Genomic DNA, 55,855 nt, shown 5'->3' with positions numbered 1-55,855 from the left:
CGTCGATGACGGCGAGGTCGTTTTCGATCGCGGTGACGGTGCCGATGACGACACGGCCCTCGAAGCCGTCCGCCTGACCAAGGGTCTGGTCGAGAAGCGCGGCGAAATCGTCGCGCGTGGGGTTTGCCGAAGTGGCCATAAAGGGTTCAGTCCTAACTATCGTTTTTCCGGCCGGCTGGTTGGGTCCAGCGGTCTTGAAGGCCGAAACGCCGTGGCGGCCGCATGCCGGTCACGGCATCCGAAGAGCGGATGCGGTTGGAGGCGGCATGACGCTTCGTTCAAAGCGAAAATGGCGCGTGAGATCATCTCTCCGCGCCCCCCTCCGCGAGCACCCACTCGCCGGACGGGGCGCGCCTTAGCCGCAGCAGCCGCGAAAGGCAAGGAAATCTCCCCGCCTGTCCTCGATCACGCCCGTCCTCACGGATTGTTTACCCTGATCGGGCAAACCGCCCGCCCAGCTAGATATTCGGGGAGGGGTTGTGGCACCGGTGTCAACATCGGCGGTGTGTGAGGACTGTCAGGTCGTGGCATCGGAGCCCGGCCTTTACGAGATCGTCCGCGACGACCGGCTCAAGATCCTCCGCATCAACAGCGTCGCCGTGCAGCAGCTCGCCGATGTCGATCGCTATCTTGCGGTGCTGGGCGATATCGTTCGCGACGTGCGGCTGCGTTTCGGCCGGGTGCGCGTGCTTGCCGACCTGCGCAATTCGCCGATCCGCACGCAGGAAGCCGCGGAGCGGATGCGCATGGGCAATCTGGCGCTTTACCGCACCGGGGACCGGGTCGCGCTGATCGTGGAATCGAGCCTGCTCAAGATGCAGCTGCGCCGCACGCTGGTTGAGTATCAGAACATCTTCCTGTCGCCCCATGCGGCGGAGACGTGGCTGACCGCGCTCGACTGAGCGCTCGCGGCTGAGCGAGAGGTTGCCCGCCGCCGCCCGGGAAGAGGAAAGCGGCGGCGAGCGAACGGCTTACGGCTTCCAGGCCGTGAAGGGCAGGTCGAGCGCCTCGGCCACCGCCTCGTGGGTGATCGCCCCCTTGTAGACGTTGAGGCCGGCGGCGAGGTGCGGATCGGCGGCCATCGCCTTCTCCGCGCCGAGATTGGCGAGCTTCATCACGAACGGCAGCGTCGCGTTGTTGAGCGCGAAGGTGCTGGTGCGCGCCACCGCGCCCGGCATGTTGGCGACGCAGTAGTGGATCACGCCGTCGATCTCATAGACCGGGTCGTCATGCGTGGTGGCATGGCTGGTCTCGAAGCAGCCGCCCTGATCGATCGCGATGTCGACCAGCACCGAGCCGCGCTTCATCGTCTTGAGCATCTCGCGCGTGACGAGCTTGGGCGCGGCGGCGCCGGGCACCAGCACCGCTCCGATCACCAGATGCGCATTCGCGACCGCGGCGGCGATCGCCGCCTTGCTGGCATAGGCGGTCTTGATCTGGCTGCCGAAATGCATGTCGAGTTCGGCGAGACGCGCATTGTTGATGTCGTAGATTGTGACGTCGGCGCGCAGGCCGGTGGCCATCTGCGCCGCATTGATGCCCGAGACGCCGCCGCCGAGGATCGCGACCTTGGCCGGCGCGACGCCCGGGACGCCGCCGAGCAGCACGCCGCGCCCGCCCTGCTCCTTCTCGAGATAGTGCGCGCCGACCTGAACCGACATGCGGCCGGCGACCTCGCTCATCGGCTTCAGGAGCGGGAGCGAGCGATCATTGGCGGTGACCGTCTCATAGGCGACGCAGGTCGCGCCCGACTTGATCAGGCCTGCCGCCTGCCCGGGATCCGGCGCGAGGTGGAGATAGGTGAACAGCGTGTGGCGCGGCTCGAGCATCGCCACTTCCTGGGGTTGCGGCTCCTTGACCTTCACGATCATGTCGGACTGCGCGAACACCTCGGCCGCAGTCGCGACGATGCGCGCGCCGGCGGCGACATAGTCACTGTCCTCGAAATCGATGCCCGAACCGGCCCTGGTCTCGACGATCACCTCATGGCCCGATGCGGTCAGCTCGGCGACCAGCGGGGGCGTCAGGCCCACGCGATACTCGTGATTCTTGATTTCCTTGGGAACGCCGACGCGCATCTTCACTCTCCGGATTCGATAGTTTCGGAGCGAGGGTAACGCAGGATGTCGCCGTGAATCTCTGCAAACTTATGTGCCTTGCGCGACAGGATTGCATGAATATCCTAAAGAGGAAGGGAATGCGTGGAATTTATGCAGCATGGACCGAATTGACGAAGCGATCTTGAAACAGCTGGCAATCAACGCGCGCGCCCCGGTCAGCCAGATCGCGGGGCAGGTGGGGCTGTCACAATCGGCGTGTACGCGCCGCATCCAGGCGCTGGAGGCGTCGGGGCATATCCTGGGCTACAGCGCGCGGCTGGGGCTCAGGCGGCTGGGCTACAGCGTCACCGCGATGGTCGATATCACGCTCGGCACCGAAGTGGGCGAGGATCTGGCGCGGTTCGAGGCGGCGGTCGCTCAGATCGACGGGATCGTCGAATGCGCGCTAGTTTCGGGCGGCTACGACTATCGCCTCAAGGTGCTGTGCCGCGATCTGGACGATTATGAGCGGCTGCATCGCGAGGAGATGGGGCGGCTGCCCGGCGTGGTGAAGATCAGCTCCAGCTTCGTGCTGCGCGCGGTGCCTACGCGGAGCGAGGCGAACGCGCTGTTTCCCGCTGCGGGACGCTGAATCCCGCCCTATTTGCGCCCCGATGTTGCACGTGCTAACTGCGCCGCCGTTTCAACGGACAGGTAGCCGGTCTGACATGACCACTGCATTGCTCGCCACGGTACGCAAGTTTCTCCCGTGAGCGAGGCCAACGGAAGCCCCGAGACGACCGCCGACTCGTCTTCCGATTTCACCCCCGACCAGCATCATGGGCATGGCCGCGAGGCGGCGATGTGGAAGCTCGTCGTCGGTGCGATCGGGATCGTGTTCGGCGACATCGGCACCAGCCCGCTCTATGCGTTCCGCGAAGCCTTTGCGGGGCATCATCCGCTGACGCTCGACGAAGCGCACATCATGGGCGTGATCAGCCTGATGTTCTGGTCGATGCTGCTGATCGTGACGCTGAAATACGTCACGGTCATCATGCGCGCCGACAACAAGGGCGAGGGCGGCAGCCTGGCGCTGCTCGCGCTGATCAACAGCGCAAGCGGGCAGAAGCGCTGGACCGCGGGGATCGTGCTGCTCGGCGTGTTCGCGACCGCGCTCTTCTACGGCGATTCGATGATCACCCCGGCGGTGTCGGTTCTGTCGGCGGTCGAGGGCATCGCCGTCGCCGCGCCTGCGGCGAAGGACTGGATCCTGCCGATCGCGGTCGGCCTGCTGGTTGGGCTGTTCTCGATCCAGCGGACCGGCACCGCGCGCGTCGGCGCGCTGTTCGGGCCGATCATGCTTACCTATTTCGCGACGATCGCGACGCTGGGCGTGCTGAGCGCGGTGCAGACGCCGGAGATCCTCTGGGCCTTCTCGCCGCACTATGCGATCCAGTTCTTCCTGATCGACGGCTTCGCCGCCTTCCTCGCGCTGGGCGCGGTGGTGCTGGCCGTGACCGGCGCCGAGGCGCTCTACGCCGATATGGGCCATTTCGGGCGCAAGCCGATCCGCATCTCGTGGCTGTGGTTCGTGCTGCCTGCGCTGATGCTCAACTATATGGGGCAGGGCGCGCTGCTGATGCGCGACGCGACGGCGCTGCAGAGCCCGTTCTACATGCTCGCGCCCGAATCGCTGCGGCTGCCGCTGGTCGGCCTCGCCACGATGGCGGCGATCATCGCGTCGCAGGCGGTGATCACCGGCGCCTTCTCGGTCACGCAGCAGGGCATCCAGCTCGGCTTCATCCCGCGCCTGCGCATCGCGCACACCAGCGCATCGACCGCGGGGCAGATCTACATCCCGCTGATCAACTGGGCGCTGATGATCGCGATCATCGTGCTGGTGCTGACCTTCCAGACCTCGTCCAACCTGACCGCGGCCTATGGCATCGCGGTGACCGGCGCGATGCTGATCGACAACTGCCTGTTGGCGGTGGTGCTGTTCAGCCTGTGGAAGTGGAAGAAGCGCTATGCGATCCCGTTCCTCGCGGTGTTCTTCCTGATCGACCTCGCCTATTTCAGCGCGAACCTGACCAAGATTCCGGACGGCGGCTGGTTCCCGCTGTTCGCGGGCGTCATCATCTTCACGCTGCTGACCACCTGGGCCAAGGGCCGCCGCCTGATGGTCGAGCGGATGCGCGAGAGCGCGATGCCGATCAAGGTGTTCATCCAGTCGGCGGCGGGTTCGGCGACGCGGGTGGGCGGCACCGCGGTGTTCATGACCTCGACCCCCGAGGGCGTGCCGCACGCGCTGCTCCATAACCTCAAGCACAACAAGGTGCTGCACGAGCGCGTGATCCTGCTGACCGTGAAGATCGCCGACATGCCCTATGTCGCCGAGGAGGCGCGGGTGAAGATCGACGATCTGGGGCAGGGCTTCCACCGCATGCTGCTCTATTACGGCTTCATGCAGGAGGCGGACGTGCCCGGCGCGCTCAAGGCGATCGGCGCGTGCGGCGGCAAATGCGGCGGCGCATTCAACATGATGGACACGAGCTTCTTCCTCTCCCGCCAGACGCTGCTGCCGTCCGAGCGGCCGGGGATGCGGATCTGGCGCGAGAAGCTGTTCGCGTGGATGTTGCGCAACGCGGAAAGCGCGATGGAGTTCTTCCGCCTGCCCACCAACCGCGTCGTCGAGCTGGGCAGCCAGGTCGAGATTTGAGGGCGGATACATTGGTTCTAATCCTCCCCCGCCAGGGGGAAGTGTCAGCGAAGCTGACGGAGGGGGCGGATGCCGGAACGATCGTTGGAGAGTCCTCCCCCTCCGACGCCTTCGGCGCCCCTTCACCGGCGGGGGAGGATTACGCTGAGCGATCATCGACAAATGCGGACCCCGGCACAGGCCCGGGGTGACGACTAGGGATGCCCGCCGCTCCCATCATCGTGACGGCGCTGCTGGGGCGTGCGGATCAGGCGGCGTTCGATATGCTCCGCCGCGAGCACTATCCGCCGGAGCGAAACGCGCTCCCTGCGCATCTGACCTTGTTCCACCACCTGCCGCCGTCGGTCGAGGATGAGCTCAAGCATCGCCTGACCGGGGCGACCCGTGGATTGCGTGCGCCGGCGGCGAAGGCGGCCGGGCTGATGTCGCTGGGGCGAGGGGTCGCGGTGCGGATCGAATCGCCGGGCCTCGTCGCGATCCGGCGCGATCTGTGCGAGGCGTTCGCGGGCCTGCTGATGCCGCAGGATGCGGGTGGCTGGCGGCCGCACGTGACGATCCAGAACAAGGTCGCCCCGTCGATGGCCAAGCTGCTGCTGGGCGCTTTGGGCAAGGAATTCCGGGTGCGCGAGGTGGAGATCGCCGGTCTGGCGGCCTGGCGCTATCGTGGCGGGCCGTGGGAGCTGCTGTCGCGTCACATGTTCGCTTGACCGGGCCGGAATCGCCACTTATGTGCGCCGCTCGCCCGCGCCAGAACAGGCGGCGGGCCGCCTTGGTAGGGCGGAGTAGCTCAGTTGGTTAGAGCACGGGAATCATAATCCTGGGGTCGGGGGTTCAAGTCCCTCCTCCGCTACCATCCATCCACGCATTTCTGCGGTTCAATGCAAGTGTGCCTGGGCCACGGTGGCGCAGTTACCTCCACTATCCCTATAGTTCTCATTGGTTGAATGTCCTCCATTTGAATCGTCGATTGGTTCTTGCAGCACCGGCGCCGAGTCGAGGATCGCCGCGCCCCGATACAGATGCGACGACATGAGGTGGATGTAGCGTTCCGCCGTGATCTTGATGTCGCTGTGCCCGGCCCAATCGCGGAGCGCGAGCAAGTCCATGCCGCCCTCGGCAAGGCGCGTCAGGCAGGTATGGCGCAGCGTGTGGAGCCGAACATCGGAGAAGTCGTGCCCGGCTTTGGCCAGATCGTCTCGGATGTTGTCCCACAGATACCACGGCCCGGTCGTGCGCTTGCCCCATCCGAACCATTGGCCCCTCACGGCCTGCGCGTTGAGCGCGGGCAGGGCGGCGAGGATGCGCGCTGTCGCCGGCACCTCGCGCGGGCGGTCGGTCTTGGTGGCGTAGCGATCGAGCGCCAGGAAGCGCCCGCCGCGCGCCGCGCCCGTTACCGGATCGAGCCAGCGCTTGTCGCGGATCGAGCGCGGGCCGAGCGACAGCGCCTCGCCGAGGCGGAACCCGCCGTCGATCATCAGCACGATCAGCATCTTGAATCGCCACCAAGGGCGGTTCGGTTCGCGTTCAAGGCGCGCGTCGATGGCGTCGAACATGGCCGTCTCCTCGACGCGGGAGACAACGCGGTCCTGCTTATTGCGGACGGAGATCGTCGGGAAATTCGGGCGGTTGTCGAGGACCTTGCCGCCGGCGGCGTCGAGGGAGTTCGAGGCGTGCCGCAGGGCGCGCGAGAGGGTGCCAAGCAGCTTCTTGATGCTGCCCTCGGCGTAGCCCTTGGCCCGTAGCTCTTTGGCGAAGTCCGCGACTCGCTGCGCGGTCAGCTCGGAGACCAGTGCATCTGCCCCGAAGTGGCGTTGCAGGATACGGACGTTGCTCTGGTGGGTGGCAACGGCCTTGACCAGATGGGGCGCCCACAGTTCCTCCAAGCAGGTCTCAAGCCAGTTATAGAGGGTCGTCCCGTCCTTGCGGATGGTGGAAGTATCGCGCTGCGGCTTGCGACCCTTGGGTGCGACGACGCCGCCCTGCGCGGGGTGCTTCGGGTGCGTGCCGGCGATCCACGCGCGGCGCTGTTTCTCCGCCTCGGCGGGATCGCGGGTGTCGAGGCTGATCCTCGCGCGGCGAAGCCCGCCTTCGCCGTCCGGCACTTCGACGTCGAGGTACTTGATGCCCGAGGGCTTGGTTTTCACTTGGGTCATGTCACCAGACTTCCTTTCCGGTCAGCGCGGCCAGCAGGTCACGCATTACTTGGCGTCCCTCCGGCGTGAGCTTGAGGAACTTCTCGCGGTTGTCCGCCGGGTTTTCCTCCCGGTAGAGCCAACCTAGACCCTCGGCGTTGTTCGTGGTCCGGCGGCGCCGAACGCCCCCGAGGAACAGCTTGTAGGTCGTATGCATGGATCGGTTCAGATGTCCGCCTGCCGCCTCTCGAATGTCCGAGAACCGAGCCGGCTTTCCTGCCAGGTCGGCGAGGGCGGCGAGTAGGAAGAAACTAGCCTGCGCGATTGTCGTTCGCTCCGGCATCATCTCCCCGAGCCGGATCAGCGCGGCCGAGAAGTCGCCAAACTCGGCCACGTGCTGCCCTAGCTTGCTCGAAGGCGGGCGCCCCTTGCGCGGGGCCGTCTCCGTAGCGTTCATTAACATGATCTCCCTTTCCCGGCGGACTCAAGCCGCCGAACGTGTCGTTAGCGGGTTCGGGTCCCGCTGTCATACGCATTTCGTTAATGTTCATATGTTCCCGCTCCGTTCTCGATGGAACCCTTCGAGCAGGCGAAATCCAACATTGCAACCCCAGCGGTTTTTCTCACCGCTCCCCAGCAGTAGCGCACGGAAGATAGTTCGCCCAGCCCAATAGTTGGCTACAGCCAACCTTCGGGATTAGTCCATCAAAGACAGTTTCCGCTCGTCCCGTTCCGAGGCCCGTCGGTCGTCCCCGTCACGATCTCGGTCGAGTGCGTCCCACACGGCATCCTCGAAGTCCCTCGGGGTGATCCCAAGGTCGAGCAGCATCTCGCGGGCGACCTCCGGGAACTCCACGATGGCGTCGAGCATGTCCTCCATGCCGTGGTATTCGCCCCGGCGCTGCGTCCGGCGCGGCTCCCATTGCTGCCAATAGTCGTCCTCGATCTCCGCCGGATCGCGTGCGACGACCAGGGCGTTCACGTCGAGTCGCATCAGTTCGTCGAGCAGGGCTTCCGCAAAGTAGACCGAGAGTGTTTCGCGGGGGCCGTGCTGGCCGTGGTAGCCGACCGAGATGTTCGTACATTCCGGCACGACCCCGGCATATTCGTTCGTGTCGGTGTAGACCCCGCCGTCATCGGCCCGCATGTCGAGGAACCCCCGCGCATTGACCTGCGCCGCGAAACTGGCGGCGAACTCATCGGACGCGGTGCGCGCGCCGAGCTGGTGCGTGATGATGTCCCGCTCTCCGGCGCGGTCGAGCGCAATCGCGATCTGGATGCCGTCGAGGATTTGCGGTTCCTTGTCGGCGATATGGCGGGAACCGAGACAGCCGACCTCCTCGCCCCGATGGAAGACATAGCGGCCCGGACGGCCCGCCTTGAGCATCTCCAACATCATCCAGACGCCGACACCGTCATCCGCGCCGAGAGACATCCCCGGCTTGCCCTTGGCCAGCGAGACGACCCCGCTGTCGCTGTCGAACGCGAGCATCTGGCATTGCCCTTTGGCCGCGACGGTGTCGATGTGGCAGGACCACATGACATGCGGGGCGGCTTCGCCGGCGTCGATCCAGCGATTTCCGAAGGCGTCGGCCTGCATCCCCGGCACGCTGTCGAGGAACTCGCGGGCAAAGCGCCGCTCGATCTCGCTGTCATGCGGGCGCGCCCACGAGAGGATTTCGAGCAGGCGCTCGCGGCGCGTGAGATTGACGGTCATGGTATTTTCCTTGGGATGGTGGAGGTTTCAGGCAGCGACCGCGAGGACATCGGCGATCGTCGTGGGGGCCGGAAGGTGCGCCGGTTGGACGAGGTAGGTGACGAGGGGATATTGCGCGCCGAGGACGGCCGCGGTGGCGTGAGCTTCGCACTCGGTCCCGATGTAGCGATAAAGGCGGGAGCCGGTCTCGGCCGCGGAGAGCGCCACCTCAAACCAGACTGTTTCGCCTTGGTGGCGTCCCCAAGTGCGGAACTCGCCTGTCTCGACGGTTGGCATTTCGACAGGCAGCGGCGCCTGACCAGCACTCTCGGTCTCCACCGCGGTCACTCGCGGCTCCCCGCCGTTCTCCTCGCGGTGGCCGTGGCAACTCTCACAGAGGTAGTCACCAACCATGTCGTCCGTGCGGAACGTCTCGCTGCAATCCTCGCAATCGAAGGTGTCGTCGCGGTCGAAGTAGGAGCCGTCGATCTCGACGATTTCATCTACGCAACGCTCCAGGCAGGCGGTCCGTTCATAGGAAGCGTTCATGCCCGGCTGGACCGTGACGGCGGTGTATCGGTGATCCGAATAGGTCTCATCGGTCAGATCGCAGAAGAACGAGTGATATTCGGCGCAACCGCTGCACCAGGTCTCATAGTTCCCACCCCACGAGTCACTCACGCGGACCTGCGAGGTGTCATCGTCATCGCAGCGATCCTCGCAATGCTCGCACGTCGCGCGATCGTCCTCGGTCACGCCGTTCGTCTGACGGGTGCAGAGGTCTCCCTCGCCGAGCCGGATGAACTCGCCATCCTCGCGCGCCGACGAGCAGTCATCGACGTAAGGCATCACGAACCCGTAGTTCGCCTCGATCTTGCGGATGCGTGCGCCATCGATCTCGCCTTCGCGATACCCCGCCGCTTCCAACAGCTCGCGCAGAACGCCACCGCCAGCGCCCCCGCCGTAGATCGTCGAGAACACTTTGCGCTCCGGCCAGACCACCGCGCGTTGCTTTGCGCCGTCCGAAGGGCCGCAGTAGGCGATGGCGAGGTCCGGGCCAGCGTAAACGCGGGTGGGATGGCAGGGGCCGTCGAAATGCCGCGCTGAATAGGACATGCACGAGGACGGGCCTTTCGTGTAGACCTCCTCGATCTCGTCGGCGTCCTGCGTGATCGTGAGACCCATGTTGCCGGCCATGACCGTCACCTCGGTCGCCCACGTTTCGATCTCCGCCTCGGTCAGCACGTCGGCGAAAAACTTGCGCAGATAGCGCCCCGCGCGGATCGGCGTTTGGATGTCGCGGGCGCCCTTTTGGTCGTCTTGGGTGTAGGCGATCAGGCCCGGCTCTTTGACCGAGAGGAACGCGAAGTGATCGAAGCGCTTGGCTTGATACCAAGGCTCGCGCGCCCACGGTACATCCTCGCGTGTCTCCATCGCGCCGAACTCACGCACCTTCCACACTGGCGCATTGAACAGGAACTTGTGGGTTTCCGGGCAGTGCGTCTGGTAGAACGTCGCTTCGCTGCGCGGCACCTGACCGGACCAGGCAAAGCTCACATCGCGGTTTAGGACGTAGAGCAGCGCGTTTTCTTCGCCGATGGTCTCGACGCTCACAGCGCCCTTGTTCTGAACCTTAGTCATCTCGATTTCTCCTCAATCTCGAACCTATGGGATGGTGGAACTATTGGGCCGCGAGCAGGAAGCGCTCGCCCCCGCTGGTGACATCGATGGCGGTGGAGCCGTCCCACCGCAGGATTGCCGCGACCGTGTTGTGCGCGATCGGGCGATCGAGCAGCGAGCCCGCCTCAAAGAAGCGATAAGCGATCTCGTGGGCGGCGCGCCGCGCGGCGGGGATGGTGGCGACCCGACGCATCTCGGTTAGGGCGGTTTCGTCGGAGCCGTAGAGGCGGCGGCGTTCGATCAAGTAGGGCATTGCGGTTCCTTTGCTCTGGAAGGCGGAAGGGCTGGTCAGAAAATCAATCCGAGAAGCCCGCGAACACCCGCGAACCCTGACGCGGCCTCGCCGGCCATGCCGATCACTGCCCACAGCCAGGTCGCGAGCAAGAGCGGGTGCTGTTTCCGGATAAACTGCAAGAAAGACATACGATTTCCTTTCGCTTGGGATGGTGGAACTATCAGGCCGAGTGCATGATGCACGCGACGGCGCCAAAGACAGCGACGACGGCAGCGAGCAGGGCGAACTCGACGGGATGGATGCGGTTGGCGGCAGCGGGGCGGTTCACAGCGCACCGCGCTGGTGGCAGCGGATGATGGTGCGAGCCATCGCCTCAAGGTAATCGCCGCGCTTGGCATCGCCGATCAGGCGAGTCTCGAACTCGGCATAGTGAATGCGAACGCCATCGGCGAACACGATCTCCCGGCACTCGGCCCCGCTTTCGGCGAGCTTGGCGATGTAGCTGACGCCGTTGGCGTCGTGACGGGTTTCATAATGGTTGGACATGCGATTTCCTTTCGCGTTCGGCAGGATTGCCGGGAGAGCCATGCGGAGCGGGAGGTGCATGGCTCACCGGGCGACCCAAGCGAGCAGGCAGGGAGCCATATGCTCCCCGCCGGTTTCCCCTTCGCACTAGGGGGCGGATCGTGACGTTGATTGTTCGGGAGCTGGTATCTCCCGGCTGGCACGGCCCCCGGTTGAAGTCCGTGCCAGCGTTTAGGACAGAGGCTCCCCCGATCGGCTCGCTTGTCCCGTATTGAGGGTCATGCCAGCGGCCCGAAGTCATGGCTCCCGCTGTCCCTAATCCCGCCCCGATGCTCCCCTCACGTCCGCCGGACAGGGAGCCTCTGACCTCACGCCGCGATCTCGTCGCGCCCTCGCTCGTTCTGGCAAGGGTGGAGGCTGGTGCGCCGCCGGTTTCTTTTTGGCCCGGTGGGAGCCTAAGCTATAGGAGGGATGGTGGAACTATCCCTGCGACTATCCCCTAGCTGCTTTCCTGCTAGGGCGGCGTTCGGCTTGCGCCCCGGTCCCGGCTGACCGTCCCGCTTGGCGTCTCGCCGCTGCGGTGATCCTGAAAATATGGATAGTGGAATTGATTGCAAGCGGAAAAATGCAATTCCGAACAAAAAAATTCAGAAATGGCTGTTTTCTGCGGGTTTGAGCAGCGAAAAAAATGCAGGGCAGGGCCGTTCGGCACGCTGCCAGGGCGCTATCGACGCCCCTCAAATCCCCGCCGGGAACCCCATTATGCCCTACGATGCCCTACGATGCCCTACGGACTCGCTACAGAGGCTTTCCGCCTGCCCGGCATAGATCGGGCCGGATTGCTCTAGGTGCGCTGTAGGGGCCGTTGCAGGGCGTTCTAGGGCATGTTCCCATAGAGCGCTGTCGGCGCGGTGTCGGGGCGTTGCTGGTGCCCTACTGGTGTCTCGCTGGTGCGCTGTCGGTGCGTCGCTGGTGTGTCGAGGGGCGCGGCGAAAAAAGCAGGGCAAAGAGGAAGCGAGAGCGCACGCAGCAAGCCCATCGGCTCCCACCGCACCCCGCCGGCGCCCTTGGCTCGCCCGCATAGTCCCGCAGAGGGGATTTGATTGGCGGATTTCCGCGGGTGCGCGGCAAGTGTGCCGGGGTATCGTGCCGGGGCAGGGCGCGCCGCGCGGTAGGAAAGGCAGGCATCGACCAGCGGCCGAGGCTCTGCCCGGCATTGCGCCCCCTATGGGGGAGTTGCCGATCGACGTTCGCGCGTTTGCCGCTCCGAAAAATTGCACCAAAACCGACGGGTGCCAATTACCCCTGACCTTCGGAGGGATGGATATATAGGATATATCTATAGGGGTGTATCTTAAGGTATCCTCAAGTACCTCCTACAGCTCCCCAAACGTGTCCTTGAGGATGCCCTCGGCTACCTCCTCCTCCAGGCTCTCCATCCCGCAAATCACACTCCCGACCTCCACCTTCATCAGGGCCATGGTCTCCTCGGACACAGGGAAGCCTCGGGTCCCCTTGAGGACCTCCAGCACTGTGTCGAGGGGGAGGGTGATGGCTGCGGTCTGTAGATCGAGCAGGGGGGCCATGGGTGCCTCGTCGGTGCCGTGGGGGTGGAGGAGAGATACACCTCCTCCAGGTCCCCCTCAACGGTCTTGACGACGGAGTCCGCGGCGGGGCAGGGTCGGCCCATGCTCACGGCACTCCTGCTCCTCACCCAAGCCGCCCCGCAACCATCCTCGATCGATCTGTGGCGCACCTGCGTCCTCCGCGAGGTGGACCGCTATGCCGTCCTCGACGAACCCGCCGGCTCCCTCGTGAGTGCCTCGCTGTTGCTCTGCCGGGAGCAGAGGGATGCGGCGAAGGCCGACATCAGGAAGCAGGAGCCGGTCAGGACGGATGCCATGGCCGAGAGCGTGGCCGACCGGGTCGAAGGGACCTTGCGGGAGATCGCCACGAGGCGCCTGCTAGATACGAGGCTGGCGGCGCGCAAGCGATAGCCCTAGATTGCCCGGAGAAGGTCCTTAGGACTCGTTCCGGGCAATCCGGGTGGTAGCCGCCAGAACGCGCTATCGACGTCCTACGGGCCTCCCGCGGCCCCTGCGGGCGCTTAGGGTGGACGGCTTGCGCTCGAAGGAGGAACCGACGGTCCATTGGAGGCGCTTGCGCATGAACTCCTCCATCTCTCTCTGCCGGCGGTCCTCGGCCGCCTTGGCTGCGTCGGCGTTGAGATACTCGACCCAATGTCGGACGCCCATGGAGAGGACGTCGACCATATCGTCATGCCGCAGCGAGCCGCGTGCTTCGGAGATGTGGGTGAGCTGGTAGCAGCCCGAGTGTGCCGCCGGCTGCTTGAGGTCGCTGCGGATCACGGTCTGATCGATGACCAGGCGGTGCTGGCGCATCACCGGCTCCAAGGCCGAGATGATGCGGACCTCCTTCTGGCCCTTCGAGTGGAACCCTTCGATCCGGCAGGGGCGCTGCTGGTTGACGTGGGGTTCGAGGAGCTTGGCGAACATGCCGTCGCCGAAGTTGTCTTCGGTGACGATCAGGTTGACCTCCTCCTCCTTGGCGACCTTCGCCAGCTCGGAGAGGGTCACGTCGCCGTAGCCGTCCCGATAGCCGCCCCAGCGGGTCACGAAGATGTAACCGGCGAGGAACCGAGTGACCACGTAGGTGGTCCGGTCGCGCCCCCGGCCGGAGGGGTCGATGTGCATCGCACACCCGCCGTAGGGCAGATACTCCGGCGCGATGTGCAGCGGGCGGTAGAAGCGGTCTCCGTCGAAGCCGACGTTTTCGATATCGCGGATGAGCTGGTCGGGGCCGGTGCCCCACACGATCCGGGCGGGACCGACCTTGCGGTCGACGTCCAGCACGATGAGGTCGCGCGTCTTGAGAGGATACTTCTCCGCGTCCGACAGGCTCGTGTCGAGCATGAACTGGAGCAGGAAGCCGGCGGCCCGATATTCGTTCTCGCGCTCGACCAGGTCGAGGTCGTGGAAGCGCTTGGGGTCCGTCGGGGCACCCCCGAGCGTGCTGCCGACAGCCTTCGACAGGCTCGGGTCGGCATCCAGATCGACGCGCAGCATGGGCGCCAGGTGATCCCCGTAGGCGGACAACTTGGCCACCGAGGGATACCGGGCGGGCCAGATGCGGACGTCGTAGCCCTTCTCGGGAAGACCGCGATAGATCGAGTTCTCCGACTGCGGCGTTCCGAGGTAGACGATCTCGCCCTCCGGCTTGGTGATAGCCGCATACTCGGCCGTCTTCGCCGACAGCTTCTCGCGCATCGTCTCGGTCTCCGAGTTCTTCGGGACCTCGACGTCGTCGGAGATGGTCAGGTCGGCGCGGGAGCCGGTGAGCTGCCCGACGATCGACATCGCCTTGACCGACGGGGACTTGTCGGGTTTCGCGAGGCCCACGTCGAACGCGAGGGTGGACTGCCGCTGCCCCGGACGGGATCGCAGGTCAGCCCACAGGTCGTCGCCGGCGGGGTGGTCGATGAGCTGCTTGATGAACCCGGCGATCTCGACCGCGAGACTCTCGTTGGCCGAGACGATCGCGACCTTGAGGTCCGGGTTCTTCCACAGCCGCCACACGACATAGGCCGCCGTGATGAAGGTCTTGCCGACCCCGCGGAACGCCTGGATGAAGCGCCGTCGCGGCCCGTTGGAAAGATATCGGGCAATATCTAACTGGACGCGCGTCGGCTCCGGGAGGAGCAGAACGTGCTTCCAGACATACCAGAGGAACTTGAGGAAGCTCCCTTGGAGCTGCTCGACGGCCGTCAATGTGGCCGGAACTCCTGGGCCGCTTCGTCGATATCGAGTGCCCCCAGCGTCTCCGCCAGATTATTCATCGGCTTGTTCGACGCCGGCGCTGTGATCTGGTTGTCCTTGAGGAACTTGAGGGCCTTGTCGATGAGCTGCGGATTGATCGGGACGGGGTTGCCATCCTCATCACGAGCGGCGCGCGCCCGGACCAGCTCGTCCACCAAACTCTCGGCCGCGAGGCCGTGGAGTAGGTCGAGCAGGTCGGCAGACGCGCGGCTCACGGCTTCTTGCCGAACAGGCCCTTGAGGTGATCCCAAAGGTCCCCCGGCGCGCGGCTGGCGACCTCGATCAGGGCCAGCCGGAAGCGCTTTGCGCCCTCAAAGGCGGACATGCCGATGCCGAGCTTGACCGCGTCCTGCACGATGGTCGGCCAGTCAGGGAACAGCGCGAGAAGGGCGCCGCCCGCGTAGTGGCTAACGACGAGACCGACGGCGAACTGGAGAATGCGCTGGGTCCACGGCAAGGCGCCTTGGAAGATGACGCCCAGCGCGGCGCCGATCATGCCGGGAACGAGGCCGGCGAGGAACCCAAGAACGTCGGAGACGAACTGTGGGGGTCCGTGATGAAACATGAAGGTGTCCTGTAGGAGGTGGAGGGGGACGCAGGCTGCGCATCCCCCTCGATTGGTCAGGTGGTCGCGACCACCATCGACGCCAGCGCTTCCGCTGCCATCGCGACGTTCACGCCGTATTCGGCGTCGGTGGCGTTCGCGAAGGCCGGGTGGACCTCGCCGGCTTCGCCGATGTTGATTCCTGCCGTAGCGAGGCCGGTGTCGGTGTCAGTGCCGCTTACCGTGAGCTTCCAACCCATCTGTTCCGACATGAACAGCCCGACCGGAAGCCAGTGGATTTTGCTGTCCCCGCGGTCCCGGATCAGGTTCGCCGCGGCGACCTGCATGTCGTAGTGACCCTCTTTCAGATGCTCGAACTGCGGGCCGAGGCCCCAGGCATCGTGATACAGGATGATCTCGATGTCCGCCGAGTATGCCCGGATGCGGTTCAACAGTGCCGTGAGGCCCGTCGTATAGCCGCCCATGAGACCCTGAAAGAGGTCGTTGGTGCCGAGCGAGAGGATGATGTGAGTCGGGGAGGGGAAGCCGAAGCGCGTCAGGTAGAACCCAAGGTCGAAACGATACCCATTGAAGCTGTCCGCCCCAGCCGAGGCCTTTAGGAACGGATTGTAGCTCATCTTCTCGACGATCTGCGCCGCCGTGAGGGCGAGGTAGGCCGCTTCGCCACCCTCGGCCACTGGCCGCATCGTCGAGTTTACCCCGGGGTCGTAGACCCGTTGGTGTGTGAAGTCGGCTAGGGCTTTGCCGCCCCGCGCCTCGGCCTGATGCACCTCATTGGCACCGCCGTTCCCGTTTCCCCCCGCGTTGTTCCAGTCGCTCGTCAGGATGGTCCCGATGAATTGAGGGGACGCCCCCCGTGCTTCGAGGTTCTGCGCGAGAGCGCCGGCGATCACTTGCTGGCCAAGACTATCTCCTATGATGAGGATGCGCGGCGCTGCGGCGCTGACCCACGGCACAATCGTCGCCGGCATCGTCTTGACGTAGCGGGTGTTCTTCTCGCCCCGCTTGCGGGCGAGAAACTGGATCGTCGAGCCGACGCGATCGGTGTCGATCTCCAGCATCCCCGCACCCTCGCGGAGCAGCGAGTGCTTCGGGGGGTGCGCAAGGCTACCGAGGGAGAACACGACGGAGTCGCGATCGATGCGCTTGGACGCGGAGTTCGCCAGGAACAGCGACAGCGGGCGGCCCTCCGTGGCGCAGAACTCGTCTGGCCACAGGAAGTCGACGGCCAACGCGGGGTCGGCGCCGCTTCCGATGGCCTCTTCGAGAACCTCAATGCGCTCCTCCAAGGCAGCCGGATCGACGACCTGACGTTGCAGCACGCGGGAATAGAAGGCATGGTCCGGGGCGCCTCCGAGTCCGTTCCAGTCAGTTCCGAACAGCTTCGCCCAGCCCTGCTTGCGGCCTGCCCCGGAGTAGCTGCCGGACGCAATTACCACCGTTCCTCGTCCGAAGTTCATGGAGGCGTTAGAGCCGTCCTTGACGTCAATTACGGGAACGTAGGCGTAGCCGTCCTCCGCCGCCGGCTCCTCCGGGAACACTAGGCGAGCGTTCTCCCACTGACCGGCGGGAAGCCCGGCGGTAAGGCCAAGAGACGCCACAGTGAGATCGAACGGGGGGATGACCTCCTCCCAGCCAGCGTCAGCCGTAGGTCGGTCGTTGATATAGGGCGACGACAGGGCGCACCGCAGGAGCGTGATGGTGAGCTTAGAGGCCCCGGAAAGAAGCTGTAGGCGGACGTCCCATCCAGAAATCAGCGCACCGGGTTCGATATCGCTGTCAGCGCCCCCGCAGTCGAACGCGCCGGGGGACAACATACGGGCCGCGCCGAACGAGGTATCCGGCCATGCGCCATTGTCGAGTGGCTCGACGCGCTCTGCCAGCGCATTGAAGCCGCGCGTGAGGCTGCTTTGGAACTCGTCGTAGACAGCCTGTGCCGCCTCGGCGTAGCTCCGGGCAAGCGCGATTTTGAGGAAGGACACCGACGGGGTGACTTCCACGGCAACGTTCGCCTGGTTCTGGAACCGGGCAACCTGCTCGTCGTCGCTTGCGTGGTCCGTGTAGTAGAACTCGCCGGATGCGACGAGATAGCCGCCAATGGCGTTGACGGTCGCGCCGGTCAGCCCGGCGATCGACGAGAGGTCGACCGTGCCGATGGTGAGCGAGTCGCCGAGGTAGAGGCCGGGGGCGGCCACGCCCACCGCTGCTACTGCGCCGCCGGCGACGATCACGCGAACATAGGCGTCGACCGAGAGGTTGCCGCCCGAGAGCGGGACCGCATAGCTGCCATCCGCTCCCCCGCTGCCGGCAGCGCCGATGGTGGCCCCGGTGAGGCCCTGCGGGACATCCCCCCGCGCGCCAGGGTAGAACTGCCGAGTGATGGCAACGCCCTGCACCGTGTTGACGTCGTCCTCGATTGTCGCCCGCGCCGCCTCGACGGCCGCGCGATCGGCGGCGACGGCGGCTCCGGCTTCGGCCACGTCGTCCGCGATACCCTCCGCCTCGTCGCGAAGCGTCTGGAGCGCTTGCAGGGCGGCGGTGGCGTCCTCGATGAACTCGCCGGCATTGTTGGGGACCCCGACGAGCTTACCGTCGACGAGACCAAGGACCTGCCCGGCCTCAACGCCTCCCAAGGTGAAGCCCTCTTGTCCCTCCGGGGCCATGACGGCGCGCTGCTTGGTATCCTCGACATCGTCGGAGACCTCCTCGACGCGCCGGAAGATTTGCTCATCGGCGCGGTTGAGGTCCTCGTCGGACAGAACCGCGGAGTTCTCGAAGACCACGTCGCGGCTCGTGAAGGGGGTCTTGCGGAAGATGCGGACGGCCGCGCCGATGGCGGGCGCTGGGGTGATGCGGGCTGTCGCGGGGTTGTCGAGAGTGAATTCCGTCTCCACACCATCGACGGCGACGTGGAGGTCAATGTCCCCCGCCTCGTAGACAAACGGGATCGCGAAGGTGACGGTCGAGCCGTCACCCACGTAGGTTACTTGGGTTGCCATTGTGTCCTTTGGGGGAGGGGCGAGCGCCTCCATCCCACAGGACAGGGGCGCTACAGCCGGTCAGCCTCGGGGAGGCCAGTCGCTTCGATTTCCTGCCGGACCATGTCGCGGGCCTGCGAGCGATCCGCGCCGGCCTCGATGTAGTCTTGCAGGGATTTGTAGGCTGTCCGGTTGGACAGGTAGGTGAGGTCGCGGGACTCCATCAGCTCACGCGCCGGTTCGTTGAACTGGCCCATGACTTCGACGACGGCGTCCTGCTTCTGGTCCTTCGACGGCAACGACTGGAACCACGGGTCAGCGAACAGGTTCGCCAGCGCCATCTCCATCGTCTCGCCATCGTCGTTGACCGCTTCCTTGGCGCGGAGCCGCCGCAGCTCGGACAGCTCCTCACTCGTCAGATCGAACCCGGATGGGTCCGCCTTCTTGAGGTTGGTGATGTCGATATCGAGCGCGCGGAGCTGACGCTTCACGTCGCTGATCGGGGCGCCGTTGTTGGTGTTCTCGTTGCCGATCGCCACGCCCATCGTGCGTGCCTCGACGGCGTCTCCGAGGGGGTCTCGCCGGGGAGCCAGGTACAGACCTGCGCCGGGGATCGCCCGGAGCATGTTGTCCATCCACCCAATGACCTCGGGCGATTGCCCGCTGATCGTGTCGTTGATCTGGCGCGAGGTGCCAGAGACCGGGATCGCTCGCGTTAGGGCACCGACGGCGAGCCTGTTCAGCCCATCGACCACCCGGCCGCCGTCCCGCTGGAATGCCACGTCGACGAAGTCCTTGACCCCGGAGAGATAGGACTTCTCCAGCAGGCCGTCTTGGATCGCCAGCATTCCGATCTGGAGCGCCGTGTGGAAGCCCTGCGCTGCGTCGTATTCGGTGCCGTCCTTGAACCCGGCGCGGAGCGCCTGGCCCAAGAAGCCGCCGATGGTGAGCGTGAGGGCGAACGGATCGAGCCGGCCGATCTCCATGTAGGAGCCGTCGGGGAGCTGCACGCGGTTCGGAGGGCCAGCCTCCAGCGAGGCCGAGCCGTTCCAAGAGCCGTTCGTGACGACCAGCCCACCGGATAGCCCGAGGACCATGCCGGCGCCGATCATCATCCCGCCGATCTCCATCCGGGCCTTCGCGAGTTCCGCTTCGGGTCCACCTGCTTGCAGCACGCGGCGGATTTCGTCCGCCTTGCCGCCCCACGGGGTATAGGAGACCAGACCGCGCTCGAAGATGCGGATCGGGGTGTTGATGTAGGGGAGGAGGACACCCTCGACCTGACCGAGACCTGCCACGCGATCGAGACCGCGCGCGGCTGTGGCCGAAGCCCGGCCGGCGACCGTCTGCGGCCCGTCCATGAACAGGATTGCGTCGGCCTCCTTCTCGACGGCCCGCTCTCGCGCGACCAAGAATTGCATCTCATCGTCGAGGTCCTCTCCCTTGAGCAGGGCGGCCTCCACGCGGTCGAGGATGTTCGAGTTGGGAAGCTCCGCCAGCTCCTTCGCGCGGTGCTTTGCGTATTCCAGCAGGTCGTCGCCGATCATGCCGGCATCGATGCCCTCGCGGATCGCGAAGCGCGCGCTCTCGGCGAGCGTTTGCTTGACCCGGACGAACTCGCGGCCCCAATCGTCGATCGCGCCGGTGAACATCCGAACGGATGCCGTGCCGGCGGCGTCGATGGTGTTGAGCGTGACCGCCTTGGCCTTCTCCAGGTGGTAGACGATGTTGCCGAACCCGCCACCACCTTCGACCTCTGCCGACGTCAGGCGGGGGCCTGTCTTGTCCTCGCGGAGCTTGGGCGGCGAATAGCCGTCGGCGAGCATTGCGGCGCGCTGCCCCGCGGCGACATCGGAGACCTTCCCGGTCCCCCAACCAACCCGCGCGACACTTTCGACGTCGCCCCAAAACTCCCACTTGGCCCGCGACAGGAGTGCCGAGAGACCTCGACGGTGCGCGTTCCAGTAGACCCCGTTGACGATCTTGCGCTCCAGATCGAGCGCCATCGCCTCGGGCAGCTTGCCCGCTTGACGGAGTCGGTGGGAGGCCCAGCGGCTCGCCGCAACGTGGCGGAAGAAGTCGTGGCCGATGAACGAGATGGTGTTGAACAGAGCCGTGGCAGGCGTCAGCGCGTTGGAGCGCAAGAACGTCGTCACGCTGTTCATGGCCTTGCGGTAGGTGCTGAACTGCTTTGCCGCCTGCGCATCGACCAGGACGTCCACCACTTCCGCGGCATCGTCGAGGGTGCGTAGCCGGGCCAGCAGATCGCCAAGCTCCTTGTCGCCAAGCTCCTTCAACGAGTCATCGACCCGCTTGCGGATCGCCTCGATGCTGTCGAGCGACATCACGTCGTCCGCAATGTCCTCGGCCATGAGCTTTGATGGGCGGTTCGCCAGCGAGCCGAGGTTGCGACCGAAGGCGGACTTGATGCCGTTCGCGAGCGTCAGCATGTGCGCTGACTTGGTGATGACGTCGGCGAGCTGTTCGCGTGCGCCGGTCTCACCAGCGAGGACCTTCGGGAGCAGATCGGTGCGCGCACGGACGAGCTGAACGCCCGCCAAGAGCTGCGCATGGGTGGCCATGCGGCCGTCGATGAACCCCTTCTGTGCCTTCTGGAGGGCATCCTCCAGATCGCCCATCGTGACCCCGCGCTTGAGCTGCTCGCGGAACTGCGCGTCCTGCGAGGCGAAGGAGACCTTGCCGAGGCCGGCCTTCTTCGCGATCTCCTCGGACGCTTCCTCCAACAGCTCGATTGCCGTGAAGACCGTCTCGGGGGTTACGCTCTCGTCGCCAAGGTCGATCCCCAGCAGAGAGCGGAAGTGTGGGTCGTCGACCAGCGTGCCGTCGGCTTCCGCCTTAGACAGGCGGGCGAATACGCCCTGCGCCTGCTCCGCGCTCATCGCGCCAAGCCGCTTGCGGAGCGCCGCGCGCGCCGCGTCGGGGTCCCCGAGGAGTTCTCGAAGGGACAGGAGGGCACCTTCGGCGGGACCGTCTGCGGCCTGCGCGAGGCGAGCTGCATCATCTGCGAGTTCCCCGGACGCTGACGTTGGGCGGATCGAGGGGGTATCGAAGGGGACCTCGGGGGCGAGCTTATTGGGCTTGCCGTGCTTGAACAGGACGCCGAGGCGGCGCCCGCCTGCCACCGCGAGGGGCATGAGGACCCCGCCGATGAACAGGCCCCCGGCCGCGCCGTAAAGTGCGCCCTCAACGCCGCCGCCGACACGACCTTCAAGGGTGTCCTCGTCGGCCGCGCCGATGCCGTAGACTCCGCCGTAGGCGGCACCTCCGCGGGCGATTGAGCCGAGGCTCACGCCGCGGCCCACCTGCCCCAGGACAGGCACGAGGCCGCCGGCGAGCTGGCCGACCATGAACGCGCCGGGCGACTCCTCCTCGATCACCTTCACGGCCTCGCGGTTGCGCCGGAGCGATTCCGAGTAGGAGGGCGCCCGGCCCGTCAGGTATTGAATGCCCGCTGCCGCTTCGTCGAGGAACCCCAGCGTGACCGTGTCGGCGGCACCGGAGGCGAACGCCGCGGCTTCGTCGGCGATGCCGAGCTTGTTCGCGACGGACCACACCGGCCCGAACATCCCCGTCTTGTCGATTGCGTCAGCGACGATTTCGAGGCGCGAGGACTCCCGACGGGGGCTTTGGGGACGTTGACGAGTTTCCCGTTGGGGCGTGGAGGGCGCTGCGGCCTGCTCGAACCAGTCAATCTCCTCGACTTGCTGCGGCATAGGGTTCCTTTGGGATTAGCGGCGGATGTAGCCGCCGAACTGCTGACCCAGCCAAGCCTTCGCGTCGGCATCGACGGACTTGGACATGGCGTTTAGGTCTCCGTCGCCCATCGCTGCGCGCCCGAGGCGCGTCCGCTGCTGGTTGACGTAGTTCTTGATGAGCTGCTCGGCCCGCTTGCGGCCGCCAGGGAAGGGGCCGCGGCTGCCCGAGAGTTGCGCCGGTAGCTGCGCGATCATGCCTGCTTCCATGCGGTCAAGGCGTTCCTGCGTGTCGATATAGGCCGGCGTCTGCTGGCGCACGTCGACGATCGCTCCGAGTTCAGCCCGCACGGTGCCAACCACCGACCGTCGGACGTCGGGGTCCGAGATGGTGGGGGCGAGTTCGAGCAGCCGGCGCGAGGCGTCAGGAACGGAGAGGTTCCCGCCGTAGACCGGACCCATGAACTTCTCGACCAAGCGCTGCGCGCGGGTCGCGGCGTTCTTCTCCTCGCGGCGTTCTGCGCGATCGATCGCGGCGAGCCGCCGATCCTCCTGCGCAAGCGCGCGGTTCTCGTCAGCCTCGATCTGGCCAAGCAGGCTCGCCGCCTGCGAGGCGTCGATCTGATCGTTCCGCCGGGCGTCGAGGATTTCCTTCTTGGTCGGATAGGCGCCGATGCCGTTGATGCGATCGAGCAACCCGCCCGCCGCCTCGTCCTGCGCCTCGGCCTTCTTGCGCTCCTCACGGGACTTGATGCGAGTCTGCATCCCGTTGAGGTATTCGCGGACGCGGAGACGCTCGGAACGGTTCAGCGCGTATGCGCCGCCGACCTCAAGGCCGGCCGTGTCCACACCGAACTCACCTTCACCAGGCACCTTCGGGGCCATCGGAGCGCCCTCGCTGGTGGCCTGCTGGAGGCTCCCGAGATACTCCGACGCCGCCACGGCGGTCTTACCGCCCTTGCGGACGGTGACGTGGGCGTGAGGGCCGGAGCTGCGGCCGGTGTTGCCGGAGAGACCGAAGACGGTCCCGGCGGTGATCTTGTCGCCCTGCGATACGCTCTGGACGGACAGGTGGGCGACCCCGAGGGTGTCGCCGTTGGCGAGCCGCAGGAGAACCTGCCGGCCCCCGCGCTCATTCGTCCAGACCTTCTCGACCGTGGCGTCCATCGGGGCGCGTAGCTGCGTGCCGACGGCCATCGGGAAGTCTTCGCCGTTGTGCGCGCCGGAGGCGCGCTTGGCGCCCATGCCGGAGCTGACGCGGGCGGAGGCAAAGCCCTCGAACAGGGGAACCGCGGGGGCCACGACGGACGCCGGGATAGCGACCTCCGCGATTGTCCCTTCGTCCTCCAGAGCGGCCGCCGAGGGTCCACGGGGGGCGTTCAGCAGTCCCCGGACAATAGCCTCGGCGCGTGCCGGATCACTCTCCTCGGTCTCCGCCGCGATCTCCATCACGCCGGCCACGAGTGCCTCTTTGGCGGCCTTTCGGTCTGCCGTGGGCGGGAGCATGGCCATCGCCTCCTCGACGTCCACCGACAGCCCGGCACGGATGCGGGACTGGATGGTGGCAACCGAGTTGTCGATCGCTTCCTCGTTCATGCGCTTCTCGACGGCCGCCATGGCGCCGTCGCGCATCGTTGCGCGGTTCCGCTGGATTTCGCCGGCGAGCCAGCGGGTTGTCTCGGGGGACCCGAAGTCCTTGACGGTGCCGTCCTCGTTGAGGGCGTAGCCGCGGAACTGCTGGTCGAAGTAGGCGTCCAGCTCGGCCTCCCGCTCGGCGGGATCGGCGCTGGTTTGCTTCTCGATGATGGCGCGTGCGCCTTCGTCGATGTCGCGGAGATGCTTATACCAGGAGGACTTTGTGCGACCGTCGGTGACAGAGCTACGATAGGCCGCGCTCTTGGCCATCTTGGCCTCGTCCACCTTGCCGGCGGCCTCGTCGATCGCGCCCTGCGCGGTGTTCGCGTTGGACTCCTCTTGGAAGCGCTGGTCGGCATATGCCTTGAAGCTCGACGCCGCGTCCTCGGCTCCGCCGAAGATACGCCGGAGCTGCTCCGCGCCGCCGACATCGCCGCGCTGCGCCGACCGCATGTCCGCGTTGACCTGCCGCTGGGGCGCTTCGGTGTTCCGCCGGGACGGGATGATGCCCTCTCGGCGATCGACAGGGCGGTCCTGCCGAGTTTCACGCGCCCGCGTGCGGGACAGATCAGCCATTCTTCACCTTGATCTTCGCGCCTTGGATGTCGGACCAGCCGCCCGCCGCAGCGGTGGCCAGGTTCAGGCCCACCCCGAGCGCCGTGGGTTGCTGGATGCGGGAGAGCATCGAGCTGGCCTCCGCCTCGTTGGCGCGGTGCCGGCTCTCCATGTTGGCGAGGGTTCGATCCCTTGCCAGCTCCATCTGCATGGCGCTATCCATGAGCAGGCCCTCGACGGACCCCGACTCCAGCGACAGCCCTGCCTCGCCAGCAGCAGCACGGATGCGAGACTGCTCGCGGCGCGCGCCGCGCATCTGGTCGAACAGCTCCGCCGAAGCGGCCTGCCGGTTCTCTTCGCGCACAGCCGCGCGCTGCTCGTTGATGGCCTTGGTTTGCGCCTTGGCCGTGTTGATCGCCGCGATGGACTGCGCGCCCGCGCTGGCGACCGCGATGGTCGTCGTGACGATCGCCGCCGTAACAGGGTCACACATGGTTGATCCTCGCGAAGGTGTGGAAGGGGCGGCGCTGGGGGCCGTGTTCGGGGTGGGATGCAAGGAGGCGGAACCCTCCCCAGCGGAGCCATCGCATCGAGACCGTGTTGCGGTCGTCGATGAAGTTCCAAAGCATCCAGTAGGAAGCGTTCAGCTCGTCGAAGTAGCGTCGGGTTCGGCGGGCGATCCCATAGGCTTCCCGCGTGATACCGTCGGTCCCCAGCATCCACACCACGCCCACCCCCGGAAGGGGATGGGGAGCGGCGCCGAACATCGCGACTGGATCGCCGCCGCGGCCGATGACCGCGTAGGCGTGCGAGGATGCTCCTAGGGAGGCTGTGAGGGCATCGAGAGGCGCGAGGTCCGAAGACGCAGCGATCTCGTCAAGGTCCTGCTTCCGCATGTTAGCGGCAAGGTGTTCGATCCACACCGCCGGACAGGCCGTGCGCAGGTCGACAACGTCGATCATCCATGCGCCCGCGAGAAGTAGAAGCCCTCCCACTCCGCCGAGACGAAGGTGGCCGGGCCATGATCGTCAGTCCAGACCGAAACCTGCGCCTTCGACGCATCGCCGTAGACCGTGAAGGTGTAGCTGGCGGTGGCGTTGGCAGGCTGGTTCAGGCGGTTTCCGCTGTCGCCAAGGGTTCGACCGGTGAACTGCGCGCGCTTGACGATGTTCTGCTGGGAAGGCGAGTCTTCCCCGAGATCACCGTAGGGCTTCACCTCGGCCACGAAGGACCCGGTGAGCGCGTAGTTGACCGTGAAGGTGCGCAGCTGGAGCCGCCCCGTGGCGAGCGGCTGGTTCTGATAGTTCACCGGATATTGTCGGGAGAACACGATATGCGACCGGAAGCGCTCGCCGAGGCAGCAGGTGGACACCGACTCGTCGCCGGGGACGGAGACCGTGTCGCTGCCCGTCCACTCGTAGAGGTCCGGGTTGATGCGCCCGCCGGGAGCCGTGGGGTGTTCCTCGCCGCGCACGATCAGCACGCGGTCAGTGTCAGCCGAGTAGGGCAGCTCGAAGGTCGTGCGGCCGGATTCCGCGTCATAGACGCCCTCAAGCGTCACCAGCCGATCCAGATGGACCGGGTAGGGTTGCTGTGGGGGCTTCGCGAGGAGTCGAAGGTCGATCCGCTGGAGTGAAACCTTGGCATCCCGCTCGACCAGGCAGTAGAGCCGTCCGTCGATGTAGGAGGTCGCGAGGACGTCACCGGGCAGCGTCCACCGCCGCCAGCTCGACATCGCCTTCTCGTTCCCGTCCCAATAGAGCTGGTAGACGAACAGGCGCTCGTCGCCGAGGCCGAGGAACAGCGCGTTCAAGTCCGGGGCAGACGACATTGTCCGCACGCCGGCCGGGACCAGCCCTTTGACGTGCGCGGTGATCTCCGCGGCGCTCGTAGCGTCCGCCGTCTGCGGCCGCGTGTATTCCCATGCCGAGGTGCCTCCGGCGCCGTCGGACAGGAAGTAGACCTCCGTGCCGAGGACGGCAGGTCGAACGCGGTTGTTGACCTCGTAGTGGGTGACGGCGCGCACGGCGACCGAGGAAGCCGTCAGGCCGTCCTCGCCGTTTGTGAGGGAGAACTGCGTCTGATCCGAGGTGGCCAGCAGGCCGTCGGAGAAGGCAACCACGTTGCGGAGGATCGAGACCTTGCCGTCCGCGCCCGTCGAGGACGCAGCGACGTCGATCACGTCACCGTCGAGATAGTCGAGGACCGTCGAGCGCCAGAAGTTACCGAAGTCACCCGCGACCGAGAACACGACGTTCTCGTCCGACAGGAACCCAAGGCGGTTCTGATAGAAGAACAGGCCGTTGATCGTGCGGCCGACGAAGGTGGGCCGGGGATTGGTCGCATCGTCGCCGACGCGGCGGGGCGCCCATGAGAATGGTGCAAACGAGAAGGTCCCGTCGGCCTCCCGCACGAGCGCGTGAGGCATCGTAAGGGCGTCGAGGGAGTTCGTGAGGCCGGGGCCGACAGTCTCGTCCCACACCGCGCCGCGCCGAACCACGTAGAAGGACGCGATGGGGGCGGAGCTGGACGCGCCGGACACCTTGTAGAGGGCACCCTCGGCCGCTTCTTCGGGTAGCTTCTCGATCGACGCAACTTCCCCCGTCAGTGTGCCGAGGGTCGGGTTGGGCGGGTATTGATACTCGCCGCCGGTGTAGTAGCCGTCGTCCGGTGGCATGTCCGCCAGGATGCCGTTGGTGGCCTGCGGGCGCGATGAGGGCATCCGGTAATATTCCGGCGGCTCCTCCTCGTCCGCCCCTGCGGGCGCCATCGCGCACACCTTCGAGGTGTTGACGATGAACGTATAGTCCGCCGCGGTGAAGGCTCGGAGGTTCGCGGGATCGCCGGCGATGTATTCGAGGCCGCCGGGGGCGTTGACGGTGCAGGGGGTGCCCGTCTCGTGGTCCCATACGCTGATCTCGCCATCCTTGACGATGACCAGATAGCGCTCCGAGGTGTCCCGGTTGATGTGGTGGACGAAGGCGTCGTCGAGCGGGCCGTCTGCGATCTCCGCAATGAACTCCGTAGGCGGCCGGCGGCCGACGCCGTCGATAAGACGGACCCAGGTGTTGAGTTCGTCCTCGTTCTGATCGAGGGAGCGGAGGATCGGGGGCTGACGCGAGATGCCATTGATGAGCGAGGGCAGAACCCTCGAACGGAGGCTCATGCGTTAGAAGCTCCGGGAGCCGAACCCGGCGAGGGTGGCGTTGTTGCGGAAGAGGTTGGTGCCGCGCGCGGCGCGCTCCTCGCGCTCCAGCAGGACCCACGCCGAAGCGACGTCCTCCTCAAGGAAGCGATCGAGGATTTGCGACCCGACGACGCGGGCTTGGAACTGGCGACCGGCGACCGTCGCGATGTAGCAGCGGGCGGTCTCCGGGAGTTCCTCGAAGGGGAAGCCCCAGGTGATCCGGCAAGGCACGGCCTCCGAGAACGACCAAGATCGCTCCTGCCGGTTCCACAGCGCCCGCCCTTTGACCGGGTGGCTGCGTTGGACGGCGAGCGCCTGATCGTTCGGGCGGACCTTGAGGACACCGGCGGGGATCAGCACGACGCCGTCAGCGTCCGGTGCGAGCGGCCAGTCGTCGTCCTGATTGAATGCGAATCCGCGGGTAAGAACCCGGCGGGTGACTTCCGTGAGCTTCGTGCGGGCCACGGAGGCATCCGTGAGGCCCGAGACGGAGAGGGTGTTAACCGGGGCCTGACCGATGGACAGGAGGATGCTGTTGACGGCTTCAAGTTCCGTCAGCGGCGCAATCATGGGCATGGGTGAAGCTCCGGGAGAGCGAAGGAAAAAATAGGGGAGCCTCCAGTTACGGAAGACTCCCCCTTTCAGATCACGCCGGGATCGCGCCCGTGCGCAGCTCGACCGCGCACTTCGAGCGAAGCGTGCGGGTGCCGGTGATGAGGCTCGCGATGAGCAGTGTGCCGAGCTTGCGCGGCTGCGGCTCGATGTCGAAGCCGACGTCGCGGACGATCGCCGAGCAGGCGGCCATCGGGGTCCAGACGGCGCCGACGGTCGTGCCGAACTTCGCACGGTAATAGCTCGGGATGAACTTCTCGCTCTCGGCGTCGATGTAGTCGCCGGCGGTGTTGTCCTGACCGAACACTTCGTTGGCGAGGTTCGACTTGTGGACCGCGATCTCGTCGATCGTGGTCAGCGTCATCGAGCGGATGCTCGCGCCGCCGCCGTTGGTGTCGCGGTTCAGGTTCTTGTCCGTGCGGGCCATCAGATACCACTGTGCCGGCTTGAACATCGCGTGGACGCTCTGCGCGTTCACGGGAACGTCCTTGCCGTCCATGGCTTCCTTCGCGGCCGAGACCGCGTCGATCAGGGCCGAGCCGTCGGTCGCCAGCGAGGCGTTCACGACCGCGCCGCCGCCGCTATCGCCGGTGAACAGGGCGCCGCTGCGGGCTGCCTTGAGGATCGTGCGGAGGACGTTGGTGTCGTAGTGGCGGGCCAGGAACTCACCCATTTCCTTCGTGTACGGCGCGCGCACGTCGAAGTGGTTGAGCAGCTCGTCGATATCCGCGACGAACACGTCCGACACCAGCGCGTCGTCCGGGTCCACCGTGATCTCGGTGTGCTTGATCTGGCGGCCGGTCAGCTCGACGCCGGGGGTGTGGTAGCCGCCGCCCGCGCGCCAGATGGCCGGGAACTTGAACGACTTACCCTTCGAGAGGGTCTTGGTCTGGTGCTTGTCGCGCAGAACGGTCGCGGTCTCGAACGCCGAGATGATCTCGCCGCCGAACAGGTCCAGCATGAGCGCACGCGCGTCGCCGGTGCCCTGGTCCTGACCGGGCCGGTTGGGGGTGGAGTCTGCCATTTTTCCTTGTGGGGATTGAGGTTGGTGGTTGGGGTGTTGTCCGCCACCTCAAGGCCCGCCGATCTCCGAGGTTGTCCCCGCGGGGGCCTCGTTCGGGATGGGTTGTCTCTTGGAAGGTCGGTAGCCGGGCGCCGCACCGGCGGCGCCGGGAGTGCAGACCCCCTCGTCAGGGGGCCGGCTGGTTACGAAAGCGGGGAGCGGGCGACGACCGTGAAGCCGCTGCGCTGCGAGCGCTTGAGCTTGTCCATGACGCCCTGCCGGAACGTCGCGTCGGTCTGGTAGCGCGGATCGCGCTGATCGCGGATCAGCTCCTCGCGGGTGTTGTAGACGTCACCGCTCGTTGCGCCGCCGTCGTTGGGAGTCACGAGCTTACCCTCGGCCGGGCGCTTGGCGCCGAACCGGGCGTAGAGGCCCTTAACCGCAGTCTCGCGGAGCTGCGGGTTATCGATCGCCGTGTTGAAGGCTTCGATCTCGGCGTCCGAGAGGTTCTGCGCGGCCCATGCGGTCATCTCGTTGTAGGTGGCCTCGCCACCCACATACTCGAACATCTGCGCCGTCTGCTGCTGCGAGAGCGCCTGAACGCCCGCGAGGTAGACGTCGAAGATTTCCTTCGGGATACCTGCGGCCTCCAGCGAGGCAACCGTCTCGTCCGACACGGCCTTGTTGGTCGCGAACTCAACGCGAGCCGCTTCCATCGCCGTATGCAGCGCAGCGTGCGGCTGGGCTTCGTCAGCCTTCGGCTTCTCGATCTTGCCGCCTTCGCCGGTGGCCTTCGCGGCATCCGCCGGCTGCTGCTGCTGCTGCGGCGCGCCAGAGTCGGGCTGCTGGCCGCCATCCATCTTGGCGCGGAGTGAGCCGTAGCTCTTGGCCAGGCCCTCGTTGTCGACTTGGCCGTCCTTCCAGAACTGCTCGGGGCACCAATCGGGGCGCTGCGGGCCGTTCTGCGGAGGCGCTAGGACGTCAGGGGCGTCGGAGATGCCGCGCTGGCCGATCTCGACCGAACGCTGCTCGGCCTCCGAAAGACCCTGCGGTTCCTCCGTCGGGGTGTTGGTGGTGTCCGTCATCGCCTTAGCGATACGTCTCCAGCACGAACCCCGTCGTCAACTCGGTCTCCTCGACCTCGACCGGACGCTCCGGCGGGGCCTCGGCGGCGGTGTTGTCTTCGACCACGAACGAGGTCTCGACGATCAGGCCGGTGGCCGGCTGTTCGACTTCGGGGGTTTCGGCGGAGACCGCCGGGGTGTTCTTGGCCATCTATCAGGCTCCTGGGATGGTGGCCGGAAGGTCTCCGGCGGGGGCGTTCATGGCATCGACGGCGCCCTTCGCGAGTTGCGGGGCGGCGGCGAGCGCGGCTTGGTTGGCGAGCGCGGCCTGGTCTTCCTCGGCCTGCATCTCTTGCGGCTTGATGAGCGAGGACACGTCCTCGATCCCGTAGCTCGACGCGAACCGCATTCCGACCTCGGTTGGGTCGGTGATCTTGCCGACGATCTCTGGGCCGTAGATAGCGACCATGTCGTCCATCCACCGGCGGAGCTTGTTCGCGGCGTGATTGCGGCCGAGGGCCTCGAACCCGGTGACGATCGTGGGCTGCACGTCGGGCGGAAGGTCGGGCGCCTCTTGCTTGCGCTGGAGGATGTAGATCAGGCGCCGGATCAGCGGGAGCTGGAACTCGGCCGACAGGACCGTGTAGACCCCGCCCAGCACGTTCTCCAACTCCTGCGCCATCGCGCGGATTTCCTCGGCGGTGACGCGCTCGGCGTCCCGGACGGTGCCCGACTGGAGCATGAAGGCGTGTGCGAGGCGCAGCTCGATCCGCTCGGCGACCTGCGAGGCAATCGCGTAATCCTGTGACTTCTCCAACTGGAGCGTCTGGACCTTGTCGGCGTAGCCGGTGACGAAGTCGCCGCTCTCGGCGGACGCCAGCTCCTCGACGTCGAGCATCGAGTTCGGGTCGACGATGTGGATGATCCGCGAGGCCACCGCAGCGAACTGAATGATCGCCTTCGAGAGGTCCTCAAGGGACATGAGGTCGCCGATGTATTCGCTGACGTGGGCGCGGCCGTAGTCGCTGCCGGGGACCGCTTGCCACCGGAGGGCCAGCCAGCCGGCGCTATCCGCCGGGGCTTCGCCGACCGAGTCCGGGACCAGCTTGCCCTCGATCTCCTGATAGTGGCGGAGCTTGTCCTCCACGCGCTCGACGTGGGTGTAGATGTCGACCAGCTTGCGGGCGTCCTCGTCGGACTTCATCTCGATCCCAACGGCGGCGCGAACCTCCTCCGACAGCGCGGCGGGGTAGACCTTCTCGTGGATCACAGCCTCGATCAGGCGGTTCTGGTGGTCGCGGAGGACCACGTACTGATCCAGCCGCCACATGCGCGGCGAGGTGCCTTCGATCGGGAAGTGGAGCAGGGCGTTACCAGCGACGATCAGGTGCCGGGCGGTCTCCATGAAGACCGGACGCATTGCCGCAGTTTCGATGAGGAGGTGCGCCTTGCTGCTGATCCGGTTGAGGCCCTCCGTCACCTTCGCGAGGCCTTCGCCAAGCTCGGCGGCGGTGTCCTCATGAACGGATAGGCGGGCCATATGCTGATCCGGGGGGAACAGCGTGACCAGCATCCAGGCGGCGAGGTTGTTCACGCAGCGCGAACCGAGGGACTGGTAGGGTTGCTCGAAGGCCGTGCCGGCGTCCTGCCCGTTCTCCGGCACAAGGCCCGGGATGGTAAGCGAAGAGTTCTTCCGAGCGCGGTCGAGGGGCGTCGTGCGGGCGTTGGAAAGCTGCGAGTAGCGCTGCTTCGCCCGGGGGGTGAGGTCACCCTGCTTCTGTGCCAAGGGGCGAAGTCCTTACTGCGCCCGACGCAAAATCTTGAGACCAAGTCCACCAAGAACCCCGCCCTGAACGGGCGAAGCGCTGGGTTGCACGGCGGAGACGCCGCCGGGACCGGCGCGGGGGGTGGTGTCGTGGACGGGGGGAGGCGGTGTGCCTCGACCCCCGCCACGCTCGATCCGCAGGGAGGAGCGACCCGTGCGGAGAGACTTTGCCTTCGGATCAAGTCCGTCGAGGTAGGGATTGCGGATGACGGCGGGGTCCGGCGTCTTCGCCGTGGGGTCCGTCGGGGCGATCTTGGGCGTTTTGATGATGCACATCAGCGCCGCCGTGGGCTGCGCGGGGCAGCGGCAGGAGTCTTGTCGCCCTGCTCGCGGAGCCGGATGAGTTGGAGGACCAGCTCACGCTTTCCGGCGTAGCGCTGGATTTCCTCCATCGTGTCCGTCGCTGACGGCACACGTTCGGGGACGAGCTTCTCGATATGTTCGAGAAGCCCAGCCGCCGTGGCGGGAAAGGACATTCGGCCTCCAAATCGGCTCCGGCGAGCAGGTGAAAAAAATGGGGCCGCTCGACTACAGAGGACGCTCCTGACCACATCAGGTCAGGCGTCGTGCAGGAGCGGCCCCATAGGGAACCGGAAGGGAGGTAGAGGATACACCTACAATAGGCTTTCCTCTCCGAAGGTCAGGGGTAATCGAACGCGGGGCTACGACGGCGCCGTTTTGCAGATGACCTGAAAGGGGATAACGAGGGCCGTGCCGGTAAAATCCGCAAGATACATCGGGCTATAGCCGGTGTGCTTGAAGTGCAATCCGCGCTTGGCCTGGTAGAGCTTCTTGAAACAGCGTTCGCCGGTGTCGAGGTTGATGACATGGACGTAGAGGTCCAAGCCGGCCCGCTGGTTGGGGTGTTGCTTGTGTGACACGGGGTCCCCGACTAACCCGAAATGCGGATAGTCCGGGTCGATCCTCACGCTGATCTGTTGCATCACCGCGGAGGCACCCACGGCTTCACTCGACCGCCTTCAAAGTCCCCGTGCCGCAGGATGCGGGCCAGGTTCGCCATCGTGACGGCGTCCTTCTCGGTCTGGCCCTGCTTCTGATACAGCGCCACGATGCGCTCCCAAGTGGTTGAGAAACCACACCCGTAGCTGAACCACTCGGGGACCTTCATGCCTTTGCGGGGGCCGCTCTTGAACTCGCGTTCGCGGACCTGCCACATGAGACCATCGAGGACCTTATCGGCCATCGCCGGACCCGCGCCGGGGCACCCCGGATAACCGTCAGTCGCATCGCCGCACACCGTCTGCCATAGCAGGAACCGATCGGCTTCCTCGACGGTGATCCGACGGGGCCGCTTGTCCTTGTTGGGGTTGAACAGGAGACCGGGGATGGTCTGCATGTCCTTGTCGGCCGACACGATGATCCGCTCGCCCTCGTGGGGTTCCGTCGAGAGGATACCCATGACGTCGTCGGCCTCCAGCGTGGGGATCGAGCGCGTTGGATAGGTCTCGCGGAGCCAGTCCTTGAGGTCGTAGAGATGCTCGGGGCGCTGCGAGCTGCTGCGGTTGGACTTGTAGGCCGGCCACACGCCCTTGCGGAAGTTGTTGAAGTCGTCCGACAGGCAGATGATGAAGCCGTCGGCCTTGAGGGTCTCGACGATCTCCTCCAGCCACTCGACGGCGGCCTTCTTGGCGGCCTCGAAGTCGGCGACGTGGGAGCGGACGCCGTCGCCCCAATCGATGTTCTGTTCCGTCGCCGCGGTCGTGAGGTAGGCGAGGATGTCGGCGTCGATGAGGAGGGTGCGGGTCAAACCGACGCCCTCGTGTCCACGAGGTTGCACTTCGAGCAGCGGCGCTGCTGCTTGATGACCTGGCGCATCACTATGCCGACGGGGAAGGCGGCCCGAGCTTCGTCAGCCTTCCCAACGTCCTCCCACCGGCCCCAGCGGTGCCATAGACACCTCACAGGAACCGATACCGCTTGCTGCGCGCCAGCATCCAGTAGAACGAAGCGCCGAGCTTCACCGACAGCCACACCGAACGGCCGTTGAAGGCACGTCGGAGGATGTAGCTGCGCGCGATCGAGATGACCGTGAAGATCAGCGCCAGGACGATGTTCTGGCCGTGCGTCATGTGGACGCCGAGGACCAGCGGGATCACGAAGAAGTTCGCGATGGTGGAAACGATGAGGCCGATGAGGGTGTTCGTCAGGGCCTCCATGAAGGAGTCGAGGCGGGACTGCGCGGTCATGCGCGGCCGTCCCGGAGGCAACCCCACCAGCTCTCCCACGATCGCCGGCTGACGAACGTTGCGTGGAAGTCCTCGAAGTGATCGCGGCGAGCCTGCCAGTCGATGACCACATAAGGCAGCGCCAGAAACCACGTCAGCAGGACGTAGGGGACGAGCAGGATGATCGCGACGCGGAAGGCGCACCGCTTGAGAAAGTCGGTCATTGCTTAACCACCTCGGAAGGGAACCGCATCGTGCTTTCATCGGCGCGGTGTGCATATTGAGAGCGGAAGATCAGGCGGACCTTCTGCGGCGTCATGTCTGCAACTGTGGCCTTCTTGAAGTTACGGTAGCCCGTCTCGATGAACGCCACTTGGTCGCCGATGGCGAGCGGGCGTCCGAAGAAGTCGTTCATCAGAACACCGCCCACCAAGGCTTCTTCGTGATCTTCTTCTCGGCCTCGCGGTCGCGCTTCTCGCACGCCTCGACGACCTCGATCGCGGCCGCCTTGTCGATGTTCGACTTGTCGAGCTGGCCGGTTTGCGCGTCCCCGAAGGCAATCCAGTCGCCCACGGTGCCCGTGCTAGGGAGCGGTGCCCCCGGCGCCGGGCTGCGGAGTGGTGACGGGATCAGCGTCGAGCAGTCCGACGCAGGCCGGTTGTAAACGATACGCGTTGCGCAGGCAGAGAGCATCAAGGCCGGCGCGATGAGCAGCAGGCCCGACCGCAACAGCCGCGCCAGGAGCGGATAGGATCGCATCTCGGTTTCCCTTCGTGATGACGTCGATGCGGCCGTGGGCGGCTTGGGTCTCGACGAGGATTTTGACGGAGTCCTGCGCCGCCTGTTTGCTCGCGTCAGCCGTAAGGGCCGTCGCGGTGGCAACGGCGGTTTCCTTACGGGCACGCGAGGGGGCGGTGAGGAAGTGATAGAGGAGGAAAGCCGCGGCGAGCGCGGCGAGACAGATGCCGCCCCATCGGAGCAGCGCGGCGCGGGTCACTCGGGAACAACCATTCGCGTTTGAAGGCCGACCGTCACCGACGTCGCGTTGAACTTCTCGGCGACGGCTCGGTCGAGGTCGATACCTTCGGCCATCGCGATCAGATCGGCGCAGATCACGACATCTGCGAGTTCTTCCGCAAGATGCTCGATCGTATCTCGGGAACCTCGGATGCCGAGCCGCTCTCGCTCGATCTTTTTGATGACGTTGCAGGCTTCGCCGGCCTCGCCTGCCAATTCGTTCCCGCGGTAAGCGAGCGTGATCTGGTTGTCGGCATCCCATTCGCGCTGCCGGGCGCGATTTGCGTCTCGTAGGGTGACGTGCGCGATGGTTGGCGCCGTTCGGCACGCCGCGTGGAAGCACGGCGACTGTCGGAAGGGCCGGTCGTCAACGGGGCAGCGATGGCCCATGCGGATATTCCTTATGCGTAGAGGGTGCGGAGCTTCCGGGCGTCCCGCTCAAGGTCCTTCGCGAACCCTTCGACATCCAAGCTGGTGAGCTGGTGGAGCGCTTTGCGCCCGCCCTTCCAAGGCACGTCGATGGGCTTGCCGGACGCGCGGATGCCCGCCGCCATCTTGCGGAGCCGCGAGGACTGCAAGACGAGGCGGTTGGCGGTGTGGCGGGCTGCGCTCATCCGAAGAACTCGGCGATGGCGCGCAGCTCGTGCGGGGCGGCGTCGGACTTGATCCGGTTGGCTCGGTTCGAGAGGACGACCACGTTTCCCGGCACATAGCCCAGCCACCCCACCTTGCGGTCGAGGGTGGGCGAGCTTGGACCCGGCCCCTGCTTCCCCTTGGCCTTGGCGAGCGGGATGTGCAGGACCGGGCAGAAGGCCGGGACAACGATGTCGTCGATGGTGATGGTGAAGGCCAGCCCGCGGCGCTTCGCCCGTGCGAGGGCGTTGTGCCAGAGCTGGTAGCGTGGGTCGTCCTTCGCCTTAGTGGCTATCTGACCAGTTGTCCCCGATCTGATACGCCCCCGCGAGGGGGCAGCGGAGGCCGTAGGCTTCTCCCGCGAGGCGGATCGAGTCCGCCGCAAGTCGGCCGATGGTTTCGGCAAGGTGTTCAGGGACCTCCATTTGGAACTCGTCATGGACGTTGGCGACGAACCCTAGGGTGCCGTCGGGGTGGCTGAAGGAGCCGGAGAGGATGTCCGGCTCGAAGCCGCGATCGACCAGGTCGTCAGCGAAGACGACCAGCGCCTTCTTCATCACGACCGCGCCGCCGCCTTGCAGCAGCGTGTTGAGCGCGGCGTGGGCCGAGCGGATGCGGAGCATTCCGCCGTCGACCGTCTTGATGAGGCCGGACGCTGCCCGGCCCTTGACGATCTCCTGCAAGCGCCCGAGCGCCGGAAGGCCGGCCTCGATGCTGTCTCGCGCCAGCTTACCGATACGCACCAGCGCGCGCTCTCGCGGCTGTCCTGCGGGGTGCTTGGCGTTGAACTTCGCACGCTCCTCGGCGGGCATGTCTTCGTAAATGACGGTGCCGAGCTTGAGATTGCCGGCGCCGTAGAGGTAGGCGTAGATCCAGGTCTTCGCGGAGCTGCGGCTATTGAGGCCGATGAGCTTCTGGTTGACCGTATGCACGTCGGTCCCGGCGTCCTTGTCGCCGTTGACGACCGTGTCGGCATAGGCACCGCCGTCGAAGCGGGCCATGTAATGCGCCAGCATCCGCAGCTCCAAGCTCTCGGCATCGCAGCCGACCAGCTTGTTGCCCGGCGCCACGCCGAACAGCGCGCGGCAGTCCTTGCCATACGGCACGGGACCCGAGGCGTTCACGAGGGAGGGGACTTGGGCCACGTTGGGGTAGCTGTGGGTCATCCGCCGCGTGATCGCGCCGAGGGTGTTGACGCGGCCGTGGATGCGGCCCGCCGGGGTGACGCGCTTGCGCCATGCCTGCGCGCCTTCCGCGAGCTGGCCGAGGCGCTTGTCGATCGTCAGATACTCGACCAGCAGCTTTGCCTCGGGGACGTCGAGGCCGTCGAGGGTGGTTTCGTCGACCTTGGGCTTACCGCCGTCGGTGAACTCCACCGGCTCCCACCCATGCAGGGCCATCATCCGGTTCGAGATGTGGTCCCGGCTGGCAGGGTTGAAGCTGACGGTCTTGAAGCGTTGGATCGCGACCCCGGCCTGATAGCCGAGCTTCGCGTTGTCGCGCTTGGGGACGAACTGGACGGCCCTGCCGCCCTTCCGCTCCGGCTCCTGCCAGGGCGGGAAGGCTTCGCGCAGGCGATCCTCCAGCTCGGCCTTGCAGCCGCGCAGGGTGATCTCCAGCTTCTCGGCGGCGCCGTCGTCGAAGGCGAAGCCGAAGCGCTCCTGCATGTGGATGATCTCGGCGACCCGGTGTTCCAGCTCGACGGTCTCGGGGTGCAGGTTCTTGCTCTCGATCAATTCGAGCAGCGCGCGCGTGACGACCACGTCCTGCGCGGCGTAGCTCTCCATCTCCTGCGTGAAGTGTTCCCAGCCGCCCTTGTAGTCGCCCTTGTGGACGCCGAGGCGGTGGCCCCACGCCTCAAGGCTATGCCGGCCGACGAACTTGCCGAAGCCCTCGGGGCGCTTGTTCTTGCTGATCGCGGCCGCGTCGATGTCCGACAGGTGCGGCCAAGCGATCTGCGCGAGCAGCATCGTGTCGCGAACATGACCCCGAGGGCGGAACGAAGGGTAGAGCTTGGTGATCGCTGGGATGTCGAAGCGGATGCCGTTGTGCCAGTAGGTCACGTCGGCCGCCTCGATCAGCGCGAGGGCGTCTTCGAGGGTGCCGTCGCGGGGAGCCGGCGAGCCGTCCGCGAAGAACCCGTTGTTGAACCGGAGGGCGTTGCCGGTGGCGTGGTCGATGACGTGCAGCGTGTGGATGCGCGTCAGCTCATCCAGGAGTCCATCGGACTCCAGGTCGCAGATTAGCGGCAACGTCGCTCCTTATGGGGATGGTGGAAGTATCAGCCCCATTGCGAGGCCATCGCCTCGGCGATGTTGGCGTAAGTCACGCTGCGCTTGGCCCAGCGATCCTCGGACGGGCCGAGGTTCGACTGGCCGCTGTCGGTCTGGTTCGACCAGCGCTCGACGATCTTCCCGGACCCCTTCGGCCACTCCACGCGGCGCCCCGGAAACCGAGGGAACGCAGCCGGAGAGAGAGAGGGCAGGCCCTCAAGCCACAGGCAGGTCCGCTTGCTGGCGTCGTGGCCGAAGTCGTAGGGCTGGATCGTCTGATCCGGCTTTCGGATGCGCGACGAGATGCAGCTCACGGGGTTCTCGATCGCCTTCTTGGGGATCGGGGCGGCCATGAGCAGACGGACGAAGTCGAGACCCTTCTCGGTCTCCGCTGCGCGCCACTCGAAGCCGGGCCGGCTGTTCCAGTGGAGGCCGCTGACCGTGAGGTAGGTGCAAGGCGGGTGCGCGACCATTAGGTCCCAGCCGCCGTCGAGGACGTCTCGAACGTCCCCTTGATAGTGCTTCCCCGGTGTCTCCGAGGGAAGAAGGTCGCAGGACATCGCGTCGTGGCCCCGTCTCACGAAGGCGTCACGAACCGTCCCGCTAAACTCGCAGGCGATCAGGATTTTCATGGGGTGTCCGGTTGGGGTGGAGGCCCCGGCAGCGGCAGCGCTGCTTTCCCTCCAGTTATCCGACAGCGATCATTCGGCGCGCCGGCGGGGATTTGATGGGGTCGGAACGGCGCTCATAGTCCGCTCGGCCCTGACAGGCCGACTTGAGGGTAGACCGTGTCAGCGGTTCGGCCTCTCGTCCGAAAATGGTCCCCGGAGCCGAAGCGCGCGGGGAGGGCCGGCGGTAAACCGCGGGCAGGGTCAGTCGATCAGCGCACGGATGCGGTCGCGGACGCGCAGGGCGTGGCCCATCTCCGCGGCTACACGGTCTTCGCGCAGCCGGACGTTCTCGCGGAACGCCGTCTCACGGCCGACGGCCGCCGACTGGCGCTTGAAGGAGAGCGTGGTTTCGTTCGACAGGTTGTCGAGGGTCGTCGAGAGCTTGTTCTGGACGCCGTCGAGCTTGTCGGCGGTGCGTGCCAGGCCGTTGACGATCGAGGTTGCCGACGGGGTGAACAGGCCGGTGAAGGCGAGGATGAGCGTGCGGATCAGGGTCAAGTCGGTGCTCCTTGAGTGAACGGTTCGGGTCGGTTGCGGGACGCGCGGGAAGGGGGCAAGCCGTCGGCCGCCTCAAGTTCCTCTTGCAGCAGCGCGAGGGCGCGCCAGGCGACCATCGCGGAGTGCCTCATGCCCTTGTCGTCGAGCTTCCCGGTGTCGACGAGGTGACGCATGATCTTGTTGCGGTGATCGGTGGACTTCGACCGATCCCAATGCATCCCGGCGTCCGGGTGGTGCTGCTGCGTGGCGACGTGCGAGAGCCGCGCGACCTCGGCGAGGGCGTTCGGGAAGTAGTCCAGCAGGCCGTCCGCCATGGGGTAGGCGAGGCGAGCGGTGGCGTCGTCGGGGAGCGAAGGGCGGTCGTCGGTCGGCGAGGCTGCCTTCGACTCCGTCGTAACAGGATAAAGGTCGGCCAAGCTGCCGTATCTGGTCTCCGCGCAACAGGCCTTGCCGGCGCGAGTGCATGTGCAAGGCGCGCCGTCGGGGAAGCACGTGACTTCCTTAAAGCTCATCGGTCTCATCCTTGAAGGTGTTGCCGCCCTCCTCCGGCAACGGGACCTCGGCCATCAGGCCAGTCTCGCGGTCGTATTTGAGGGCGATGAAGGGACCGACGGCATCGCCGGTCAGGCGGTCCTTGAGGCCGCGCACGGTGGTTGGGCAGGACGGGTCCTGCTTGTCGCGTTCGAGGCCGATCAGGTAGTGCGACCAGAAGGCCACGGCGCGGGAGCCGCGGAAGTGCTTCTCCTGCACCCGGCCGCCGTCCTCGTGGCTCTTGCCGTCGGGGGTGGCGAGGTGGAAGACGAGGTGGATGGTGACATCCAGTTCCTCGGCCAGCTCCGCCAGCTCCGACATGATGCCGTCGAGGCTCCGGCGTTCATCCTCGGCGCCCGCCGTCAGTGCGGTCATGGGGTCGATGATGAAATCGCGGACGCCCTCGGCGACACACAGGTAGCGAACCGTCGACTTGACGGTCTCCCAATTCCGCGCGCCCTTGAGCGACACGGACTTGAGGAGCGGCAGGAAGGTGCTGATCGCGGCCCGCAGCTCCGCCTTGTCATAGACGGTGCCGGGGACGTGGACCCGCTTACCGATCGCCATGCCGCCGAGCGTCTTGAGGGTCTGACGCGCCGGCTCCTCGTAGAGGATCGCGGCCACGGGGCGCGGGGCGGGCATCGGCAGGAAGTCGGAATGATCCTCCCCGAGGTCCGGCCGCATCGCCGTTAGGGCGAGCTGCTTGACCAAGGTTGTCTTGCCGGACCCGGTGCCCGCGCCCCAGGTGTAGAGCGCGCTCCGGCGGATGCCGTAGGTGCGCTGCGTCATTGTCCGCCAGGGCCACGGAAGGCCCCACGGCATCTCCTCGCAGGCGTCGTCGAGGATTTCGTCGAGGTCGGTGAGGACGTCCGGCTCCCACCGGCGGGCGCCCCAAATGGCATCCACCAGTTCCTTGCTCCGCCCCGCCTTGACCATCTCGTTCGCGTCCTTGAGCGGAAGCGAGGCGATGAAGCCCTTGCCGGGGGTGAGGAGGGGGAGGACCTCGTCGAGGGCCTCTCGGCCGGGGTCGTCTTCGTCGAAGCAGAAGACCACCTTCTCGAACCGTTCGAGGAACGACAGGGCCTTGGCGATGGCCTTCTTGGCACCGCCGGCGCCCGTCGGAACACTCACGGCAGGCCAAGTCAGGCCCATCGCCTGCGTCACCGACATCGCGTCGATCTCGCCTTCGGTCACGACGAGCATCTTGCCGCCATCCCGGCAGAGGTGCTGCCCGAACAGCGGCAGAGCCGCCTTCATGTCGCCGAGGACCATGAAGTCCTTGCCCGGCAGGCGAACCTTCTGCGCCACGACGCGGCCCGCTTCGTCCCGGTAGGGCGCGATGTGGCAACGTGAGCCGTTGAAGGTGCCGACCTGGTAGCCGAACTTGGCGCAGACGCGGTCGTCCAGCTTTCGGTTCGGGATGGCTTCGATGGCGCCGGTTAAGAGGCCGGCGGAGGGGCGCGCAGGGCGCTCCGAAGGTTCTCCGCCGGCCTCGTCGTCATCGGCTGGGGTGTAGTGGTGGCACTTGTGGCAGTAGCGGTGCCCGTCGTCATAGACGCCGTTCGCATCGCTGCTCCCGCACTCCTCGCAGCCGGTCTTGTAGAGCAGTTCGCTCTCGGGCGGGTCGCTCACCGACCCTCCCGCCGGGAGACACGCCACGCGGGTTCGCGCTTGACCGGCAGGCGGGCCGCGCTGACGTCGATGCCGGCTTTGTCGCAGGCAGCGAGCATCGCTTCGCCGAGCGCCGTAGGGCGCTTAACGAGGTCGCGCGGGATGGCAGCGGGGCGCGGCGAGGCGCCCGCAGGGGTCTTGCGGTTTCGCATGGGTGTCTCCGAAGGGGATCAGTGGGCGGGTTTCAGTGCCCGATGGTCAGGGTTTATTGGCGGCCCACCACTCGCGAACCGCGAAGCTGGGGCACGCCTTCTGGACCCCCGGCACGTCGCGATGCCCGAGGACTTCTGCCTTCGGGTGCTTGCGCGTCAGGGTGGTCAGGAGGGTCTTGAGTGAGGCGTATTGGACGGGCGTGAAGTTCGCCTCGCCGAGGCCCTTGCGGGCCGCCTCGGAGCCGATGGGCGGCGCTCCGCCGACAAGGCAGACGGCCAGCGAGCGGCTGTTGATGCGCGGCTCGTGCGCGCCGGGCTGGTCCGTCGGGCGGCCGGTCTCGACCGTGCCGTCCCGCTTGATGACGAAGTGGTAGCCGATGTCGCGCCAGCCCTTTTCACGGTGCCAGCGGCGGATGTCGGCCGCGCCGATCGCCTCGTGCTTGCCCCCTGCCGGCGTTGCCGAACAGTGGACCGCGAGGAAGTCGATGCGGGTCATGGGGTTATATTTGATCTCGTTCTCGATGGCTTGGAGCCAGTCCGCGACGGCGGCCACCTGGTCGGCGGTCGCGTTCGTCTTGATGCGGTTGGCTAAGTCGCTGATGACGACGACGTTGCCCGGCACATAACCGAGCGCTGGGTTGATGCGGTCGAGACTATAAGAGCCGGAATGGCGCTTGCCGCGACCTGCGGAGAGCGGGATGCCGAGTGCAGGGCAGACGGTCGGGAGCGTGAGGTCGTCTTCGGTGAGGTTGAAGGGTAGGCCGAGGTCGCTGGCCCGCTTCTTCGCGGAATAGAGCATCCGCTTGAGCGGGTTATTGGCCGTCCAATTCCGATGCTTCTGGTTCGACAACGGATCGCGCTGGCGGCTTCTCCGCTTCTGCGTGGCCGCTGTGACACGTTGACACGCGGCGCATTTACGCGGGCGGCCGCCGGTTCGGGTGATCGGCGGGACCTCGGCTCCGCACCCGCTACATATCGGCGGTGCGGATGGTGATCGCGACGCCAGGTTCGGTCTCGGTCCACGCTTTCGATATGGTCAGATGCACGACCTGTGAGTCGTCGTGCCAGAACCGCCCGTCCTTGGTGATGACGTCCAGCGGCCCCTTTCCATAGTTATCGGTATCGGATCGAGGCGCGGGGAGTTTGGTCGTCTTCGGTCGCTTCACAAAGCAAGCGACCTCCACGGCCACAGGCCCATCGAAGCGCACAGCCGGAACGGCTTTCAGCGCTTCGAGCATTTCCTTCTGCCACTCCTGGTATTCCTTGGGTGAGTAGAAGGACGCGATGGGCTTCCGGCCCGGCGCCGTGATGACCCGTGCCCGCGGTCGCGGGGTGGGCATCGGTTCGACGTCGAGCCGGAAGGATGTGTGGGTCAGGCCACGAGGTGCCCGATCAGGGCACCGACGAGCGCGAAGCCGACAGCCTTGACGATGCCGGTCAGCTCAATGCGAGGTGCCGGTCGCCCGAGCGCCACGACGCAGACGGTGCAGAACATGACGATCCCGAACCACACGGCAAAGCCGATGAGAGCGCCGGTAATCACAGATCGTCGTCGTCCGGTGCGTTGCCGGCATCAGCGCCGACTCCGAACTCCTGCTCGGCGTAGCCGGACAGGTCGTCGCCTTCCTCCTCGCCGAAGCCGTAGCCGGCCGCGTCACGTGAGCCGAACACGACGAGCTTGATGATCTGCGCGGCTCCGAGACGCAGGCTGACGCCCACGGTCTTGTCGTTCTGCGCCACATACGGCACCAGCTCGACCGAGACCTTCATCTCGGAGCCGCCGCCAATCTGCGGCGGGTTCTTGATGAGCAGCCCCTTGGCGTCGAAGATGTTCGGCTTGCGCGTCCACGGCTTGCCGGTCTTCTTCGAGATGCCGCTGGCGGTCATCTTGGCCTTGACCAGGATGCGGCCGGTCTCGTCGCCGGTGGCCGGGTCTTCCTCGGCCTTGAACGGCGACACCTTGGTCAGCTTCTTGGCGAGGCCGCCCTTGCCGGCATCTTCGAGGGCCTTGACCTCCTCGTCGAAGCGCTCGTCGACCATCTGCTCGACGATCTGGCGGAACTTGTCGAGGCCCGGCGTGTCGGCGTCGAACGCCAGCTTGACCTCATAGACACCGGCAGCATTGAACTTGGTGTCAGGCGTGTTGAGCTTGGGGAAAATCGCCGTGCCCTTCGGCGTCACAAACGTCTTATTTGCCATTCAGTCCTTCATCTCTGCGACGGTGTTGAGGACGTCGCGGGTGAAGCGGTCCACCTGATAGCCCATGCTTAGGGCGGCGGTGGCCGCGACCAGGTCCACCATGCCGGTGTCCTTGGTTTCGTCAGCGGTGGTCTCGACCAACCGCTCGTAGTTCAGGTCGTTCATGCTTTGCGGAGTTCTCCGCTGGCGTAGTCCCGGATCGCCTCGAAGTGCGGGTTGCGGCCCGCGTCGGCGTCGGCGATCTGCCGGTGAGCGCGGGCGAGCAGCTCGTGCCCGTCCATGCCTGCCGACTGTGCCGTGAGGGCCGCGGTCAGGAACATCGCTTCGAGGGCGCGGGATGGGTGGGTGCCCTGGAGGGCGTCGATCAGGGTGAAGCAGGGGACCTTGAGGGGTTCCAGCGAAGAACTCGCGGCGACCCCCAAGGCGATTGTCGAGGGGTGCATTATGCGGCGGGGGTCCGCCCCACGGCAACGATCCGTCCGTCCTCGAACGTCACCTTGACGCCGAACACGAGATTGTCGTCCTGCCCGAGGCGGCAATCGCCTTCGGCGACCTCGACCACCGCCGGGCCGCCATCGTTGACGGTGTTGAGGACCGGAAAGAGGTTCATGTAGACCACAAAGAACCGCTCGGTGCGCTCCGGCACGTTCACGAGGTCGTGGCTGTGCTCGTGTCTCGAATGGATATAGCGGCCGTCGACCGTGAAGCCGCCCACCAGTTCGGCGCCAGAGTCGGACGCATACGCGGCGATGATCGGGTAGGCGCTCTTGATGTCCGTCGCGATGATGCGCGCCTTGCGGCCGTCGCGGGTCTGCACCGGCTTCGCCGGATCGAATTGCTTGGTCATGTGATGCTCCAGAGGAATTGGTTTCAGTGCCCGATGGTCAGGGGCATTCGAGACGCAGTCAGCGCAGGAGGCGGCGGAGCTGACGAACGGCGTAAAGGATCGTGCCCAGGCGCAGCACGTCATCGCCGGCGGCGTCGGCGGCGTGTTCCAGCTCCGCAATGCGACGGGTGATGCGTGCTTCGAGCGGCTCCTTCACAGCGGCACCCCCATTTCCCCGCCGAGGACCGTCACGACCCCGCTGTTCTCCGCGATCTGCCTTGCGATGCGCCGAGCGCTCTCCGTCGGCAGCTTGATGTGCTTCGCCGGGTTCCTCGGCGGGTAGGTCTGCGTGTGCATGTTCAGGTTCCCTTTGGGTTCAGTGCCCGATGGTCAGGGGCAATTAGATAGTTGGGATGGTGGAACTATTAGGCAAAGGTATAAGCGGCATTGAGGATGCAGCTTAGGTCGAGGGTGCCTGCCTGCGGCGGGGGCGGGAGCTGGTCTGCCAGCTCCTCGCCAAGCTGGTCCTTGAGTTCGTCGTAGAGGCGCCCGAGGACATCGTCCTCATACTGCGCCACGAAGGTCTCCCGCAGGATTGCCGAGAGGCGCCCGGTGTGCGCCGCGTGCGTCCCGAAGCTGTCGTGGATCACCGCGAGGTGCTGGATGCCTTCACCCTTGCAGGCAAGCGCGACGGACTGGAGGTGCGCCGCGTCGAGCGAGTGGACGAAGTTCGGGGCGACCCCGTTGGCCTGGCTGCGGCTGTCCAGACCCTCGGCCTCGACCTTCACGATCACTTGCACGCGTTGGCCGCACCAATGCGTGTCGATGACGTGCCCCTTCTGCGCCTTGTATTCCTGCAAGATTGGCAGACCCATCGGGGTCGTCCACCACAGAGGAAGGCCACCCTTCGACGCCACCTTCGCGGCCTCTCTGAGCCAATCCATCGCCTGCGCGGCGGCCCGAACAGTCTGGCTGATGGAACTATATAGGACATGCGAGAGCCACATCGCCGCGTGATAGTTGTCCGCGCCGCCGAGGTAGGGCGGATTGCCGGCCTCCTCCGCTGCCCGGTCCAGTTCCTTCAACGTCCCGAGGATCATCGACTGCATCCCGAAGCGAGTCGCCGAGTAGCAGAAGGTCATCGTCGGGCGCTTCGCGATCGATCGGGAAACCTTGCCGCCGGCCCATGCCTTGCGGATGACTTCGGGATCGATGTCGATCTCGTTCCCGTCCGCATCGCGGCCCGTCAGTTTGATCGAGGAGACCTCGAACGGCAGGTCTTCCAGCGCAGCGTCCGCGAACCCCTGCGCGCGCCGCGCAACGGCCCCATAGATGTCCTGCGGGCGCTCCGAGGGGAGCAGGTTGACCGCCTTGCCGCCTTCCTCGTCGCGCAGCATCGCCGAGAAGTGCTGGAGGCCCGAGCAGGACCCGTCCAGCGCGATCGGGATGCGCGAGGCATAGTCCGCCGGGTTGTCGAGCGCCCATGCGTCGGCCAGCTCCAGGCACGCCGCGAGTGCGCAGTAGGGGCTGTCGGCCGTCGTCCAGAACCGCTGCCCGTCGAGCGGATCGCGGCCGCTGTCGAGCAGGGCTTCGATGTTCTCGGTCGTCCACGCGAGCCGCTCCTCGAATGGGACCTTGTCGACCCCGAACAGGTTGGCGATGTGGATGCAGAGCCAGCGATACCCCTCGGCCCCCAAAGGAACCCCGTCGGCGAACTCAAGCAGCCCTTTCTGCCAGTCCGACCCCTGCGGCGACGGACCAGCGACGGCGATCGGGTAGATGCGGCCGCGGAAGTCCAGCTCGTGGGGGTAGTAGATGGCTTCCTCGTCGGTGAACCGACGGGCGACCCAAAGACCTTGATGGACCGCGAGGCGCATCGACAGACGCTCGGCGTTGCGAGCGTAGACCTCCCCGGCGGCGCGCTTCCAGCGCTCGCGGGCTTCGCTGTTGGTGTCGATGTCGATCGGCTTGGTCGGCGTGGGTTCGTCGTCGCGCATCGGCAGGCCGCCGAGCGACCCCCCGCCATCCCACACGACCTGCATGACGTCGAGGACGCGGCTGTTGATGCGCCAGGCGGTGTCCTGAACGTGGTTCGCGGCGTCGTAGACGTCCTTGATGTCCACGTTGCGTAGCTCGTCGTGATAGGCGCGGTTGCGCTGCTTCACGAACCGATTGCCGGCGCGTGGGGTTAGGTATCCGCCGTAGCTGGGGGACCGCCAGCGGCGCGGACGGATCAGCATAGGCATGCTGAGAGGGTCGAGGATTTCGCAGCGAGCGTGCTGCTCGTCGAGCCACTTCTGGAGGGCTTCCGACGGACGCAGGGCGATGCCGTAGCCGCGCGACCGGCGGACCTGGTCCTGAACAAACATGCCCGTCGAGTCCATGACCAGCTCGATGCACTTCATGCCGACCGCGGCCTTCTGCTGCTGGCTGATCTCGATGGCGACCCCCTCGCTGTCGAGGAGCTTCTTCACGGCGCTCTTGCGCTGGCGGGAATAGCCGCGCTGTTCCTGCGCCTTAAGCCAGCCCTTGTAGCCGAGTTTGTTCTGCTCACGGAAGGACGAGAGTTCGAGGTTCTCGATCAGCGCCTCGGCGACCTGCACGGCCACCGTCTGCATCATCGACTGCGCCACGCTGCCGTTCAACATGCACCGGAGGGTGAGGTAGGCGGCCGCGTCGGGCTTGGTCAGGAGGAGGAAGTCCGCGGCGGCGTGCCGGCGGCCAGCCTTGCCGCTGCACACTTCGGCCAGAAACTCCTCGATCGCTTGCGCAGCGACCAGCACGGTCGACTTGATGAGCTTCTGCCCAGGCGGGAGGTTCGCTTCCTCGTCGATGGTGCCCGCCTCGGGCTTCCAAGGCAACTCGCGGGCACGATAGCGACGGGCACCGAGCGCGCGGCTGTCATCCTCCAGCTCGATCTGCCGGCGGATGAGGTCGCGTGTGATGGTCTGCATTATGGTCCTTCCGGTTCGGGGATTGGGCGCGCCGAACGCGCGCCGAGGGCGCAAAAAAAGCCCCCGAGAGGGATGCTCTCGGAGGCTCGTGGGTGTTCGTGGGATCAGACGCGGACGATGACGCCGCCGTCGGTCATGCGGTAAGCCTTCCCGGCTTCGATAAGCGCGCCGTCTACGGTGTCTCCGACCTCGACCAGCTTACGGCGGTAGCGCTGCTGCGCGGACGACCAGTGCTTGAAGACCAGCGTGCTGCCATAGCCGCCGGTCAGCGTGCTGCCATAGCCGCCGGTCAGCGTGCTGTCGTCGCCGCCGGTCAGCGTGCTGCGATTGCCGCCGGTCAGCGTGCTGCGATTGCCGCCGGTCAGCGTGCTGCGATTGCCGCCGGTCAGCGTGCTGTCGTCGCCGCCGGTCAGCGTGCTGCCATAGCCGCCGGTCAGCGTGCTGCGATTGCCGCCGGTCAGCGTGCTGCCATAGCCGCCGGTCAGGCTCACGCCAACAACACAGGTCCCGGCGGGTGCCCGCTCGTAGATGTAGCGGGTAGCCTCCTCCTGCGTACCGGAGAAGACAACCCGGCCCTCGGGGTACTTCACCTTGTCTGATGATGCCTGCACGTACTCGTCGATCTCGACGACCTGCCAACGCGAGTCGGGGTGGAAAGTCAGGTAACCGGAGCCGCCTTCGCCCCACAGCAAGCCGTGCAGCCCGTTCCCGCAGCGCGGCGAGGGGTCCCAATCGGGGGCGATGACGCGTCCGCTCTCCGGCCACTGGAACGTTGGGGTGTGATAGGAGCGCCCATCCTTATCCGAGGTGCGGAGGACGAGAGCAGGTTTGTCGAGCTTCACGAGGGTCATGTCAGTCTCCTTGAAGTGCGCGGAAGGGAGGCCGGAAGTGGCCTAGAGGTGCGCGGTGAGTGGATGGCCCGAGGCTTGGGTCGCCGAGGGTCAGGGGTAATTGTGGGGGTCTCCGAGGGCGGCTAAGACGACCCCGGAGGTGCGCTATGGGTGACCAGTGGGACCACGCTGCGCGGGCGTTCGTGGTGGTTGCGCTGCTTTATGCGGCGTTCGAGGGCGGCCGAGGGTGGGAGCGGGCACTCGCGAGAAAACGGCGGGAGTCCGGGGGTGCGCCGAAGGATCACTCCTAGAGTTACACCTTCAGTCAGCGCACCCCGAAGGTCAGGGGCAATCATCCCTGCCTTGGCACGATAATCGGGATGGTGGAACTATCGTGCCAGATCGTGCCAGCGGCGGGGATTTTTCGTCGTGCCGCCCGGCACACCCGAAGAAATCCCCGCAACCCCGCAGAAATGCTGGAGCAAATAGAGCCTCCGCTACCACTTGGACAGTCCGGAAGCCCCGCCGTGCCGGTGCGCGGCGGGGCTTCCGTGCCTTCAGGCGCCCCAGTCGGCGATCAGCCAGCAGAGCAACACGAAAGGCACCGTGATCGCCAGCCCGATCAGGATCGAGCGGACCGGGCCGAGCTTGAAGGCGCGGTGGTCCGCAGCCTTCACCGCCTCGATCTTTGCCCGATAGGCCGGGTCGCCGCGCAGCATGCCGATGTCGATCATCGATCCGGTCTTGAGGAAATCGAGGATCTCAGCACTCTCCTCGGGGCTGAGATTGGGGTGGTGGTTCAGCAACCCGGCGATGCGGGTGCGGCGCGCGAGATCGGCGCCATTTTGTTCTTCCATGATATATTCCTTCGACGGCGCGCATACGCGCCTGCGGCCGCGCGTGGCGGCCGGTTTCAGCGAACGGTGAATGGGCGGGCTGCCCGCTCAGGCGGCGAGCGGCGGGGCGCGGGCGCGATTGGCGCGGTCGAGCGCATCGCCGCGGCGCGCGCTTGCGCCGTCGGCATATTGAGTGCTGCCCGCGGCAGGAACGGCGATGAGGGCGGGGGCGGCGGATGGGAGAGGCGGTGGCGCGCCATCCTGATCGTCGTGCGGCTTGGAGGCAGTGAGCCGTTGGCCGGTGGCCTTGAGCGCGTGGCCGGTATCGCGGAACTGCGCGGCGAGGGGTGCGGGCTGGACCAGCTTCGCCGCGACCGCGCCGGCTTCGACGAGCGCCGCCGGGCGGATCGCGCCGGCGGACGCCTGCAGCGCCAGCAGCATCGCGAGCAGCGTCGTCCACAACGCCCAAGGGGCGCGGCGAGCGGCGTGCGGTGAGGCGGCTGGCGCGGTCATCGCAGCGGATATAGTCGCGGCGACCCTGAAGGCCAGCTTAAGCGCCGCCTCCCGTGCCACCCATGCCGGAGTCGCGGATCGTCTCCATCGCCACGAAGGTGGAGGTGCTGGCGACGTGCGGCAGGCTCGAGATGCGCTCGCCCAGCACCTCGCGATAGCGGCGGATGTCGGCGGTGCGGACCTTCAGGAGATAGTCGAAGCTGCTGGCGATCATGTGGCATTCCTCGACCTCGGGAATGCGCAGCACGGCGCGGCGGAATGCCTCCAGCGCTTCCTCGCGCGTGTCGGAGAGCTTCACCTCGGCAAAGGCGATATGGTCGAGGCCGAGGCGGGCCGGATCGACGATCGCGCGGAAGCCGCGGATCGTGCCGTTGGCGATCAACCGCTTCACGCGGACCTGGCAGGGCGTCTTGGACAGGCCGACACGGGCAGCGAGATCGGTGATCGCGATGCGGCCGTCGGCGCGCAGCACGTCGATGATCTTGCGGTCGAACGCATCCAAAGTGACCGGATCGGCGGGCTTGTCAGTCATATTTGCCTTCAGATGCCGTTAAATGAGGGCGAAACGCTATGCCGGAGAGTGTTCAAAAGTCCAATCCAGATGCGCAAAGCTGGTAGGATATCGGCGCCACCATACTCACGAGGATGCCTGATGACCGCGCCCTTCGCCGATTTCGCCCCGCCGATCCGCCCGCAGACGCCGCTGCGCGCGGCGATCACCGCTGCCTATCGCCGGCCCGAGCCGGAATGCCTTCCGCCGCTGGTCGAGCAGGCGACGCTGCCCGAGGGCACGCGTGAGGCGGCGCGGGCGACCGCCGCGGCGCTGATCACCGCGCTGCGCACCAAGCACAAGGGCACCGGCGTCGAGGGGCTGGTGCAGGAATATGCGCTGTCTAGCCAGGAAGGCGTGGCGCTGATGTGCCTCGCCGAGGCGCTGCTGCGCATCCCCGACGACGATACGCGCGACGCACTTATCCGCGACAAGATCGCCGACGGCGACTGGAAGTCGCATATCGGCGACGGGCGCTCGCTGTTCGTCAACGCCGCGACCTGGGGGCTGGTGGTGACGGGCAAGCTGACCGGGAGCGTCAACGACGCCGGGCTGGGAGCGGCGCTGACGCGGCTGATCGCGCGCGCGGGCGAGCCGGTGATCCGCCGCGGCGTCGATATGGCGATGCGGATGATGGGCGAGCAGTTCGTCACCGGCGAGACCATCGCCGAGGCGCTGAAGCGCGCGCGGGCATTGGAGGCGCGCGGTTTCCAGTACAGCTACGACATGCTGGGCGAGGCGGCGACGACGATGGCCGATGCCGAGCGCTACTATCGCGATTACGAGAATGCGGTGAACGCGATCGGCGAGGCCTCGGCGGGACGCGGCGTGGTCGGCGGGCCGGGTATCTCGATCAAGCTGTCGGCACTGCATCCGCGCTATGCTCGCGCCCAGGCCGGGCGCGTGATGAGTGAGCTGCTGCCCAGGGTGAAGGCGCTGGCGGTGCTGGCCAAGCGCTATGACATCGGCTTCAACATTGATGCCGAGGAAGCCGACCGGCTCGAGCTGTCGCTCGACCTGCTCGAGAGCCTGGCGCTCGATCCGGATCTCAAGGGCTGGGACGGGCTGGGGTTCGTGGTCCAGGCCTATGGCAAGCGCTGCCCGTTCGTGATCGACTGGATCGTCGATCTCGCCGCGCGCGCCGGGCGGCGGATCATGGTGCGGCTGGTCAAGGGCGCTTATTGGGACGCCGAGATCAAGCGGGCCCAAGTGGAAGGGCTACCCGACTTCCCGGTCTATACGCGCAAGATCTACACCGACGTCGCCTATATTGCCTGCGCACGCAAGCTGCTGGCGAACCGCGACCGGATCTTCCCCCAATTCGCGACGCACAATGCCCAGACGCTGGCGACCATCTACCACATGGCGGGGTCGGACTTCGCGATCGGCGACTATGAGTTCCAGTGCCTGCACGGCATGGGCGAGCCGCTTTACGACGAGGTGGTCGGTGCGGCCAAGCTCAACCGACCGTGCCGCATCTATGCGCCGGTTGGGACGCACGAGACGCTGCTCGCCTATCTGGTGCGGCGCCTGCTGGAGAACGGGGCCAACTCCTCCTTCGTGAACCGCATCGCCGATCCCGAGGTGTCGATCGCCGAGCTGGTCGCCGATCCGGTCGATCAGGTGCGGTCGATGGATGTGGTCGGTGCCAAGCATCCGCTGATCGCGCTGCCCGCCGGCCTCTATGGCGCACGGCGTAATTCGGAGGGACTCGACCTGTCGAGCGAGACGGTGCTGGCGGCGCTTGGCGATGCGTTGCGCGCGAGCGCGGCGGCGGGCTGGGTGGCGGAGCCGGCCGACCGGCTCGGCACCTCGCGCCCGGTGTACAATCCGGCGGACGGCAAGGATGTGGTCGGCACGGTGGTTGAGGTCAGCCCGGAAGCCGCGCAGGCGGCGGTGGCGGCGGCGCAGGCGGCCGCGGCGGACTGGGCCGCGGTGCCTCCGGCCGATCGCGCCGCATGCCTCGATCGCGCCGCGGACCTGATGCAGGACCGGATGCAGATCCTGATGGGCCTGATCATGCGCGAGGCGGGCAAGTCTGCGCCCAACGCGATCGCCGAGGTGCGCGAGGCGATCGACTTCCTGCGCTACTATGCGGCGCAGGCGCGCGCGATGCTCGGCGCGGCGCACAAGCCGCTCGGAGCGGTGACCTGCATCAGCCCGTGGAACTTCCCGCTGGCGATCTTCACCGGGCAGATCGCGGCGGCGCTGGTGACGGGCAACACCGTGCTCGCCAAACCAGCCGAGGAGACCCCGCTGATCGCCGCGCAGGGCGTCGCGATCCTGCACGAGGCGGGCATCCCCGCCGCGGCGCTTCAGCTGGTGCCGGGCGACGGCGCGATCGGCGCGGCGCTGGTGTCGGCGCCGGGCACGCAGGCGGTGATGTTCACCGGCTCGACCGAGGTGGCGCGGATCATCCAGAAGGAACTGGCCACGCGCCTCACCACCGATAACCTCCCTGTCCCCTTCATCGCCGAGACCGGCGGGCAGAACGCGATGATCGTCGACAGCTCGGCGCTCGCCGAGCAGGTGGTCGCGGATGTGATCGCGTCGGCCTTCGACAGCGCCGGCCAGCGCTGTTCGGCGCTGCGCGTGCTATGTCTGCAGGACGATGTCGCCGACCGCATCCTGGCGATGCTCAAGGGCGCGCTGCACGAGCTGTCGATCGGGCGCACCGACAGCCTCGCCACCGATATCGGCCCGGTCATCACCGCCGAGGCCAAGGCCAATATCGAGGGCCATATCGAAAAGATGCGTGGCATGGGCCGCGCGGTCGAGCAGATCGAGCTGGCGGGCGAGACGGCGCAGGGCACCTTCGTCCCGCCGACGATCATCGAGCTGGAGAGCATCGCGGATCTGGAGCGCGAGGTGTTCGGGCCGGTGCTTCATGTGGTGCGCTACAAGCGCCGCGATCTCGACCGGGTGATCGATGCGATCAACGCCACCGGCTATGGCCTGACCTTCGGTCTGCACACGCGGCTCGACGAGACGATCGCGCATGTCAGCCAGCGGGTCGAGGCGGGCAACCTCTACATCAACCGCAATATCATCGGCGCGGTGGTGGGCGTGCAGCCGTTCGGCGGGCGCGGGCTTTCGGGCACCGGGCCCAAGGCGGGCGGGCCGCTCTATCTGGGCCGGCTGGTGCAGGCCGCGACCGTGCCGCCGGGTCTGGCATCGGCGGCGAGCGATCCGGCGCTGCGCGACTTCGCATTATGGCTGGGCGAAGAGGGCGAGGTGGCGCGCGCTGCGGGCGAGGTCTCGCTGCTGGGCGCCGAGGTGGAGCTGCCCGGCCCGGTGGGCGAGCGCAATGTCTATGCGTTGCACCCGCGTGGCACGATCCTGCTGCTGCCGCAGACGCGCGTAGGGCTGATCGGGCAGGTCGCGGCGGTGCTCGCAACGGGCAATCGCGCGGTGATTGGCAACGCGGCGCTGCGAAGCGAGCTGGCAGGCCTGCCCGAGCGCGTCGCGGCGCGGCTGAGCTGGGCGGACGCCTGGCGCGAGGCCGGGCCGTATAGCGGCGCGCTGATCGAGGGGGACGCCGCGGTGCGGACCGCGGCGCTCGCCGCGATTGCCGGACTGCCCGGGCCGATCGTGCTGGCGCAGGCGGGGACGCCGCGGCTCGACTGGCTGGTCGAGGAAGTCTCGATCTCCACCAACACGACCGCGGCGGGAGGCAATGCGAGCCTGATGGCGGTCGCCTGATCCTGCCAGATGGGGCTTTGCCGAGCGCCTCGCACGCTGCTACGCGCCCTCGCGACCAGGAGAGGGAGCCGGCGGATGCGCTATGACGTGGTGATCGTGGGGGCGGGGCATGGCGGCGCGCAGGCGGCGATCGCGCTGCGTCAGGCCAAGTTCGAGGGAAGCATCGCGATCATCGGCGAGGAGCCGGAGCTGCCGTACGAGCGGCCGCCGCTGTCGAAGGAATATTTTTCGGGGGAGAAGGCGTTCGAGCGGATTCTGATCCGCCCGGCCGCTTTTTGGGAGGAGCGCAAGGTCGACATGCTGCTCGGCCGCCGCGTGGTCAGCGTCGATCCCGAGGGGCATCGTGTCGTCACCGCCGATGGCGAGAGCATTGGCTATGGCCATCTGATCTGGGCCGCAGGGGGCGCGCCGCGGCGGCTGGGGTGTAGCGGCAACGATGCAGCGGGCGTCCACACGGTGCGCACGCGCGCCGATGCCGACCGGATGACGGCCGAGCTGCACCAGGTCACTCGGGCGGTGGTGATCGGCGGCGGCTATATCGGGCTGGAAGCCGCTGCGGTGCTGGCCAAGGCGGGCAAGCAGGTGGTGCTGCTCGAAGCGCTCGACCGGGTGCTGGCGCGCGTCGCGGGCGAGCCGTTGTCGCGCTTCTTCGAGGCGGAGCATCGCGCGCACGGGGTCGATGTGCGGTTGGGCGTCGCGGTCGATTGCATCGAGAGCGAGGGCGGCAAGGCGACGGGCGTGCGGCTCAAGGACGGCGAGGTGATCGCGGCCGAGATGGTGATCGTCGGCATCGGCATCGTGCCCGCGGTCGAGTCGCTGATCGCCGCGGGCGCGGAGGGCGGCAACGGCGTCGCCGTCGATGGCCATTGCCGCACCTCGCTGCCCGATGTGTTCGCGATCGGCGACTGCGCGCTGCACGCCAATGCCTTTGCCGACGGCATGCCGGTACGGCTCGAATCGGTGCAGAACGCCAACGATCAGGCGACCGTGGCCGCGAAAACCATCGCGGGCATCGAAGCGCATTATGACGCGGTGCCGTGGTTCTGGTCGAACCAGTATGACTTGAAGCTCCAAACGGTGGGGCTTTCCACCGGGCATGATGCGAGCGTGGTGCGCGGCGATCCGGCGACGCGCAGCTTCTCCGTGATCTACCTCAGGGAAGGGCAGGTGATCGCGCTCGACTGCGTCAATGCGACCAAGGACTATGTCCAGGGGCGCAAGCTGGTGGTCGAACGGATGGCGATCGACCCGGTGCGGCTCGCGGATGCCGGGACGCCGCTCAAGGAACTGGCGGGCTAGGGCGCGCTATCCTTCCTCGCTGGGCGGGCGGTGGCAGGCATAGCCGCCTGACGGAGGAGGAGGGAACGATGATGCTGATTGGGTTTCCTCCCCCTCCGACGCCTTCGGCGCCACCTCCCCCTGGCGGGGGAGGATTGGAATGGTCGTGCACCTCAGGGCCTTGCTCGCGCGTTGAAGGGGCATGCCTTCGAGCGTGATCCGAAGCTGGAATTATGATCCGGACGCAGCCCGGCTCGACATCCTGTTCGTGAGCGGGCGGCGATACAGCTATCACGACGTGCCCGAGCGCATCGCGCTGGGGATGCGCAAGGCGGTGTCGAAGGGCAGCTTCTTCAACCGGCGGATACGGGACCGGTTCCGGTTCACGCTGGAGCGGTGAGGCGGCAATTCCTCCCCGGCACGGGGAGGTGGCGCCGCGAAGCGGTGCCGGAGGGGCCGCCGCGCAGACGGCGGTGCGTGCGGTAAGCTGTCCGCCCTCTGCGGGGCGGCCCCTCCACCATGCTTCGCATGGTCCC

The 55,855-nt window shown here is 66.5% G+C and carries 60 protein-coding genes and 1 tRNA gene (1 of these 61 cut by a window edge); 9 read left to right on the top strand and 52 right to left on the bottom strand.

The window, feature by feature from the left end:
- On the bottom strand, positions 1–139 hold the 5' end (the start) of the coding sequence (gene rpsA / locus VGD28_RS09010) for a 30S ribosomal protein S1 (protein WP_331028005.1). The gene continues 1,577 nt to the left of window position 1, outside the view; 139 of the gene's 1,716 nt are visible here — the first part of the coding sequence; its start codon is at positions 137–139; the stop codon falls past the left edge of the window.
- 385 nt (positions 140–524) lie between these two features.
- Between rpsA and VGD28_RS09005 the strand changes: the two genes are divergently transcribed.
- Positions 525–902 (top strand): hypothetical protein, encoded by a 378-nt coding sequence (locus tag VGD28_RS09005; protein ID WP_331028004.1) that lies wholly within the window; start codon positions 525–527, stop codon positions 900–902.
- 69 nt (positions 903–971) lie between these two features.
- On the opposite strand, the gene ald is transcribed toward VGD28_RS09005, so the two are convergent.
- Complete coding sequence (gene ald, locus VGD28_RS09000) at positions 972–2,078, bottom strand: alanine dehydrogenase (protein ID WP_331028003.1); 1,107 nt, start codon at positions 2,076–2,078, stop codon at positions 972–974.
- A 139-nt stretch (positions 2,079–2,217) separates the two neighbouring features.
- Here ald and VGD28_RS08995 point away from each other — a divergent pair, with 139 nt between their 5' ends.
- The 4 genes from VGD28_RS08995 (at position 2,218) to VGD28_RS08980 (ending at position 5,611) form a co-directional block, all read left to right on the top strand.
- Positions 2,218–2,691 (top strand): Lrp/AsnC family transcriptional regulator, encoded by a 474-nt coding sequence (locus tag VGD28_RS08995; protein WP_331028002.1) that lies wholly within the window; start codon positions 2,218–2,220, stop codon positions 2,689–2,691.
- Positions 2,692–2,808: 117 nt separating this feature from the next.
- Positions 2,809–4,758: a potassium transporter Kup gene (locus VGD28_RS08990; RefSeq protein WP_331028001.1), complete on the top strand. Its 1,950-nt coding sequence runs from the start codon at positions 2,809–2,811 to the stop codon at positions 4,756–4,758.
- 200 nt (positions 4,759–4,958) lie between these two features.
- Entirely contained in the window at positions 4,959–5,465 is a 507-nt protein-coding gene (locus VGD28_RS08985) for a 2'-5' RNA ligase family protein (protein WP_331028000.1), read from the top strand.
- A gap of 69 nt (positions 5,466–5,534) precedes the next feature.
- Positions 5,535–5,611, top strand: a tRNA-Met gene (locus VGD28_RS08980).
- 22 nt (positions 5,612–5,633) lie between these two features.
- On the opposite strand, the gene VGD28_RS08975 is transcribed toward VGD28_RS08980, so the two are convergent.
- The 7 genes from VGD28_RS08975 to VGD28_RS08945 all read right to left on the bottom strand — a co-directional run bounded on the left by VGD28_RS08975 (position 5,634) and on the right by VGD28_RS08945 (position 12,612).
- On the bottom strand, positions 5,634–6,911 hold the full coding sequence (locus tag VGD28_RS08975; RefSeq protein WP_331027999.1) for a site-specific integrase: 1,278 nt from the start codon (positions 6,909–6,911) through the stop codon (positions 5,634–5,636).
- A gap of 1 nt (position 6,912) precedes the next feature.
- Positions 6,913–7,284 carry a hypothetical protein gene (locus tag VGD28_RS08970; protein WP_331027998.1) on the bottom strand — a complete coding sequence of 124 codons (372 nt, stop codon included), beginning with the start codon at positions 7,282–7,284 and terminating at the stop codon, positions 6,913–6,915.
- 303 nt (positions 7,285–7,587) lie between these two features.
- On the bottom strand, positions 7,588–8,607 hold the full coding sequence (locus VGD28_RS08965; RefSeq protein ID WP_331027997.1) for a M28 family peptidase: 1,020 nt from the start codon (positions 8,605–8,607) through the stop codon (positions 7,588–7,590).
- Between the two features lie 27 nt (positions 8,608–8,634).
- The gene (locus VGD28_RS08960; RefSeq protein ID WP_331027996.1) at positions 8,635–10,227 is read right to left on the bottom strand and encodes a hypothetical protein; all 1,593 of its coding nucleotides are present in this window, start codon (positions 10,225–10,227) and stop codon (positions 8,635–8,637) included.
- 40 nt (positions 10,228–10,267) lie between these two features.
- On the bottom strand, positions 10,268–10,519 hold the full coding sequence (locus VGD28_RS08955) for a hypothetical protein (protein ID WP_331027995.1): 252 nt from the start codon (positions 10,517–10,519) through the stop codon (positions 10,268–10,270).
- Positions 10,520–10,825: 306 nt separating this feature from the next.
- Positions 10,826–11,047, bottom strand: coding sequence for a hypothetical protein (locus tag VGD28_RS08950; RefSeq protein ID WP_331027994.1), 222 nt, complete (start codon positions 11,045–11,047; stop codon positions 10,826–10,828).
- Positions 11,048–12,402: 1,355 nt separating this feature from the next.
- A complete protein-coding gene (locus VGD28_RS08945) occupies positions 12,403–12,612 on the bottom strand; it encodes a hypothetical protein (RefSeq protein WP_331027993.1) in 210 nt (69 codons plus the stop codon).
- A gap of 102 nt (positions 12,613–12,714) precedes the next feature.
- Between VGD28_RS08945 and VGD28_RS08940 the strand changes: the two genes are divergently transcribed.
- On the top strand, positions 12,715–13,023 hold the full coding sequence (locus tag VGD28_RS08940; protein WP_331027992.1) for a hypothetical protein: 309 nt from the start codon (positions 12,715–12,717) through the stop codon (positions 13,021–13,023).
- A gap of 69 nt (positions 13,024–13,092) precedes the next feature.
- Here the strand turns inward: VGD28_RS08940 and terL are convergent, their stop codons facing one another.
- From terL to VGD28_RS08725, 43 genes are all read right to left on the bottom strand, one after another.
- The gene (gene terL / locus VGD28_RS08935) at positions 13,093–14,814 is read right to left on the bottom strand and encodes a phage terminase large subunit (protein ID WP_331027991.1); all 1,722 of its coding nucleotides are present in this window, start codon (positions 14,812–14,814) and stop codon (positions 13,093–13,095) included.
- Positions 14,811–15,077 carry a hypothetical protein gene (locus VGD28_RS08930; protein ID WP_422663736.1) on the bottom strand — a complete coding sequence of 89 codons (267 nt, stop codon included), beginning with the start codon at positions 15,075–15,077 and terminating at the stop codon, positions 14,811–14,813. Before VGD28_RS08930 ends, terL begins: the two co-directional genes overlap by 4 nt.
- Entirely contained in the window at positions 15,074–15,358 is a 285-nt protein-coding gene (locus tag VGD28_RS08925) for a hypothetical protein (RefSeq protein ID WP_331027989.1), read from the bottom strand. Before VGD28_RS08925 ends, VGD28_RS08930 begins: the two co-directional genes overlap by 4 nt.
- 125 nt (positions 15,359–15,483) lie before the next feature.
- Positions 15,484–18,426, bottom strand: coding sequence for a phage tail fiber protein (locus tag VGD28_RS08920; RefSeq protein WP_331027988.1), 2,943 nt, complete (start codon positions 18,424–18,426; stop codon positions 15,484–15,486).
- A 50-nt stretch (positions 18,427–18,476) separates the two neighbouring features.
- On the bottom strand, positions 18,477–22,139 hold the full coding sequence (locus VGD28_RS08915; protein WP_331027987.1) for a hypothetical protein: 3,663 nt from the start codon (positions 22,137–22,139) through the stop codon (positions 18,477–18,479).
- 15 nt (positions 22,140–22,154) lie between these two features.
- Positions 22,155–24,329, bottom strand: a complete 2,175-nt coding sequence (locus VGD28_RS08910) for a M23 family metallopeptidase (protein ID WP_331027986.1) — start codon at positions 24,327–24,329, stop codon at positions 22,155–22,157.
- Positions 24,322–24,801: a virion core protein, T7 gp14 family gene (locus VGD28_RS08905; RefSeq protein WP_331027985.1), complete on the bottom strand. Its 480-nt coding sequence runs from the start codon at positions 24,799–24,801 to the stop codon at positions 24,322–24,324. Before VGD28_RS08905 ends, VGD28_RS08910 begins: the two co-directional genes overlap by 8 nt.
- Positions 24,794–25,270, bottom strand: a complete 477-nt coding sequence (locus VGD28_RS08900; RefSeq protein ID WP_331027984.1) for a hypothetical protein — start codon at positions 25,268–25,270, stop codon at positions 24,794–24,796. Before VGD28_RS08900 ends, VGD28_RS08905 begins: the two co-directional genes overlap by 8 nt.
- Positions 25,267–27,474 (bottom strand): hypothetical protein, encoded by a 2,208-nt coding sequence (locus tag VGD28_RS08895; protein WP_331027983.1) that lies wholly within the window; start codon positions 27,472–27,474, stop codon positions 25,267–25,269. The genes VGD28_RS08900 and VGD28_RS08895 overlap by 4 nt, the downstream gene beginning before the upstream one ends.
- 3 nt (positions 27,475–27,477) lie before the next feature.
- Positions 27,478–28,071, bottom strand: a complete 594-nt coding sequence (locus tag VGD28_RS08890) for a hypothetical protein (RefSeq protein WP_331027982.1) — start codon at positions 28,069–28,071, stop codon at positions 27,478–27,480.
- Between the two features lie 70 nt (positions 28,072–28,141).
- Entirely contained in the window at positions 28,142–29,131 is a 990-nt protein-coding gene (locus VGD28_RS08885) for a hypothetical protein (RefSeq protein ID WP_331027981.1), read from the bottom strand.
- A gap of 182 nt (positions 29,132–29,313) precedes the next feature.
- Positions 29,314–30,195, bottom strand: a complete 882-nt coding sequence (locus VGD28_RS08880; protein WP_331027980.1) for a capsid assembly protein — start codon at positions 30,193–30,195, stop codon at positions 29,314–29,316.
- A 4-nt stretch (positions 30,196–30,199) separates the two neighbouring features.
- Positions 30,200–30,385: a hypothetical protein gene (locus VGD28_RS08875; protein WP_331027979.1), complete on the bottom strand. Its 186-nt coding sequence runs from the start codon at positions 30,383–30,385 to the stop codon at positions 30,200–30,202.
- A gap of 3 nt (positions 30,386–30,388) precedes the next feature.
- Positions 30,389–31,960 carry a portal protein gene (locus tag VGD28_RS08870; RefSeq protein ID WP_331027978.1) on the bottom strand — a complete coding sequence of 524 codons (1,572 nt, stop codon included), beginning with the start codon at positions 31,958–31,960 and terminating at the stop codon, positions 30,389–30,391.
- 314 nt (positions 31,961–32,274) lie between these two features.
- Positions 32,275–32,475: a hypothetical protein gene (locus VGD28_RS08865; RefSeq protein WP_331027977.1), complete on the bottom strand. Its 201-nt coding sequence runs from the start codon at positions 32,473–32,475 to the stop codon at positions 32,275–32,277.
- Positions 32,476–32,661: 186 nt separating this feature from the next.
- Positions 32,662–32,943 (bottom strand): hypothetical protein, encoded by a 282-nt coding sequence (locus VGD28_RS08860; RefSeq protein WP_331027976.1) that lies wholly within the window; start codon positions 32,941–32,943, stop codon positions 32,662–32,664.
- Complete coding sequence (locus VGD28_RS08855; protein WP_331027975.1) at positions 32,943–33,767, bottom strand: hypothetical protein; 825 nt, start codon at positions 33,765–33,767, stop codon at positions 32,943–32,945. The genes VGD28_RS08860 and VGD28_RS08855 overlap by 1 nt, the downstream gene beginning before the upstream one ends.
- 151 nt (positions 33,768–33,918) lie before the next feature.
- Complete coding sequence (locus VGD28_RS08850) at positions 33,919–34,206, bottom strand: DUF7220 family protein (RefSeq protein ID WP_331027974.1); 288 nt, start codon at positions 34,204–34,206, stop codon at positions 33,919–33,921.
- Complete coding sequence (locus VGD28_RS08845) at positions 34,203–34,409, bottom strand: hypothetical protein (protein WP_331027973.1); 207 nt, start codon at positions 34,407–34,409, stop codon at positions 34,203–34,205. The genes VGD28_RS08850 and VGD28_RS08845 overlap by 4 nt, the downstream gene beginning before the upstream one ends.
- On the bottom strand, positions 34,406–34,600 hold the full coding sequence (locus tag VGD28_RS08840) for a hypothetical protein (RefSeq protein WP_331027972.1): 195 nt from the start codon (positions 34,598–34,600) through the stop codon (positions 34,406–34,408). Before VGD28_RS08840 ends, VGD28_RS08845 begins: the two co-directional genes overlap by 4 nt.
- On the bottom strand, positions 34,600–34,758 hold the full coding sequence (locus tag VGD28_RS08835; protein ID WP_331027971.1) for a hypothetical protein: 159 nt from the start codon (positions 34,756–34,758) through the stop codon (positions 34,600–34,602). The genes VGD28_RS08840 and VGD28_RS08835 overlap by 1 nt, the downstream gene beginning before the upstream one ends.
- A 10-nt stretch (positions 34,759–34,768) precedes the next feature.
- Entirely contained in the window at positions 34,769–35,182 is a 414-nt protein-coding gene (locus tag VGD28_RS08830; RefSeq protein WP_331027970.1) for a hypothetical protein, read from the bottom strand.
- Positions 35,179–35,592, bottom strand: a complete 414-nt coding sequence (locus tag VGD28_RS08825) for a MazG-like family protein (protein ID WP_331027969.1) — start codon at positions 35,590–35,592, stop codon at positions 35,179–35,181. Before VGD28_RS08825 ends, VGD28_RS08830 begins: the two co-directional genes overlap by 4 nt.
- Before the next feature lie 11 nt (positions 35,593–35,603).
- Entirely contained in the window at positions 35,604–35,816 is a 213-nt protein-coding gene (locus VGD28_RS08820; protein ID WP_331027968.1) for a hypothetical protein, read from the bottom strand.
- Positions 35,817–36,119: 303 nt separating this feature from the next.
- Positions 36,120–38,087: a DNA polymerase gene (locus tag VGD28_RS08815; protein WP_331027967.1), complete on the bottom strand. Its 1,968-nt coding sequence runs from the start codon at positions 38,085–38,087 to the stop codon at positions 36,120–36,122.
- Positions 38,088–38,116: 29 nt separating this feature from the next.
- A complete protein-coding gene (locus tag VGD28_RS08810) occupies positions 38,117–38,581 on the bottom strand; it encodes a hypothetical protein (protein WP_331027966.1) in 465 nt (154 codons plus the stop codon).
- Between the two features lie 399 nt (positions 38,582–38,980).
- Positions 38,981–39,277 (bottom strand): hypothetical protein, encoded by a 297-nt coding sequence (locus VGD28_RS08805; RefSeq protein ID WP_331027965.1) that lies wholly within the window; start codon positions 39,275–39,277, stop codon positions 38,981–38,983.
- Complete coding sequence (locus VGD28_RS08800; protein WP_331027964.1) at positions 39,274–39,789, bottom strand: dATP/dGTP diphosphohydrolase domain-containing protein; 516 nt, start codon at positions 39,787–39,789, stop codon at positions 39,274–39,276. Before VGD28_RS08800 ends, VGD28_RS08805 begins: the two co-directional genes overlap by 4 nt.
- Complete coding sequence (locus tag VGD28_RS08795) at positions 39,779–41,440, bottom strand: toprim domain-containing protein (RefSeq protein ID WP_331027963.1); 1,662 nt, start codon at positions 41,438–41,440, stop codon at positions 39,779–39,781. Before VGD28_RS08795 ends, VGD28_RS08800 begins: the two co-directional genes overlap by 11 nt.
- A 237-nt stretch (positions 41,441–41,677) precedes the next feature.
- On the bottom strand, positions 41,678–42,481 hold the full coding sequence (locus tag VGD28_RS08790) for an N-acetylmuramoyl-L-alanine amidase (protein WP_331027962.1): 804 nt from the start codon (positions 42,479–42,481) through the stop codon (positions 41,678–41,680).
- Positions 42,482–42,599: 118 nt separating this feature from the next.
- The gene (locus VGD28_RS08785; protein ID WP_331027961.1) at positions 42,600–42,971 is read right to left on the bottom strand and encodes a RusA family crossover junction endodeoxyribonuclease; all 372 of its coding nucleotides are present in this window, start codon (positions 42,969–42,971) and stop codon (positions 42,600–42,602) included.
- A 32-nt stretch (positions 42,972–43,003) separates the two neighbouring features.
- The gene (locus VGD28_RS08780) at positions 43,004–43,174 is read right to left on the bottom strand and encodes a hypothetical protein (RefSeq protein ID WP_331027960.1); all 171 of its coding nucleotides are present in this window, start codon (positions 43,172–43,174) and stop codon (positions 43,004–43,006) included.
- The gene (locus VGD28_RS08775; protein ID WP_331027959.1) at positions 43,171–43,830 is read right to left on the bottom strand and encodes a hypothetical protein; all 660 of its coding nucleotides are present in this window, start codon (positions 43,828–43,830) and stop codon (positions 43,171–43,173) included. The genes VGD28_RS08780 and VGD28_RS08775 overlap by 4 nt, the downstream gene beginning before the upstream one ends.
- Positions 43,831–43,995 carry a hypothetical protein gene (locus VGD28_RS08770; protein ID WP_331027958.1) on the bottom strand — a complete coding sequence of 55 codons (165 nt, stop codon included), beginning with the start codon at positions 43,993–43,995 and terminating at the stop codon, positions 43,831–43,833.
- Positions 43,992–44,252 (bottom strand): hypothetical protein, encoded by a 261-nt coding sequence (locus tag VGD28_RS08765; RefSeq protein WP_331027957.1) that lies wholly within the window; start codon positions 44,250–44,252, stop codon positions 43,992–43,994. Before VGD28_RS08765 ends, VGD28_RS08770 begins: the two co-directional genes overlap by 4 nt.
- 20 nt (positions 44,253–44,272) lie before the next feature.
- Positions 44,273–44,677: a hypothetical protein gene (locus tag VGD28_RS08760; protein WP_331027956.1), complete on the bottom strand. Its 405-nt coding sequence runs from the start codon at positions 44,675–44,677 to the stop codon at positions 44,273–44,275.
- A gap of 58 nt (positions 44,678–44,735) precedes the next feature.
- Positions 44,736–44,873, bottom strand: a complete 138-nt coding sequence (locus VGD28_RS08755) for a hypothetical protein (RefSeq protein WP_331027955.1) — start codon at positions 44,871–44,873, stop codon at positions 44,736–44,738.
- The gene (locus VGD28_RS08750; RefSeq protein WP_331027954.1) at positions 44,870–45,013 is read right to left on the bottom strand and encodes a hypothetical protein; all 144 of its coding nucleotides are present in this window, start codon (positions 45,011–45,013) and stop codon (positions 44,870–44,872) included. Before VGD28_RS08750 ends, VGD28_RS08755 begins: the two co-directional genes overlap by 4 nt.
- 68 nt (positions 45,014–45,081) lie before the next feature.
- Positions 45,082–47,610, bottom strand: a complete 2,529-nt coding sequence (locus VGD28_RS08745) for a DNA-directed RNA polymerase (RefSeq protein ID WP_331027953.1) — start codon at positions 47,608–47,610, stop codon at positions 45,082–45,084.
- Positions 47,611–47,714: 104 nt separating this feature from the next.
- Complete coding sequence (locus tag VGD28_RS08740) at positions 47,715–48,461, bottom strand: hypothetical protein (RefSeq protein WP_331027952.1); 747 nt, start codon at positions 48,459–48,461, stop codon at positions 47,715–47,717.
- 536 nt (positions 48,462–48,997) lie between these two features.
- A complete protein-coding gene (locus VGD28_RS08735) occupies positions 48,998–49,297 on the bottom strand; it encodes a hypothetical protein (RefSeq protein ID WP_331027951.1) in 300 nt (99 codons plus the stop codon).
- Positions 49,298–49,384: 87 nt separating this feature from the next.
- Positions 49,385–49,789: a hypothetical protein gene (locus VGD28_RS08730; protein WP_331027950.1), complete on the bottom strand. Its 405-nt coding sequence runs from the start codon at positions 49,787–49,789 to the stop codon at positions 49,385–49,387.
- Positions 49,790–49,826: 37 nt separating this feature from the next.
- On the bottom strand, positions 49,827–50,321 hold the full coding sequence (locus VGD28_RS08725) for an Lrp/AsnC family transcriptional regulator (protein ID WP_331027949.1): 495 nt from the start codon (positions 50,319–50,321) through the stop codon (positions 49,827–49,829).
- 120 nt (positions 50,322–50,441) lie between these two features.
- Here VGD28_RS08725 and putA point away from each other — a divergent pair, with 120 nt between their 5' ends.
- The 3 genes from putA (at position 50,442) to VGD28_RS08710 (ending at position 55,719) form a co-directional block, all read left to right on the top strand.
- Positions 50,442–54,041: a trifunctional transcriptional regulator/proline dehydrogenase/L-glutamate gamma-semialdehyde dehydrogenase gene (gene putA, locus VGD28_RS08720; protein WP_331027948.1), complete on the top strand. Its 3,600-nt coding sequence runs from the start codon at positions 50,442–50,444 to the stop codon at positions 54,039–54,041.
- 75 nt (positions 54,042–54,116) lie between these two features.
- Positions 54,117–55,340 carry an NAD(P)/FAD-dependent oxidoreductase gene (locus VGD28_RS08715; protein WP_331027947.1) on the top strand — a complete coding sequence of 408 codons (1,224 nt, stop codon included), beginning with the start codon at positions 54,117–54,119 and terminating at the stop codon, positions 55,338–55,340.
- A 181-nt stretch (positions 55,341–55,521) separates the two neighbouring features.
- Positions 55,522–55,719 (top strand): KTSC domain-containing protein, encoded by a 198-nt coding sequence (locus VGD28_RS08710; protein ID WP_331027946.1) that lies wholly within the window; start codon positions 55,522–55,524, stop codon positions 55,717–55,719.
- Positions 55,720–55,855 lie beyond the last annotated feature (136 nt).

Source organism: Sphingomonas sp., assembly GCF_036402235.1.
Classification (GTDB): Bacteria; Pseudomonadota; Alphaproteobacteria; order Sphingomonadales; family Sphingomonadaceae; genus Sphingomonas.
The sequence above is the reverse complement of the archived record's forward strand: the minus strand, read 5'-3'. Positions and strand labels throughout refer to the sequence as shown.

Bases quoted from the DNA above. Each gene is read 5' to 3' on its own strand.
- ald (WP_331028003.1), bottom strand. From the start codon at position 2,078: ATGCGCGTCGGCGTTCCCAAGGAAATCAAGAATCACGAGTATCGCGTG.
- VGD28_RS08745 (WP_331027953.1), bottom strand. From the start codon at position 47,610: ATGCAGACCATCACACGCGACCTCATCCGCCGGCAGATCGAGCTGGAG.
- VGD28_RS08775 (WP_331027959.1), bottom strand. From the start codon at position 43,830: ATGGCAAATAAGACGTTTGTGACGCCGAAGGGCACGGCGATTTTCCCC.
- VGD28_RS08760 (WP_331027956.1), bottom strand. From the start codon at position 44,677: ATGACCAAGCAATTCGATCCGGCGAAGCCGGTGCAGACCCGCGACGGC.
- VGD28_RS08875 (WP_331027979.1), bottom strand. From the start codon at position 30,385: ATGGCCAAGAACACCCCGGCGGTCTCCGCCGAAACCCCCGAAGTCGAA.
- VGD28_RS08730 (WP_331027950.1), bottom strand. From the start codon at position 49,789: ATGACCGCGCCAGCCGCCTCACCGCACGCCGCTCGCCGCGCCCCTTGG.
- VGD28_RS08840 (WP_331027972.1), bottom strand. From the start codon at position 34,600: ATGAACGACTTCTTCGGACGCCCGCTCGCCATCGGCGACCAAGTGGCG.
- VGD28_RS08955 (WP_331027995.1), bottom strand. From the start codon at position 10,519: ATGCCCTACTTGATCGAACGCCGCCGCCTCTACGGCTCCGACGAAACC.
- VGD28_RS08710 (WP_331027946.1), top strand. From the start codon at position 55,522: ATGCCTTCGAGCGTGATCCGAAGCTGGAATTATGATCCGGACGCAGCC.
- VGD28_RS08800 (WP_331027964.1), bottom strand. From the start codon at position 39,789: ATGAGCTTTAAGGAAGTCACGTGCTTCCCCGACGGCGCGCCTTGCACA.
- VGD28_RS08905 (WP_331027985.1), bottom strand. From the start codon at position 24,801: ATGTGTGACCCTGTTACGGCGGCGATCGTCACGACGACCATCGCGGTC.
- VGD28_RS08860 (WP_331027976.1), bottom strand. From the start codon at position 32,943: ATGCAACAGATCAGCGTGAGGATCGACCCGGACTATCCGCATTTCGGG.
- VGD28_RS08895 (WP_331027983.1), bottom strand. From the start codon at position 27,474: ATGAGCCTCCGTTCGAGGGTTCTGCCCTCGCTCATCAATGGCATCTCG.
- VGD28_RS08850 (WP_331027974.1), bottom strand. From the start codon at position 34,206: ATGACCGCGCAGTCCCGCCTCGACTCCTTCATGGAGGCCCTGACGAAC.
- VGD28_RS08910 (WP_331027986.1), bottom strand. From the start codon at position 24,329: ATGGCTGATCTGTCCCGCACGCGGGCGCGTGAAACTCGGCAGGACCGC.
- VGD28_RS08880 (WP_331027980.1), bottom strand. From the start codon at position 30,195: ATGACGGACACCACCAACACCCCGACGGAGGAACCGCAGGGTCTTTCG.
- VGD28_RS08735 (WP_331027951.1), bottom strand. From the start codon at position 49,297: ATGGAAGAACAAAATGGCGCCGATCTCGCGCGCCGCACCCGCATCGCC.
- VGD28_RS08925 (WP_331027989.1), bottom strand. From the start codon at position 15,358: ATGATCGGCGCCGCGCTGGGCGTCATCTTCCAAGGCGCCTTGCCGTGG.
- VGD28_RS08950 (WP_331027994.1), bottom strand. From the start codon at position 11,047: ATGTCCAACCATTATGAAACCCGTCACGACGCCAACGGCGTCAGCTAC.
- VGD28_RS08715 (WP_331027947.1), top strand. From the start codon at position 54,117: ATGCGCTATGACGTGGTGATCGTGGGGGCGGGGCATGGCGGCGCGCAG.
- putA (WP_331027948.1), top strand. From the start codon at position 50,442: ATGACCGCGCCCTTCGCCGATTTCGCCCCGCCGATCCGCCCGCAGACG.
- VGD28_RS08725 (WP_331027949.1), bottom strand. From the start codon at position 50,321: ATGACTGACAAGCCCGCCGATCCGGTCACTTTGGATGCGTTCGACCGC.
- VGD28_RS08995 (WP_331028002.1), top strand. From the start codon at position 2,218: ATGGACCGAATTGACGAAGCGATCTTGAAACAGCTGGCAATCAACGCG.
- VGD28_RS08785 (WP_331027961.1), bottom strand. From the start codon at position 42,971: ATGCCCACCCCGCGACCGCGGGCACGGGTCATCACGGCGCCGGGCCGG.
- VGD28_RS08820 (WP_331027968.1), bottom strand. From the start codon at position 35,816: ATGAGCGCAGCCCGCCACACCGCCAACCGCCTCGTCTTGCAGTCCTCG.
- VGD28_RS08915 (WP_331027987.1), bottom strand. From the start codon at position 22,139: ATGCCGCAGCAAGTCGAGGAGATTGACTGGTTCGAGCAGGCCGCAGCG.
- VGD28_RS08960 (WP_331027996.1), bottom strand. From the start codon at position 10,227: ATGACTAAGGTTCAGAACAAGGGCGCTGTGAGCGTCGAGACCATCGGC.
- VGD28_RS08985 (WP_331028000.1), top strand. From the start codon at position 4,959: ATGCCCGCCGCTCCCATCATCGTGACGGCGCTGCTGGGGCGTGCGGAT.
- VGD28_RS08770 (WP_331027958.1), bottom strand. From the start codon at position 43,995: ATGAACGACCTGAACTACGAGCGGTTGGTCGAGACCACCGCTGACGAA.
- VGD28_RS08940 (WP_331027992.1), top strand. From the start codon at position 12,715: ATGCTCACGGCACTCCTGCTCCTCACCCAAGCCGCCCCGCAACCATCC.
- VGD28_RS08900 (WP_331027984.1), bottom strand. From the start codon at position 25,270: ATGATCGACGTTGTCGACCTGCGCACGGCCTGTCCGGCGGTGTGGATC.
- VGD28_RS08890 (WP_331027982.1), bottom strand. From the start codon at position 28,071: ATGCCCATGATTGCGCCGCTGACGGAACTTGAAGCCGTCAACAGCATC.
- VGD28_RS08810 (WP_331027966.1), bottom strand. From the start codon at position 38,581: ATGGTCGCGCACCCGCCTTGCACCTACCTCACGGTCAGCGGCCTCCAC.
- VGD28_RS08920 (WP_331027988.1), bottom strand. From the start codon at position 18,426: ATGGCAACCCAAGTAACCTACGTGGGTGACGGCTCGACCGTCACCTTC.
- VGD28_RS08885 (WP_331027981.1), bottom strand. From the start codon at position 29,131: ATGGCAGACTCCACCCCCAACCGGCCCGGTCAGGACCAGGGCACCGGC.
- VGD28_RS08740 (WP_331027952.1), bottom strand. From the start codon at position 48,461: ATGACCCTCGTGAAGCTCGACAAACCTGCTCTCGTCCTCCGCACCTCG.
- VGD28_RS08965 (WP_331027997.1), bottom strand. From the start codon at position 8,607: ATGACCGTCAATCTCACGCGCCGCGAGCGCCTGCTCGAAATCCTCTCG.
- VGD28_RS08825 (WP_331027969.1), bottom strand. From the start codon at position 35,592: ATGGGCCATCGCTGCCCCGTTGACGACCGGCCCTTCCGACAGTCGCCG.
- VGD28_RS08845 (WP_331027973.1), bottom strand. From the start codon at position 34,409: ATGACCGACTTTCTCAAGCGGTGCGCCTTCCGCGTCGCGATCATCCTG.
- VGD28_RS08865 (WP_331027977.1), bottom strand. From the start codon at position 32,475: ATGTCCTTTCCCGCCACGGCGGCTGGGCTTCTCGAACATATCGAGAAG.
- VGD28_RS08945 (WP_331027993.1), bottom strand. From the start codon at position 12,612: ATGGCCCCCCTGCTCGATCTACAGACCGCAGCCATCACCCTCCCCCTC.
- VGD28_RS08975 (WP_331027999.1), bottom strand. From the start codon at position 6,911: ATGACCCAAGTGAAAACCAAGCCCTCGGGCATCAAGTACCTCGACGTC.
- VGD28_RS08750 (WP_331027954.1), bottom strand. From the start codon at position 45,013: ATGCACACGCAGACCTACCCGCCGAGGAACCCGGCGAAGCACATCAAG.